At 65.7% G+C, this 57671-nt stretch carries 37 protein-coding genes and 2 pseudogenes (1 of these 39 running past the window's edge); 16 read left to right on the top strand and 23 right to left on the bottom strand.

What is annotated here, in order from left to right:
* Positions 1-48 precede the first annotated feature (48 nt).
* The 5 genes from AC5Y39_RS16015 to AC5Y39_RS16035 all read right to left on the bottom strand — a co-directional run bounded on the left by AC5Y39_RS16015 (position 49) and on the right by AC5Y39_RS16035 (position 4635).
* Positions 49-438: a hypothetical protein gene (locus AC5Y39_RS16015; RefSeq protein WP_500021660.1), complete on the bottom strand. Its 390-nt coding sequence runs from the start codon at positions 436-438 to the stop codon at positions 49-51.
* Positions 439-440: 2 nt separating this feature from the next.
* Positions 441-1670, bottom strand: coding sequence for a hypothetical protein (locus AC5Y39_RS16020; RefSeq protein WP_500021659.1), 1230 nt, complete (start codon positions 1668-1670; stop codon positions 441-443).
* Between the two features lie 458 nt (positions 1671-2128).
* Positions 2129-3094, bottom strand: coding sequence for a lytic transglycosylase domain-containing protein (locus AC5Y39_RS16025; RefSeq protein ID WP_500021657.1), 966 nt, complete (start codon positions 3092-3094; stop codon positions 2129-2131).
* 114 nt (positions 3095-3208) lie between these two features.
* On the bottom strand, positions 3209-3943 hold the full coding sequence (locus AC5Y39_RS16030) for a Type 1 glutamine amidotransferase-like domain-containing protein (protein ID WP_500021655.1): 735 nt from the start codon (positions 3941-3943) through the stop codon (positions 3209-3211).
* A 116-nt stretch (positions 3944-4059) separates the two neighbouring features.
* Positions 4060-4635, bottom strand: coding sequence for a helix-turn-helix domain-containing protein (locus AC5Y39_RS16035; protein ID WP_500021653.1), 576 nt, complete (start codon positions 4633-4635; stop codon positions 4060-4062).
* A gap of 46 nt (positions 4636-4681) precedes the next feature.
* Between AC5Y39_RS16035 and AC5Y39_RS16040 the strand changes: the two genes are divergently transcribed.
* The 3 genes from AC5Y39_RS16040 to AC5Y39_RS16050 all read left to right on the top strand — a co-directional run bounded on the left by AC5Y39_RS16040 (position 4682) and on the right by AC5Y39_RS16050 (position 6843).
* The gene (locus tag AC5Y39_RS16040; RefSeq protein WP_500021651.1) at positions 4682-5638 is read left to right on the top strand and encodes an NAD(P)/FAD-dependent oxidoreductase; all 957 of its coding nucleotides are present in this window, start codon (positions 4682-4684) and stop codon (positions 5636-5638) included.
* The gene (locus AC5Y39_RS16045) at positions 5625-6269 is read left to right on the top strand and encodes a class I SAM-dependent methyltransferase (protein WP_500021649.1); all 645 of its coding nucleotides are present in this window, start codon (positions 5625-5627) and stop codon (positions 6267-6269) included. The genes AC5Y39_RS16040 and AC5Y39_RS16045 overlap by 14 nt, the downstream gene beginning before the upstream one ends.
* A gap of 235 nt (positions 6270-6504) precedes the next feature.
* Entirely contained in the window at positions 6505-6843 is a 339-nt protein-coding gene (locus AC5Y39_RS16050; RefSeq protein ID WP_500048265.1) for a hypothetical protein, read from the top strand.
* Here AC5Y39_RS16050 and AC5Y39_RS16055 read toward each other — a convergent pair.
* Positions 6801-6998 (bottom strand): annotated as a pseudogene (locus AC5Y39_RS16055) (tyrosine-type recombinase/integrase); the annotation flags it as partial. The gene AC5Y39_RS16050 and the pseudogene AC5Y39_RS16055 sit on opposite strands and share 43 nt — an antisense overlap.
* A 42-nt stretch (positions 6999-7040) precedes the next feature.
* Between AC5Y39_RS16055 and AC5Y39_RS16060 the strand changes: the two are divergent.
* Complete coding sequence (locus tag AC5Y39_RS16060; RefSeq protein ID WP_500021645.1) at positions 7041-7640, top strand: class I SAM-dependent methyltransferase; 600 nt, start codon at positions 7041-7043, stop codon at positions 7638-7640.
* Between the two features lie 143 nt (positions 7641-7783).
* Here the strand turns inward: AC5Y39_RS16060 and AC5Y39_RS16065 are convergent, their stop codons facing one another.
* Complete coding sequence (locus AC5Y39_RS16065; protein WP_500021643.1) at positions 7784-8287, bottom strand: DUF2505 domain-containing protein; 504 nt, start codon at positions 8285-8287, stop codon at positions 7784-7786.
* Between the two features lie 242 nt (positions 8288-8529).
* Here AC5Y39_RS16065 and AC5Y39_RS16070 point away from each other — a divergent pair, with 242 nt between their 5' ends.
* From AC5Y39_RS16070 to AC5Y39_RS16080, 3 genes are all read left to right on the top strand, one after another.
* A complete protein-coding gene (locus AC5Y39_RS16070; protein ID WP_500021641.1) occupies positions 8530-9285 on the top strand; it encodes a class I SAM-dependent methyltransferase in 756 nt (251 codons plus the stop codon).
* A 682-nt stretch (positions 9286-9967) separates the two neighbouring features.
* Complete coding sequence (locus tag AC5Y39_RS16075; protein ID WP_500048263.1) at positions 9968-33442, top strand: non-ribosomal peptide synthase/polyketide synthase; 23475 nt, start codon at positions 9968-9970, stop codon at positions 33440-33442.
* Positions 33443-33505: 63 nt separating this feature from the next.
* Positions 33506-34264 carry a class I SAM-dependent methyltransferase gene (locus tag AC5Y39_RS16080; RefSeq protein WP_500019549.1) on the top strand — a complete coding sequence of 253 codons (759 nt, stop codon included), beginning with the start codon at positions 33506-33508 and terminating at the stop codon, positions 34262-34264.
* 3 nt (positions 34265-34267) lie between these two features.
* Here the strand turns inward: AC5Y39_RS16080 and AC5Y39_RS16085 are convergent, their stop codons facing one another.
* Complete coding sequence (locus AC5Y39_RS16085) at positions 34268-34657, bottom strand: WhiB family transcriptional regulator (RefSeq protein ID WP_500048264.1); 390 nt, start codon at positions 34655-34657, stop codon at positions 34268-34270.
* A 95-nt stretch (positions 34658-34752) separates the two neighbouring features.
* Here AC5Y39_RS16085 and AC5Y39_RS16090 point away from each other — a divergent pair, with 95 nt between their 5' ends.
* Entirely contained in the window at positions 34753-35586 is an 834-nt protein-coding gene (locus AC5Y39_RS16090; RefSeq protein WP_500019553.1) for a glycoside hydrolase family 16 protein, read from the top strand.
* A 38-nt stretch (positions 35587-35624) separates the two neighbouring features.
* On the opposite strand, the gene AC5Y39_RS16095 is transcribed toward AC5Y39_RS16090, so the two are convergent.
* The 4 genes from AC5Y39_RS16095 to AC5Y39_RS16110 all read right to left on the bottom strand — a co-directional run bounded on the left by AC5Y39_RS16095 (position 35625) and on the right by AC5Y39_RS16110 (position 40325).
* The gene (locus tag AC5Y39_RS16095) at positions 35625-36287 is read right to left on the bottom strand and encodes an RES family NAD+ phosphorylase (protein ID WP_500019809.1); all 663 of its coding nucleotides are present in this window, start codon (positions 36285-36287) and stop codon (positions 35625-35627) included.
* Positions 36272-36859, bottom strand: a complete 588-nt coding sequence (locus tag AC5Y39_RS16100; RefSeq protein ID WP_500019555.1) for a DNA-binding protein — start codon at positions 36857-36859, stop codon at positions 36272-36274. Before AC5Y39_RS16100 ends, AC5Y39_RS16095 begins: the two co-directional genes overlap by 16 nt.
* A gap of 176 nt (positions 36860-37035) precedes the next feature.
* Entirely contained in the window at positions 37036-39897 is a 2862-nt protein-coding gene (locus AC5Y39_RS16105) for an MMPL/RND family transporter (protein ID WP_500019557.1), read from the bottom strand.
* Positions 39894-40325, bottom strand: coding sequence for an MmpS family transport accessory protein (locus AC5Y39_RS16110; protein ID WP_500019811.1), 432 nt, complete (start codon positions 40323-40325; stop codon positions 39894-39896). Before AC5Y39_RS16110 ends, AC5Y39_RS16105 begins: the two co-directional genes overlap by 4 nt.
* A 298-nt stretch (positions 40326-40623) precedes the next feature.
* On the opposite strand from AC5Y39_RS16110, the gene AC5Y39_RS16115 reads away from it, so the two are divergent.
* From AC5Y39_RS16115 to AC5Y39_RS16125, 3 genes are read left to right on the top strand one after another with little or no spacing between them, the layout of a single operon-like run.
* Positions 40624-41013, top strand: a complete 390-nt coding sequence (locus AC5Y39_RS16115) for a DUF732 domain-containing protein (protein ID WP_500019559.1) — start codon at positions 40624-40626, stop codon at positions 41011-41013.
* Between the two features lie 16 nt (positions 41014-41029).
* Positions 41030-41476: a DUF5078 domain-containing protein gene (locus AC5Y39_RS16120; RefSeq protein ID WP_500019562.1), complete on the top strand. Its 447-nt coding sequence runs from the start codon at positions 41030-41032 to the stop codon at positions 41474-41476.
* 13 nt (positions 41477-41489) lie between these two features.
* Positions 41490-41987 carry an Rv2253 family sensor-like surface protein gene (locus AC5Y39_RS16125; protein WP_500019564.1) on the top strand — a complete coding sequence of 166 codons (498 nt, stop codon included), beginning with the start codon at positions 41490-41492 and terminating at the stop codon, positions 41985-41987.
* Between the two features lie 6 nt (positions 41988-41993).
* Here AC5Y39_RS16125 and AC5Y39_RS16130 read toward each other — a convergent pair whose 3' ends face one another.
* Genes AC5Y39_RS16130 through AC5Y39_RS16150 form a run of 5 tightly spaced genes read right to left on the bottom strand, consistent with a single transcriptional unit; the run spans position 41994 to position 47266 of the window.
* On the bottom strand, positions 41994-42458 hold the full coding sequence (locus AC5Y39_RS16130; RefSeq protein ID WP_500019566.1) for an SRPBCC family protein: 465 nt from the start codon (positions 42456-42458) through the stop codon (positions 41994-41996).
* Entirely contained in the window at positions 42455-44020 is a 1566-nt protein-coding gene (locus AC5Y39_RS16135) for a dipeptide ABC transporter ATP-binding protein (protein ID WP_500019568.1), read from the bottom strand. Before AC5Y39_RS16135 ends, AC5Y39_RS16130 begins: the two co-directional genes overlap by 4 nt.
* On the bottom strand, positions 44014-44817 hold the full coding sequence (locus tag AC5Y39_RS16140; RefSeq protein WP_500019570.1) for an ABC transporter permease: 804 nt from the start codon (positions 44815-44817) through the stop codon (positions 44014-44016). The genes AC5Y39_RS16135 and AC5Y39_RS16140 overlap by 7 nt, the downstream gene beginning before the upstream one ends.
* Complete coding sequence (locus AC5Y39_RS16145; RefSeq protein ID WP_500019572.1) at positions 44814-45758, bottom strand: ABC transporter permease; 945 nt, start codon at positions 45756-45758, stop codon at positions 44814-44816. Before AC5Y39_RS16145 ends, AC5Y39_RS16140 begins: the two co-directional genes overlap by 4 nt.
* The gene (locus AC5Y39_RS16150; RefSeq protein WP_500019574.1) at positions 45758-47266 is read right to left on the bottom strand and encodes an ABC transporter substrate-binding protein; all 1509 of its coding nucleotides are present in this window, start codon (positions 47264-47266) and stop codon (positions 45758-45760) included. Before AC5Y39_RS16150 ends, AC5Y39_RS16145 begins: the two co-directional genes overlap by 1 nt.
* Before the next feature lie 35 nt (positions 47267-47301).
* Here AC5Y39_RS16150 and AC5Y39_RS16155 point away from each other — a divergent pair, with 35 nt between their 5' ends.
* Complete coding sequence (locus AC5Y39_RS16155) at positions 47302-48363, top strand: glycoside hydrolase family 183 protein (protein WP_500019576.1); 1062 nt, start codon at positions 47302-47304, stop codon at positions 48361-48363.
* Between the two features lie 47 nt (positions 48364-48410).
* Positions 48411-48926 carry a hypothetical protein gene (locus AC5Y39_RS16160; RefSeq protein WP_500019578.1) on the top strand — a complete coding sequence of 172 codons (516 nt, stop codon included), beginning with the start codon at positions 48411-48413 and terminating at the stop codon, positions 48924-48926.
* Positions 48927-48930: 4 nt separating this feature from the next.
* Here the strand turns inward: AC5Y39_RS16160 and AC5Y39_RS16165 are convergent, their stop codons facing one another.
* Positions 48931-49692 (bottom strand): deoxyribonuclease IV, encoded by a 762-nt coding sequence (locus AC5Y39_RS16165; RefSeq protein WP_500019580.1) that lies wholly within the window; start codon positions 49690-49692, stop codon positions 48931-48933.
* Positions 49693-49851: 159 nt separating this feature from the next.
* Here AC5Y39_RS16165 and AC5Y39_RS16170 point away from each other — a divergent pair, with 159 nt between their 5' ends.
* On the top strand, positions 49852-50253 hold the full coding sequence (locus AC5Y39_RS16170) for a hypothetical protein (protein ID WP_500019582.1): 402 nt from the start codon (positions 49852-49854) through the stop codon (positions 50251-50253).
* 9 nt (positions 50254-50262) lie between these two features.
* Here AC5Y39_RS16170 and AC5Y39_RS16175 read toward each other — a convergent pair whose 3' ends face one another.
* Complete coding sequence (locus AC5Y39_RS16175; RefSeq protein WP_500019584.1) at positions 50263-51567, bottom strand: cytochrome P450; 1305 nt, start codon at positions 51565-51567, stop codon at positions 50263-50265.
* Positions 51568-51646: 79 nt separating this feature from the next.
* Here AC5Y39_RS16175 and AC5Y39_RS16180 point away from each other — a divergent pair.
* Positions 51647-52677 (top strand): annotated as a pseudogene (locus AC5Y39_RS16180) (NAD(P)H-dependent amine dehydrogenase family protein).
* Between the two features lie 68 nt (positions 52678-52745).
* Positions 52746-54527, top strand: a complete 1782-nt coding sequence (locus tag AC5Y39_RS16185; protein WP_500019587.1) for an Hsp70 family protein — start codon at positions 52746-52748, stop codon at positions 54525-54527.
* Between the two features lie 6 nt (positions 54528-54533).
* Here AC5Y39_RS16185 and AC5Y39_RS16190 read toward each other — a convergent pair whose 3' ends face one another.
* The 4 genes in view from AC5Y39_RS16190 to AC5Y39_RS16205 are tightly spaced (at most 47 nt apart) and all read right to left on the bottom strand, a layout consistent with a single transcriptional unit that may run on beyond the window.
* The gene (locus AC5Y39_RS16190; RefSeq protein WP_500019589.1) at positions 54534-55559 is read right to left on the bottom strand and encodes a class I SAM-dependent methyltransferase; all 1026 of its coding nucleotides are present in this window, start codon (positions 55557-55559) and stop codon (positions 54534-54536) included.
* Between the two features lie 47 nt (positions 55560-55606).
* Positions 55607-56230 (bottom strand): MBL fold metallo-hydrolase, encoded by a 624-nt coding sequence (locus AC5Y39_RS16195; RefSeq protein WP_500019591.1) that lies wholly within the window; start codon positions 56228-56230, stop codon positions 55607-55609.
* On the bottom strand, positions 56227-57312 hold the full coding sequence (locus AC5Y39_RS16200) for an S-(hydroxymethyl)mycothiol dehydrogenase (RefSeq protein WP_500019593.1): 1086 nt from the start codon (positions 57310-57312) through the stop codon (positions 56227-56229). Before AC5Y39_RS16200 ends, AC5Y39_RS16195 begins: the two co-directional genes overlap by 4 nt.
* Positions 57313-57338: 26 nt before the next feature.
* Positions 57339-57671 carry the 3' portion of an NAD-dependent epimerase/dehydratase family protein gene (locus tag AC5Y39_RS16205; protein ID WP_500019595.1) on the bottom strand. Its footprint extends 636 nt past the window's final position, so 333 of the gene's 969 nt are visible here — the last part of the coding sequence; its start codon lies beyond the right edge, outside the window — the gene reads right to left on this strand; the stop codon is at positions 57339-57341.

Consider the following 57671-nt stretch of genomic DNA (forward strand, 5'->3'; position numbering starts at 1 on the left):
GTCCGCGCCGGAAAGGGTTGTGCAGCTACAACGTAAGAGCAGCACTGCCTAAACGTCGAGGTCCTTCATGATGTTCGGAGGTCTGCCGAGCACGTTTTTGAGAGGCTTGCCGTCGGGGCCGTAGATAGTAACCATGACCGCGTCAGTGTCAGCGTCCTTGTCGAATCGATTGACTAGCCATCGCTTTGCGTTGTCGTAGGCGTCCTTGAGCGCCGAATCTAGCAGCTTGGTAGATGCGACACCGGCCAGGAAAATCCCTACCGCTGTTAACGATGCATGAACCTTATAGTCGGGTGGCGTCGGCTCCTCATATACGAGTTCATAGCTGTCACTTCTTAACTCGTCGAGCAGAACGTCCACGTCTTCACGCGGCCAGAGGAACGCGTCTGGTCCCGACAGCCGTACTGTTGCAGTCGGTTTCTGTACTTCGGCACCCATGGCTAGGCCGGTTTGTCCACAGCGTCATCATCGTCCTTGCCTCTTATCCGATCCAATACGCGGATTATGGGGTTAGGTACGTCGGGTTCCTCATCGGACAGTCGCCCGTGCAAGTAGATCGACTTGGCCATACCCAACCGGATTTCCGCCTGCTCTTCAGGCGTCAGGAAGGCAATAAAGGCCTCAAAGGTGTTGAGTCGAATCTCCGCACTCTTGCTGGCTCGGGCCTGCCGGTGATTGGTTGCGCCGCGACTGAAAAAGTAGCCACCCAGCACGACCGCCCCAATGATGATGCTCAGCCTTGTCATACTGAGCGCTACTGTGCCATCCGTGCCCTCGACCTTCAGAAAGTGAATCAGCAGCAAGATCAGCGGTGTCCCGATTGCAGCAGCGCCAAGTACGTCGTAGATCCATCCGGCAGCTGACTTCCGGCGTGCCTGCTCCCCAAAGTCCTTCGCGAAGGCGCGCTTGGACAGCCAATCAGCGGAGTTCTTACTTGCTGCCGCTAGGTCTTCCGCCTCTTTCTGCGCGCTTGCTGCGCCTTCAACGGATTTCTTGGCTTGGTCTTCCAGCCAGACCAAATTCGTGAGACGTTCGTCAAGGGTGTCTTTAATCGCCTTGTCGTATGCCTCTTTGCCAGACTCGTCTACCCGGTTGATGGCCTCTACGTACTCGTTTTCGCGTTCTTGCAGGGAAGCTTCGTACTTCTCTTGGACGCCGTCCATATTCCGCTCGACCGCGCCCAACCCAGATTTGAGGGTTTCGATTTCCGTCTGAAGGGCCGCGTTCCGCTCACCTAGCGTTCCGAAGGCTAGCTCGGCCTCACGCTTGTACTCGGCGAAGGCACGACCCGCCGCACTTGCTTGACCGCCAGCTGGCAGCGACGGCCACTGCGCCACATAGACAAAGACTCCCTCGACCTGATCCGCAGCGTCGTTGACGTAGTTGCCATAGTTGTCTGGATCAGACACAAACGATGACAGCGGTGAGATCACGCCGTTGGCCAGTTGGGCATCTACGTTGTCCAGCATCGTCTTTACGTAGTGGACCTTCACGCCCCGTTCGCGATGCTCCCGCAGCAGCTCAAGCGCCGTTTTGAGGCGAACAATCGACAACCGTTGCGGCGCATCCACGTGCTTCGGAAGTCGCTCGTCGTCGAGAAGAGACGCGAGCTCATCGACCTTGCCCCACACCGGGTGCTGGTCAAAGGCGTTGTCGTCCCAAAAGCTCACAGCTGGATGGTATCGACACGGTCTGACACTTCCGCCGATTTGCGTGCTGTGTCACCCACTAGAGCTTCGGGCTTCTCGTGGACGGCACCCGTGTGACAGCAGCGTGACAGCAGCGCGGCGCGAATCCGGCAACCTGCGGCAACGGCGATTGCAGACCCGGCTGGATCAGTCAGGAGTTTTCTGCCCAGCTCATAGTAGGTGTTTGTAGTGGCTAATGGATCGCGCGCGGGCATTGCAGCAACTCTGATCGGCGGTCACCTAGCGGCTCATAATCCGTTGGTCGCGGGTTCGAGCCCCGCCCGCCCCACGTAGAAAGTGCAGCTCGGCGGCCAACCCTCACGTGAGGTGCGTCCGCGGACGTGAACTGACGGACCCCCTCGTCGGCGTGTCGTCGCACTGCGTTCACGTTCGGCGCGGCATGCGGCGTCGGTCGAGCCGACCACCGGCCCACCCAGTAGCTACTTCGGCTGAGCGTTGACGCTTTCTCGCAGAGAACGTTCTGTGTGCGCCGTCAGGTACTCCCCGACAGGGATCGGTGAGGTCGCCGAATAACCAGCGGGCAGCAGCACGTCGCCAGCGCTGGTGTTGTAGTAGACGTCCCATCGGTGATAGCCGGCGAACGCGCTCGGGTCGGCTGCTAGCACCTCCGCGTAGTCGTCGACCGCACGCACGTACTGATGCGAGTTGTTGTATCGGTACAGCGCCGCATCCCGGTCGTCAGCGAAATCGTGCGCGGCGAGGAAGCGCCCGGCCGCGATGATGCTGTCGTGCGGCGAGAGGATGTCGCCGCCATCGCCATAGACGGCGAACGTCGATGGCATGAACTGCATGGGACCTTGCGCGCCGGCGGTGCTGATTCCCGCCACGCGACCGAAGGCCGTCTCGATCAGGTGGATGGCCGCCAAGTAGTTCCAGCCCACGCCCGTGGCTCTCTGCGCGTCGCGGTAGTAGCCGAGCAGCTCATCGGCCGGGGTCGGCGGGTCGATGCGCCATGCTGGCAGCGTGTCTTTCGGCTGGCTCATCGCGCTGAGTTGCCTTCGCGCGTCGACGTTGCGCTCGTAGCTCTCCCGAAGCGCAGCCGGAATCCTACTGTGCACCAATGCATCCCACTCGGGATGACGGCCGAGAAGCCGGTAGGCCACTTGCTGCCGGCGCGCTGCAGCCGTCATTGTCTCGGGCGAAGAGGGATTGCGAAGCACCTGCTCGTCGGCCACAAGATCATCCGCTATCTGCACGGGCTCCGATGACATCATCGGCACGCGGTCGGCGGCCAGCGCCGGCGTAGCCACCGACGTGGTCGCGTTGGTGCTCGTCGTGTTCGGGGTAGACGGCGTGGCGGTTTCGCGGTCGGAGCAGCCGACCAGTGCAAGCATGGCGATCACGAGAAGCGCCGCGGTGTGCCGGATCGCATGCTTACGGCTCATTGTCGCCACTCCCGGCCCCACTGAAGTGGTCTACGGTTGGGACCACTTCGCGAGCCGCGAGTGTCTCCTATCAGGTCGTGACTCATCAACCGAACCGACATGGCTTTCCACCAATCATTCGTCTTCGTGCGGCCACAACAACGACTGCGTAACGGTGGTGCCGTCGAAGCGGATTTCGTGGGCTGGTTGGCGCAGCGGCTCGATGGTGTTGTCTGGGTGGACGACGACTCCGCCTCCGGCGGGAATTCCCAGCCCGGTGACCGCCCCCTCCAACGATCGAACGGCGCGCGACAGTCGCGCCCAATCGTCTCGCTCGTCGTGCGTGTCGATGACCAGCGGCACGAGCTTGAGCATTTCCATCAGCTCAGTCGTGCCAGATTTCGTGTCCCCAACGATCCCGTAGCGTCCGAGTTGGATTGCCCCGGCTGAGATCCCCACGAGCACAGCCCCTTTCGAGTACCGACTGACAATCACGTCTTTCATGCCGGTTCTCTCGAAGATGTTCCAACCCAAGCGCACATCACCGCCCGCGAGTACCACCAGGTGCGCCCTCTCCAAGTAGGCGCGGTCGTCCGGGCCGAACGATGAATGAATCATGCGACGCTCGCTGACTCCAATTGCGTCCATCGCGGCCTCGAAGATCTCGTAGAACTCGAGGCGATCCCCATTGGAGGCACCGATATACGCGGCGCTTACTGGTGTGTCCCCGGTCAGGCCCTCGACGGCTGCCTCGAGGAGCAAGCGATCGTGCCTCTTCCAGAACAACAGCTGGCTGTCAGCCAGTAGGTAGAGCGGTTGAAACTGCGCCGTCGACCGAGTCGCCGTCCCTTGCCCGTCGGTGGCCGACATGCTCCCACCCTAACGTCGTACGGGCGCATGGGTACCACTGCGAACACCGCTGAAGTGTGTCACTAACGCGGGGTGGGTAAGCCGCCATTTCAACGGTGCGGAAGCGCAGCAATCAGTTAACTGTGTAGATGGAGCCGCTCGCCATGCGCTCCGAAGATCATGAGGGCCTCGACTGGTCCGTCGATGGCGCCAAACCAGTGCGGCGTCCATGTGCTGAATTCGACGGCCTCGCCGGGTGTGATGTTGAAGTCACGTTCGCCGAGGATTAGTCGTAGCCGTCCCGTTAGCACGAAAATCCATTCCTGGCCTTGGTGCACGGGTAATTGTTCGGGTGGTTTACGCCTTCGCATGCTTACGCGAACTTTGAACACGTGTAGACCGCCGGCAGCACCGCTGCGGGTCAACGGCCAGTAGGTGATGCCATGGCGGGTATGCGAGCTGGCGCGCACTCGTGGATCGAGGACCTCGGGTTCACGCAGCAGCTCATCGGTGCTGACCGACAGTGCCTCGGCCAGCCTGGGTAGATGGTCCAGCGCGAGGCGTCGCTTGCCCGATTCCAGCCGACTCAACGTCGAGATGTCGATGTTGGCGCGGGCGGAGACGTCTTCTAAGGTCATGCCCTGCTGGACGCGAAGTTCACGCAGCCGTTTTCTAACCAGGGCGTCGACGTCAGTTGCGTTCTTTGCCTGCATAGCAAAAGAGTTTGGCAACTGATAGCTACACAGGCAAGCTCGGGTCATGGACAACGTTTGGGATTGCGTCATCGTCGGCGGCGGTGCGGCCGGACTTAGCGCGGGCCTGGTGCTTGGCCGGGCCCGTCGCCGCACGCTGGTAGTCGACGCTGGCGAACAAAGCAATTTGGCCGCGCACGGCATCGGTGGTCTGCTTGGCCATGACGGCCGGTCACCAGCTGAGTTATACGCCGCCGGCGTGCGCGAAATCACGTCATATCCATGTGTCGAACACCGCACCGGTGAGGTCGTCGCTGGCGCACGCATCGGTGATGTCTTCGAGCTGATGTTGGCCGACGGCCGGCGCGAGCGGACCCGACGCGTGTTGCTGGCCACCGGAATGGAATACCGGCCGCCGTCCATCCGGGGGCTAGCGCCGCTGTGGGGTGCGTCGGTTTTTCACTGCCCGTACTGCCACGGATGGGAAGTGCGCGATCAGCCGTTGGCTGTACTGGCGCGTGGCAAGCAGGCTGTGCACGCGTCGTTACTGCTGCGCGGATGGAGCGATGACATCATCCTGCTGAGTGATGGGCCTGCCGATCTGGATGACGACGATCTTGCGCGACTGGCCGCCGCTGGTGTTGGCGTCGATGAGCGACAAGTGACCGAAATCCTCAGTGCCGACGGGCAATTGGTCGCGATCCAATTTGCCAATGGCCAACCGCTGAAACGTCGCGGATTGATGGTGGCCGTAACGTTGCACCAACGGTCTTCGCTGGCAGAGCAACTCGGTGTCGAGTTCGGCGAACCGACGCCGCTCACCGCGCAGCGAATCAGCGTCGATGCTCTGTGCCGCACTTCGGTACCAGGTGTTTTTGCCGCGGGCGACCTTACCGCCCAGGTCCCCCAGGTGGCCGCCGCGGTCGCATCCGGATCGCTGGCGGGTGCCGTGGTGGTGCAAAGCCTGTTGGCCGACGATGTCGGGCTGCCCATGCCGCAGTGGAGTCATCATGACAACCCTTGATGCGAACGAATTTTGGGAGCAGCACTATGGCGCGCGGGACCGCGTCTGGAGCGGACGGGTCAACCCTTGGTTGGTCGAAGTGGTCGAACCGCTACTACCTGGCTATGCGCTCGACCTCGGCTGTGGAGAAGGCGCCGACGCCATATGGCTCGCCCATCGAGGCTGGCGTGTCGTTGCCGTCGATGTCTCGCATACCGCGCTGGAACGAGCCGCCACCGACGCGATTTACCAGGGCGTGGAGCGGCGCATCGATTTTCAGCAGCACGATCTGTCCGACAGCTTCCCTGACGGCAGCTTCGACTTAGTGACAGCACTGTATTTGCAATCGCCCGCGCGGCTCGACCGTGAGCACGTACTACGCCGCGCCGCGGAAGCGGTCGTCGCTGGAGGACTGTTGCTCATCGTGGACCATGGCGCCGCGCCCTCCTGGGCGCCGACACCAACCCACGAACACCGCTTTCCCAGCGTTGACGAGGTGCTGGCCTCACTGGCCCTCAATCCCAACACGTGGGAGCGGCTGCGGGCTGAATCCGTTTCGCGGTCGGCGGTAGGACCAGAGGGCCAGACCGGCACAATGACAGACAACCTAATCTTGTTGCGACGGGTGCCAAAATGCAGCAGCAAACCGTGAAAGCCTAACCGCATATGTCGGCTTCAGCCGCACAGGATGACCGCATTCGACGCATCGTCGCGAGCACAACACGCATCGACCGGTCGCGACCACCAAGACGCGGCCGCGGCCGCAATCTGGGCAGGGCTGCTTAGGGTCGCGCTCGAGTTGTCGCCGCACACAGCGACAACACAACTCACGGCCGATGATGCCCACCGGCGCGCCACATGCCACGCAGTCGCTCTGCCGTTTCCCCATGGGTGCAACCGCTTTCGGGTTTCCCAGCGGCTACATCGGTGGCATGGACCGGCCCCTCGCGTTCACGGTCTTCTTCGTCTCGGCCGGCACCGGCCGCGGTGTGGCGGGCTGCTCGACCGGTGTGGTGTCAACTTCAAAGAGGTCGTTGGGGGTGCATTCCGACATCTCAAAGCCCGCTTTCTCAGCGAGCAGCCGGCGCAACTCGGTGCCGGTCCACACCTCATGTTGCGCCAGCCTCAACGTGATCGCTCGGCGGTACGCGTCTTCGATGAATGTCGCCGACGGGCGCACCTACCGCATCGTCGAGCTGACCGTCCAGTGTCCTAGAACCTATTGAACGGCAACAAGATCCACTCCACGCTCATAGTTGTGGGTCGCGCACGCCCGCCGCAGCGCGTGTGGGCTGAACCGGTCGGTCACCGGGCGGCCCTCCAACTGCATCAGATACCGCAACCGGTTGCGGATAGTCCCACGACGCAGTGCGCCGCCGGACGGCGCGACCCCGTGCCCGTTTCTGGGTGCCACAGTGGTCAGGTGAGCAACGAACAACACCGGTGGAACCACAACACCCACTACTACGACATCGTTCTCGACACCGTGCCACCAAGGGCGCGCACCGCTCTGGACGTCGGCACCGGCGACGGCCTGCTGGCAATTCGGCTCGCCGAGAAGATTCCCGACGTAACCGCCATAGACTCCGACGCCGACATCATCAACCTCGCTCGATCCAGCACCTCGGCCAATATCACCTGGATCATCGGCGACGTGCTCACCCATGCCCTGCCCGAGGCGCACTACGACCTTGTGGCTGCCGTCGCGACCGTCCATCACTTCCCCGATCTGACGGCTGGCCTGCAGCGCCTCGCGGACCTCACCGCCCCCGGCGGCACCCTGATCGTGATCGGCTGCGCCCGCAGCTCGACGCTGCCTGACTACGCCTTCGATGCCGGAGGGGTCGTGCAGCACCAGATCTACTCCCGCACCCGCGGCTTCTGGCAGCACAACGCCCCCGTCCAGATGCAGTTCCCGCACACCTACACCGAGGTCAAGCAGACCGCCGCGACGGTGCTCCCCGGCATGACGTGGCGCCGGCTCCCGCTATGGCGATACGCCATCACCTGGCACAAGACGTAGTAGCAACACACAAAATCAGGCGCGTGATGAACTCGAACGCCAACTCGACGGAACGCATCGCGACGAGCGCGCAGAGCAGTGGAGAGAGGCTTTGGCGCGCCACGGGTATGGCGAGTAGGCGCAATCAAAGGCGCCAAGCGCCGTCAAGCGTGTTCGCTGATCCATTCGGTGGTGAAGCGCTGAATGAGTGAAAACTGTTTGGTCAACTGTCGGCCGATGAAGGTTTCGACCTTGCCGCCGACCAGCGGGACATTGAACTCCACGGTGGCCTTACAACTCAGCCGCGAGCCGTTGCGTGTTGGCGACAGTACCGCAGTGCCGGAACCGGATCCCGGCGCGCCGTGCGTTGCGATGCTTACCTCGCCATGTACAACGCCGTCGCGGACCGGACTCCACGTCTCTTCCTGTACGACGCGCCATTCGCTGGGATAGAACTTTGCGACGAGTTTGGGCAACCCCTCGTGGTGTGCGTCCTGGACGACGACCACGTTGACACCAACGTCGTCGTCAACCTCCAACGACTCCAGCCTGCTGCGACCGCCGAACGCCTCGATCCGCGCCAGCCAATACTCCTCCTCGCAGAAGGCTGAATGGATCTGTTCGACTCTGGCCGGAGACTCGATCGCGAAGTCGAATGACCGTGGCATACCGGCCACGCTATCGCCTGTAAGCCCTGCGGCGTGATCAAAGTCTGAACGCGGCCACCGCCGGCGAAACGAGGCCTATGCTGAGTCCACCGAAAGCCTGCACCGTCGAGGGGCGGTGAGGAAGGGGCAGAGTTCTGACAAGTTCTGAAGCCCCAGGGCCGATCGACCCCGTCAACGATCACCGCGACAAGGTGGACTTCACGTGGGTCCAATGGGGATCGGTGGAATGGACGATGCTCTGTATGCTCTACCTGCGCGCGTGCGAAAGTCGTTTGGAGCGACCGATTCTCGGCGATCACTTCGCCGCACGAGATGTCGCCCGGATCGACTACGACTTCGAGCGAATCCATCGAGCCGTCCGTCCGACGAGCAATCAATTCGGGGTGGCATTGCGCGGCGCACAGTTGGACGCCTGGACCACCGACTACCTGAACCACCATCGCGATGCCGTTGTTCTCCATCTCGGATGTGGTTTGCACAGTCGCGCATTTCGACTGCCAATTCCCGAAGGTGTGCGGTGGTTCGACGTCGACCTGCCGCAAGTGATTGCGATGCGTCGCCAGTTGTACTCCGAATCCGAGACCTACCGAATGATTGGGTCATCGGTGACCGATGCCGGGTGGATCGACGATTTACCGGAGGGCGGTCCCGTCTTGATCGTCGCCGAAGGGCTTCTTGTCTACCTGAACCCCGGCGACATCGCAGAGCTGCTCCACCGATTGGTCGACCGATTCGACAGCGGTGAATTGCTCGCTGACCTGATGTCGAAGTGGGGCCTGCGGATCTCAAAGATTGCGCGGCCCGGGATGATCAAATGGGGCACCCGGCACGGTGAAGAAATCACCCGTTGGGATTCTCGCCTCGAACTGGTGGATCAGAAGCCTGTCGTCGCCGGCTTCGACAAAATTCCACTCAAGCCGCAACGGTTGCTGTATCACGCCCAGTACGCGATTCCGCTGACGCGAAACCACTTACGGGTCTTCCGCTTCGCGTTCTGACCACCGCAATCGTGCGCTGCTGGCGCGGAAAAGACATGCCCGTTCACTTTGCCGCATGGCCGGCGCTGGGCCTGGCCGATGCTGCCGCGGCCAGAGATGGTCTTGTGGCGACATCTTCGCGGATACCCGGCGCGCCTGCTTAGGCAGGGTCTGAACTCATCGCCCCGGCAAAAAGTGGTACGGCGAAATCGCAGTCCTTCACCGACCGCCCGATAACTGGGCTTTGCCGGCTTCCTTAGGCCTCGCCTGATAATGGCGCCGGCCGCCAGGAAACCGCGCGTCACCTGCGACGAAGCGGCCACCCGGCCCGACTCGCCGACGATGTTGTCTGACATCAAAGAGCTGTTGTTGACGTCCGCGCCAATTTCTGGAATCGCGAGACCAGCGTCCTTTAGCTGCCGTACGTTCAGATCGGTTCTGCTGATTTCGACTCACGCTCTGGACAACTAGTCGGCTCCGATCCGTTTGGCACATCATGGCAGCTTTTCCTCAACAGTGGACTTGTCGCCGTAGGCACGCAACCACGGGCGAGCTCGCTGCCGGCTGGCCGACTGTTCAGCCGTTCTCCCCGCCGATCCAGCCTGCATCGAAGTCATCTCGATCGACGCGGCTGGCGGCTCATGCCAGAGCGGGCGCAGCGTTGCGCTTCTGACGGCGCACCCATGAGGGAAGGGACGGTCACATGGGACTGGATGACCGGGCACTTCCGCTGACGCAGCGACAACTTGACATCTGGCTCGCGCACCAGAGCGGTCACTCGAGCACGGAGTGGCAGCTCGGCCTCATGGCCAAAATAGACGGTCCCGTAGACCGCGAACTGCTCGAGTGGGCAATCCGTCGCGCACTTCATGAGGCCGAACCAATCCGGGCCGCCTTCTTCGAAGCGGACGGGCAGGTCTGCCAACAGGCCATCGAATACTCGGACGTCGAACTCGCCTTCCACGACGTGCGTTCGTCGAGCGAACCCGTGCAGGAAGCTTGGCGGATAGCGTCGTCGATACAACGCACGCCGATGTCATTCAGTGGTCCATTGCTCAAATTCGCGCTGTTCCAAACGCAGCTGAATGAATTCTTCTGGTTCAGCTGCTGTCACCACATCGTCATCGACGGCCTGAGCATCGCGCTCGTTGGCCGTCGCATCGCGGCGATCTACTCCGCAATCGCTTGTGGCGCAACCATTCCGCCTGCGTTCTTCGGCTCGCTGCACGACTTTGTCAGCTGCGAGCTGGAGTACGAGGGCTCCGACGACTACCGGGCAGACCGCGCTTACTGGAGTGCCAACCTGCCGTCAGCACGCGGGCCTGACTACGGTCCGCAGGGCACTCGCGAGCCCGATTCCCACTTGCCCTCCACGCCAACATCTTTGGCTCCCGCTACCGTGAACCACGTCAAAGGACTGTCCAAGGAATTGGGCATCCGCCAAACGTCGGTGCTCACCGCGGCTTGTGCGCTATTGGTCAGCGGATGCGGCGCTCGGGGCTCAGAGGTGGTGCTCGACTTCCCGGTCGGCAGACGGCTGAGCCCGGAAGCCCGAACCCTGCCCGCGATGCTCGCCGGGGTGGTACCGCTGGTGCTGAAGACGTCGCCACGATCGCGAGTCGCTGACTTCTGTCGGCACGTGGACGCGCAGGTCCGAGAGGCTCTGCGCCATCAACGATTTCCCGTTCAAACCCTCGAGGGTGAGGAAGGTGTGCCCGGTTCGGGCCAGTCGGCGCATCGAGTGGTTCTCAACTTCGTTCCATCCCGGCTCACCCTCGATCTCGGCGGCGTTCCGGCAACCGCTACCTACACCACCTTCGGACCGGTCGACCATTTCGGGATGTTCTTCCTCGGCACCGGCGATCAACAAGCCTTCTGCACGGCGGGTGCAGGGCAACCGTTCTCGAACTTCGAGCCCGCAGATCTCGCCGCTCGGTTCGAGCGCATACTCGTGAAAATGGCCGCCGATCCAACACGGCGGCTGCTTTCGGTGGACATTGTCGGCGCCGACGAACACGCCGGCCTTCACCGCTGGGGGAATCGGGCGGTGTTGACGCAGCCGGCGGTGCCGGTGTCGATCCCAGTTCTGTTCGCCGAGCAGGTGGCACGCGCGCCGGAGGCCGTGTCTGTGGTGTGCGACGGACGTTCGCTTACCTACGGCGAACTCGACAAAGCGTCGAATCATTTGGCGCGCAGGCTGATCGACGGTGGCGCCGGGCCGGGTCAGTGTGTGGCGTTGTTCTTGCCGCGGTCGGTCGAGGCAATCGTCGCGATGGTCGCTGTGCTCAAGACGGGCGCCGCGTATGTGCCGATCGATCCGGCGTATCCGGACGCGCGTATCGCCTTCACGGTCGACGACGCCGCGCCCATCACCGCGATCACCACCGGCGAGCTGGCCGAGCGACTTAAGGAACATCGGGATCTCGCGATCGTCGAAGTCAGTGACTCCCGGATCGGTAAATATCCGGTGAGCGGATTGCCGGCGCCGAGTGCCGACGATGTGGCTTACATCATGTACACCTCGGGCACCACCGGTGTGCCCAAAGGTGTTGCGGTCACGCACCACAACGTGACTCAACTGCTCGGTCAGCCGGATCGGTACCTGCCCACGCAGGCATGGGCCCAATGGCATTCCTTCGCCTTCGACGCCTCGGTCGAAGAGATCTGGGGTGCACTGCTGCATGGCGGCCGGCTGGTGGTGGTGCCCGAGAAGGTTGCGGGCTCACCAGCCGACCTGCAAGCCCTGCTCGTCGCAGAACAAGTCACCGTGCTCAGCCAAACTCCTTCAGCGGTGGGGATGCTCTGCCCGGAGGCGGTGGAGTCCGTGGCCGTGCTCCTGGCCGGTGAGCCCTGTCCCGCGGATGTGGTGGACCGGTGGGCGCCGGGCCGGGTGTTGATCAACGGTTACGGGCCGACGGAGACCACCGTTTGCGCATCCCGAACCGGCCCCCTTGCAGCGGGTTTCGGCACGCCGCCGATCGGCGTGCCCGTGCCGGGGGCCGCGCTGTTCGTGTTGGATGCCTGGTTGCGGTCGGTGCCGGCAGGCGTCATCGGTGAGCTGTATGTGGCCGGTCGGGGTGTCGGCCTCGGGTATGTGCATCGCGCGGGGTTGACGGCATCCCGATTCGTGTCTTGCCCTCTCGGCGTTGCGGGCTCGCGGATGTATCGGACAGGAGATCTAGTCCGGTGGGCCACCGACGGTCAGCTGCACTACCTCGGTCGTGCCGACGAGCAGGTCAAGATACGCGGCTATCGCATCGAGTTGGGTGATGTGCGCGAAGCATTGGCCGGCATCGATGGCGTCGAGCATGCAGCGGTGGTTGTCCGCGAAGATCGCCCCGGCGACAAACGGTTGGTGGGTTACGTCGTCGGCGGCGTGGATCCGGTCGAAGCCCGCGCCGCGTTGGGGGAGCGGTTGCCGGCGCACATGGTGCCCGCCGCGGTGGTGAGGGTCGACGCCTTGCCGCTGACAGTCAACGGGAAGCTCGACGTTCGCGCATTGCCCGCACCGGAGTATGTCGGCGCCAACGGCTTTCGGGCTCCGTCGACCGCGGTAGAAGAAATCTTGGCCGGCATCTACGCGCAGGTGCTCGGGGTGGACCGCGTCGGCGCGGACGACTCGTTCTTCGACCTGGGCGGAGACAGCGTCTCGGCGATGCGGCTAGTAGCTGCAGTCAACGCATCGATGAACGCCGGCATCGGGGTCCGCGCGGTATTCGATGCGCCGACCATCGCCCAACTTGCGACCCGGGTCGGTATGGAGTCGGCGGCGTTGGCGCCGTTGGTGGCGGGGGAGCGCCCCGCGGTCTTGCCGCTTTCGTTCGGGCAGGCCCGGTTATGGTTCGTCGACCAATTACAGGGGCTTTCACCGGTCTACAACATGGCGGTGGCGCTGCGACTGAACGGCGACCTGGACTCGGCTGCGTTGCGGTTGGCGTTGGCCGATGTGGTCACCCGCCACGAGTCGCTTCGCACCATATTCGTGGCCCACGATGGGGTGCCAGCGCAGGTGGTGCTGCCGCCCGAGCGCGCCGATGTCGGTTGGGCTCTGGTGGACGCCAGCTCGTGGTCGGGTGCTCAGCTGACCGAGGCCCTCGAGGCAGCCGCGACTTACGGGTTCGACCTGGCAGCAGAAATCCCCTTGCGTGCAACGCTTTTCCGACTCAGTGAAGACGAGCACGTGTTGGTGGGAGTGGTCCACCACATCGCGGCGGACGGGTGGTCAGTTGGACCGCTGGTTGCGGATCTGAACCAGGCCTATGCCAGCCGATGCGCAGGCCAAACTCCCCATTGGGCACCGCTACCGGTGCAGTACGCCGATTACGCGCTGTGGCAGCGCGCCCAGTTCGGTGCCCTGGACGATCCTGACAGCCCGATCGCCGCGCAGTTGTCATATTGGGAGCAGGAACTGGCTAATCTGCCTGAGCGGCTGGGCTTGCCGACCGATCGGCCCTATCCAGCGGTGGCGGATATGCGCGGCGCCAAGGTGGTCATCGACTGGCCGGTCGAGGTGCAGCAGCAGGTCCGCGCGCTGGCTGCTCAGCATGAGGCGACCAGTTTCATGGTGATGCAAGCGGCGTTAGCGGTGCTGTTGTCGCGGCTGAGCGCCAGTTGTGACGTGGCGGTGGGCTTTCCGATTGCCGGACGCCGCGATGCAGCGCTAGAGGGATTGGTGGGGTTCTTCGTCAACACGTTGGTGTTGCGGGTCGACGTGTCCGGCGCTCTGACTGCCGCCGAATTGCTGGCGCAGGTGCGCCGACGCAGCCTCGCGGCCTTCGAGCATCAGGACGTGCCCTTCGAGGTGCTGGTGGAGCGACTCAACCCGACGCGCAGTCTCGCCCATCATCCGCTGGCGCAGGTGATGCTGGCCTGGCAGAACTTGCCGGGCAACACGGGCGATCCGGTCAGCGGACTGAGCCTGGGTGACTTGGAAGTGACTCAGGTGCCCGTCGAAACACATTCGGCCAGAGTCGATATCGCGTTGTCGCTGGCCGAGCGTTTCACCGGTGAAGGGCAGCCGGCCGGCATCGGTGGCGCGGTGGAGTTCCGCACCGATGTGTTCGACTCGGCCAGCATCGAGGCGCTGATCGAGAGGCTGCAGCGGGTCCTTGCCGCGATGAGCGCGGACTCCGCAGTCAGGTTGTCGGCCATCGATGTCGTCGATGCCACTGAGCACCGCTGGCTGGCTGACAACGGCAACTGGGCGGTGCTGACCCGACCTGCGACCGCGGCAGTGTCAGTGCCGGCGCTGTTCGCCGCACAGGCGACCCGTGCTCCCGATGCGGTAGCCATCAGCTGCGGTGGCCGTCAAGTGACCTATCGCGAGCTCGATGAAGCGTCGAACCGGCTGGCGCGTCTGCTGGCCGATCAGGGCGCAGGCCCGGGAGACGTTGTGGCGATGGTCTTCTCGCGATGCGCTGACGCGGTGGTCGCGATGTTGGCGGTGCTCAAGGCGGGTGCGGCGTATCTGGCGATCGACGCCGCACTGCCTGCGGCGCGGCTGGAATTCATGCTCGCCGACGCTGCACCGGTCGCGGCGGTGAGCACCGCGAGACTGCGGTCGCGGTTGGGCGGGTACGACGGGCCGGTCATCGACATCGACGACCCGCGCCTTCATGAGCGGCCCAGCACCGGCTTGCCGATGCCCAGCGCCGACGGGCGGGCCTATGTGATCTACACGTCCGGAACCACCGGGGTGCCGAAAGCGGTCGCCGTCACCCACCGCAACCTGGCACACCTGGCGGCTTCGACTCCGCAGCAGTTGCCGCCGAAACAGGCTTGGACACAATGTCATTCGTACGCGTTCGACTTCTCTGTCTGGGAAATCTGGGCTGCGCTGCTGGGCGGAGGCCGCCTGGTTGTCGTGCCCGAAGAGGTGGCCAGCTCCCCGGAGGCATTTCACGCGTTGATCGTCGACGAAGACGTCACAGTGTTGACACAGACACCGTCGGCGATCAGCGCATTGTCGCCGCAGGGGCTGGAATCGGTGGCCGTGTTGCTCGGCGGGGAGGCCTGCCCGAGCGAGGTGGTGGATCGCTGGGCACGAGGACGGGTCGTGATCAACGCCTACGGCCCGACCGAGGCCACCGTGTATGCGTCGATGACCCCGCCGCTGGGACTGAATCTGGACGTCGTGCCGATCGGTGCGCCAGTGCCCACTGCGGCGGTGTTCGTGCTCGACGCATGGCTTCAGCTCGTATCGGCCGGTGTGATCGGGGAATTGTATGTGGCCGGGGCAGGCGTCGCCGACGGCTACGTAGGCCGCACCGGGTTGACTGGATCTCGTTTCGTGGCATGCCCGTTCGGCCTTGCGGGGTCCCGGATGTATCGCACCGGGGATCTGGTGCGGTGGGGTGCCGATGGGCAGTTGCAATACCTCGGCCGGTCTGACGAGCAAGTCAAGATCCGCGGCTATCGCATCGAGTTGGGCGAAATCCAATCCGCCCTCGGCGATCTCGACGAAGTGAGCCAAGCCGTCGTCGTAGCGCGTGAAGATCGCCCCGGTGACAAGCGGCTCGTCGCCTACTTCACCGGGTCGGCCGACCCCGCCGAGCTGCGCGCGGTACTGGCGCAGCGCCTGCCGGGCTACATGGTGCCCGCCGCGGTGATCGCGCTGGACGCACTGCCTTTGACGGTCAACGGCAAACTCGACGTTCGCGCTTTGCCGGCACCGGACTACGGTGGCATCGAGCGCTATCGCACCCCCAGCGATGCGGTCGAGGAAATCCTGGCCGGCATCTACGCGCAAGTGCTCGGTCTGGAGCGGGTTGGCGTCGACGAGTCATTTTTCGACCTGGGGGGCGACAGCATCCTGTCGATGCAAGTGGTGGCGCGTGCGCGGGCGGCCGGCCTGACCTGTGAGCCTCGCGACGTTTTCGTCGAGCAGAGCGTGGCGCGGCTGGCGCGGGTGGTCGGTGTCGCCGAGCACAACGGGCCGGCTGACGAAGGCGTCGGACCGGTCGCGCTCACTCCGGTCATGGCCTGGCTGCACGACGTCGACGGCCGGGTCGACCAGTTCAACCAGACCATGGTGCTCAACGCCCCGCCCGGAGTCACGCGAGCCGATGTGGTGGTGGTCCTGCAGGCGCTGCTGGATCGGCATGCGATGTTGCGCCTGCGCGTCGACGACAACGGGACTGGCGGCTGGATGCTGAGCGCGCCGCCGGCCGGATCAGTCGACGCGCACGAGTGCCTGCACACCGTCGACGTGGTCTCCGACGAGGCGGTGACAGCGGCCCGTGCCCGGTTGAACCCTGCCGCCGGGCGAATGGTCAGCGCACTGTGGGCGAGGAGCACCGGCGAGTTGGTGATGATCGTCCACCATCTGGCCGTCGACGCGGTGTCGTGGCGAATCCTGTTGGAAGACATCAACATTGCGTGGGCACAGCACTGCAGCGGCCAACCCGTCGCCCTGCCCGCCGTCGGCACCTCGTTCGCCCGATGGTCGGCCCTGCTCGCCGAACGCGCCCGCCACCCCGACGTGGCCGCCCAGGCCGACGCGTGGCAGAACGTCGAAAACACACCGCCGCTTCCGCCGCCGAACCCGACCGTCGACACGTACGCCAGCGCCGGGCATCTGTCGGTGTCGCTGGACGCCGACACCACCGGGGCCCTGCTCGCCGACGTGCCCGGCGCGTTTCACGTTGCGGTGCAAGATGTTTTGCTGATCGCGTTCGGGTTGGCTCTGGCGGAATTCTGCGGTACGTCCGCGCCGATCGCCATCGAGGTGGAGGGCCACGGCCGCGCCGACGGACTGGCCGCCGATGTGGATCTGTCACGCACCGTCGGCTGGTTCACCACCAAACACCCCGTCGCGCTGGCGGTGGGCGGCCTGTCATGGGCACAGGTGACCGCCGGTGATGCTGGGCTGGGGGTAATCATCAAGGCGGCCAAAGAACGGCTGCGCGCGCTGCCCGACCCGCTGACCTATGGGCTGCTGCGCTACCTCAGCCCTTCTGTCGATATGACGGGGCCGGATCCGCTGGTTGCCTTTAACTTCCTGGGACGTCTCAGCGCGGGTCGGATGTCTGAGGACATGTGGCAGATCAGCACCGACGGCCTGTCGGTGACGACGACGGCAGCGCGGGTGGACATGCCGCTGACGCATGCCGTGGAGCTGACCGCCGGTGCCGTCGACAGCCCTGACGGCTTCCTCATGCAGGCCACCTGGACCTGGGCGCCGTCGGTGCTCGATCGTGACGGGATAGTTCGCCTGAGCCGGCTGTGGAGCGAAGCGCTGGCCGGCATCTGCGCCCATGTGCGTTGCGGCGGAGGCGGATTGAGCCCGTCCGACATCGCCCCGGCCCGGCTGAGCCAGACCCAGATCGACGACCTCGAACGGCGGCATCGGGTGGCCGACATCTTGCCGTTGACGCCGCTTCAGCAGGGCCTGCTGTTCCACGCCGACACCACCGGCCGCCACGGCGGCGACACATATGCGATGCAACTCGACATCGCGGTGTCAGGCCCTCTCGACGCTGAGCGGCTGCGGCAGGCCGTGCAGAGCGTTGTTCGCCGCCATCCCAATCTGGCGGCGGGGTTCTGCTCCGAGTTCGACGAGCCGGTGCAGGTGATTTCCGCCGATCCCACAGCCGCCTGGCGGTACGAGCAGCTCGGCAGCGAAGAACAGATCCAGGCGATGTGCAACGAGGAACGGACCGCGGTGTGCAACCTGGCGACCGCGCCGGTATTCCGGGCCGCGTTGATTCGCACCGGTGCGGACCGGCATCGGTTCGTGCTGACCAATCACCACATCGTGCTCGACGGCTGGTCGCTTCCCGTCCTGTTGAGCGAGATCTTTGCCGCCTACTACGGACAGCGGCTGGCCCCGGCGGTGCCGTATCGGCGGTTCGTGACCTGGCTCGCCGGCCGCGGTCAAGATGCGGCGCTCGCGGCGTGGGCGCATGCGCTCGTTGGGTTCGACACCCCCACCCTGGTCGGTGCCCCCGGCCTCGGAGTCCCGGGCCGTCGAGGTGTGCACACCAGTGAATTGTCGAAAGAGGCCACTGCGGCGCTGAGCGAATTGGCTCGCGCACAGCACACGACGGTCAACACGGTGTTGCAGGCCGGGTGGGCGCAGATGTTGGCGGCATTGACCGGCAAACACGATGTGGTGTTCGGCACCGCGGTGTCGGGCAGGCCGGCCGACGTGGCGGGCGCGGAGTCGATGGTGGGCCTGTTGATCAACACCGTGCCCATGCGCGCACAACTCAGCGCGGTCATCACGACGGCCGAATTGCTGGAGCAGTTAACGCGGTTCACCGCGGACACCCTGGAGCATCAGCATCTGGCGCTGCCGCAGATCCACCGCCTCACCGGCCATGACCAGTTGTTCGACACGCTGTTCGTGTTCGAGAACTATCCCGTCGACACCGCCGCGTTGAGCGGCGCGGACGGGCTGACCGTCACCGGATTCCAGGGCCGGGAGTCCACCCACTACCCACTGACGTTGCAGGCCCGGCCCGGCCCGCAGTTGAGCCTGCGCCTCGAGTACGACGCCGAGCTGTTCGACCTCGGCACGATAACCGCACTCGTCACTCGACTCCTGACCACCCTGGCCGCGATGGCCGCCGATCCCGCTCGGCGGCTTTCCGCCATCGATCCACTCGACTCCGAACAGCACCGGAGCCTCGACGAATTGGGGCATCGTGCGGTACTGACGCAGCCGGCGGCACCTGCCTCGATCCCGGCGCTGTTCGCCGCACAAGTGCAACGCTTCCCGCGAGCGGCGGCGGTGGTGTGCGACGGCCAGTCGCTGTCCTACCAAGAACTGGATGAGGTGTCGAACCGGCTGGCGCACTTACTGATTGAGCACGGGGCTGGACCCGGCGAATGCATTGCACTGCTGATGCCGCGGTCGGCGGAGGCGATCGTGGCGATTCTGGCGGTGCTCAAGACCGGAGCGGCGTATCTGCCCGTCGACCCGGCCGTGCCGGATTCGCGGTTGCATTTCATGATCGATGACGCCGCACCGGTCATTGCGCTGACCACACCCGGGATGCGGTCGCGGCTCGAGGGTTGCCGGGGGATTACGGTCGTCAATGTCGACGACCCCCGCATCCGGACCTACCCCGCGACCGCCCTGCCGGAGCCGGCGTCTGATGACGTCGCCCACGTCGTCTACACCTCCGGTACCACCGGTATCCCGAAAGGTGTTGCGGTCACGCACCACAACGTCACCCGTTTGTTCGACGGCCTCGATGTCGGGGTCGGCATGGGACCCGGACAAACGTGGACGCAGTGTCATTCGCTGGCGTTCGACTACTCGGTGTGGGAGATGTGGGCACCGCTGTTGCACGGCGGACGGCTGCTCGTCGTGCGGGACGATGTGGTGGCCTCGCCAGAAGACTTGCACGCGTTACTTATCGAGCAACACGTGACCGTGTTCAGCCAAACGCCGTCGGCGTTGGCCACCCTGACTCCAGGGGGTCTGGAGGCCGCCGCGTTGGTGATCGCCGCCGAACCGTGCCCTGCCGAGGTGGTGGAGCGGTGGGCGCCGGGGCGAGTGATGATCAACGGCTACGGACCCACAGAAACCACCGTCTATGCCAGCATCAGCGCCCCACTGACTCCCGAATCCCCAGTGCCGATTGGCATTCCGGTACCGGGGGCCGCATTGTCCGTGCTGGATCCGTGGCTGCGCCCGGTACCGGCCGGGCTGGTCGGCGAGCTATATGTGGCCGGACACGGCGTCGGAGTGGGCTACGTGCGCCGTGCCGCCCTGACCGCTTCGCGGTTCGTGCCGTGCCCCTACGGGCCGCCGGGGTCGCGGATGTATCGCAGCGGGGATCTGGTGCGCTGGGGCACCGACGGGCAACTGCACTACCTCGGCCGCGCCGACGAGCAAGTCAAAATCCGTGGCTATCGCATCGAACTCGGCGACGTGCGCGCCGCATTGGCCGCCGTAACCGGCGTGGAACACGCCATCGTGATCGTGCGTGAAGACCGACCCGGAGACAAACGCCTCGTCGGCTACATCACGGGCACCGCCGACCCCGCTGAGGTCCGCACCGACCTCGCCGAAAAGTTGCCGGGCTACATGATTCCCGCCGCCATCATGGCCATCGATGCGCTTCCGCTGACCGTCAACGGCAAACTCGACGTTCGCGCGCTGCCCGCCCCCGACTACCACCACGGCGAGCACTACCGCGCGCCTGTCACTCCTGTCGAGGAAATCCTCGTCGGGATCTACACCCAAGTACTGGGAGTCGGGCGCGTCGGCGTCGCCGACTCTTTCTTCGACCTCGGCGGCGACTCCCTTTCCGCCATGCGCACTATCGCCGCGATCAACACCACCCTCGGCGCCGACCTGAGCATCCGCACGCTGTTCGACTCGCCCACCATCGCCGAGCTCGCCCCGCATATCCGCACCGAACACAAACTGCGCCAACCGCTTCGCGCCGTCCCACGCCCCGAAGCCATTCCGCTTTCATACGCTCAGAACCGCCTTTGGTTCCTCGACCAGTTGCAGGGGCCGTCGCCGGTCTACAACATGGCGGTGGCGTTGCGGCTGTGCGGGCATCTCGACGTGGATGCGTTGCGGGCGGCACTGAGCGACGTCGTGGCCCGCCACGAAAGTCTGCGCACCCTTTACGTGGCGACTGAGGGCATTCCTCAGCAGCTCGTGCTGTCACATGACCGTGCGGATTTCGGCTGGGACGTGGTCGACGCCAGCTCGTGGTCGGCTGACCGGCTGTCAGAGGCCATCGACGAGGCGTCTCGGCACGTGTTCGATCTTGCCGGCGAAATCCCGTTGTACACAACGCTTTTACGGACCGGCGCTGACGAGCATGTGCTTGTCGGCGTGGTGCACCATATTGCCGCCGACGGCGCGTCGGTGGCGCCGCTGCTACGTGATTTGGACGCTGCATATCGGGCGCGCCGACACGACGACCAGCCTGCATGGACGCAACTGCCCGTCCAGTACGCCGATTACACACTGTGGCAGCGTGCGCAATTCGGTGATCTCGAGGATGCGGAAAGTCCAATCGCCGAACAGCTTTCCTATTGGAGCGATGTTCTGGGCGGTCTGCCCGAACGGTTGCAGCTGCCCACCGACCGGCCGTACCCGGCGATCGCCGATCAACGCGGGGCAGTCATATCGGTGGACTGGCCGGCCGAGCTACAGCGACGTGTGCGCGATCTGGCCGCCGAGCATCACACGACCAGTTTCATGGTGATGCAGGCTGCGTTGGCGCTGTTGTTGTCGCGCGTCGGCGCTACTTCGGATGTCGCCGTTGGGTTTCCGGTTGCAGGACGCGCTGATCCGGCACTCGCCGAGTTGGTCGGCTTCTTCGTCAACACGTTGGTGTTACGGGTGGATCTGGGCGGCGATCCGACCGTTGCCGAACTGTTGGGTCAGGTGCGCCGGCGCAGCCTGGGCGCATTCGAGCACCAGGACGTGCCGTTCGAGGTGCTGGTGGAGCGGCTCAACCCCACCCGGAGCTTGGCCCATCACCCACTGGTGCAGGTGGCGTTGGCGTGGCAGAACTCCAGCGGCTACGACTTCACCGATGCTGCGGTCGGCATGGCGCTCGATGATCTCGACGTCACGCAACTGCCTGTTGATACCCACACCGCTCGAATGGATTTGGTGTTCTCTCTCTCCGAGAAGTTTTCGACGGCTGATCAACCCGCTGGGATCGGTGGGGCGGTGGAGTTCCGCACCGACGTGTTCGACGCGGCCAGTGTTGAAACACTGGTCGAGCGGCTGCGGCGGGTGCTGGAGGCGATGACGGCCGACCCGACGGCGCGAATCTCGTCGATCGACATCGTTGATGCCGCCGAGCATGCGCGCCTTGACGCGCTCGGGAACCGAGCAGTGCTGGAAAGGTCTGCGCGCAAGACGATCTCGATTACGGCGCTCTTCGCCCAGCACGTCGCGCAGACGCCAGACGCAGTCGCCATCAGCTTCGGTGGCCGCACGATGACCTACCAAGAGCTCGACGAAGCGTCAAATCGTTTGGGAAACATACTCGTTGACGCCGGCGCCACGGCGGGCAAGTGCGTCGCGCTGCTGTTCAATCGACCGGCCGACGCGATTGTGGCGATTCTGGCGGTGCTCAAAACCGGCGCCGCGTATCTGCCCATTGACCCGTCGATTCCGGACGCGCGGCTGGCGTTCGTGCTCGACGACGCCGCGCCCGTCGCGGCGGTGACCTCCACCGGGCTGCGCTCACGGCTGGAGGGCTACGAGGCGACGATAATCGTCGTCGACGACGCCGCGATCGGCAGGCAGCCCGCGAAGCCGTTGGCGGCGGCAGCGCCGGACGACATCGCCTACGTCATCTACACCTCCGGAACCACCGGCACGCCCAAAGGCGTTGCGGTGAGCCATCACAACGTCACGCAACTTCTGGGTTCGCTGGACTCCGGTCTGCCGCGAACCGGTGTGTGGCCGCAGTGCCACACGTTGGCGTTCGACGTCTCGGTGTGGGAAATCTTCGGCGCACTTCTGCGCGGCGGTCGAGTTGTCGTCGTGCCCGAAGAGGTAACGAGTTCACCGCAAGACCTCCACGCCCTGTTGGTCAGCGAGCACGTCGACGTCCTCACTCAAACCCCATCGGCGGTGTCGGCCCTGTCACCAGCAGGCTTGGACTCCGTCGCCCTGGTGGTCGTCGGCGAGGCCTGCCCGGCCGAGGTGGTGGATCAGTGGGCCCCGCGGGTGGTGATCAACGCCTACGGCCCTACCGAAACCACGATGTGCGTGGCGATCAGCGCGCCGCTGATCGCAGGTGCCGGAGTGCCGATTGGTAGCCCCGTGCCCGGAGCCGCGTTGTTTGTGCTTGATGAGTTGTTGCGTGTGGTGCCGGTGGGGGTGGCGGGTGAGTTGTATGTGGGGGGTTGTGGTGTGGGGGTTGGTTATGTGGGGCGGGGGGGTTTGACGGGGGCGCGGTTTGTGGCGTGTCCGTTTGGGGGTTTTGGTGCGCGGATGTATCGGACTGGGGATGTGGTGCGGTGGGGTGTTGATGGGCAGTTGCGGTTTTTGGGTCGGGTTGATGAGCAGGTCAAGATTCGCGGCTATCGCGTCGAGTTGGGGGAGATCCAGTGCGTGCTGGGTGGTGTCGATGGTGTCGGGCAGGCGGTGGTTGTTGTGCGGGAGGATCGTCCCGGCGATAAGCGGCTGGTCGGCTATGTGACCGGTGACATCGACGCGAGCGCGGTTCGTGAACAGCTGGCGGCGCGCTTGCCGGGTTATATGGTGCCCGCGGCGGTGGTGGGGTTGGATGTGTTGCCGTTGACGGTCAACGGCAAGCTCGATGTGCGGGCGTTGCCGGCGCCGGATTATGGCGGCATTGAGCGTTACCGCGCCCCCGGTGATGCGGTCGAGGAACTGTTGGCCGGGATTTACGCGCAAGTGCTTGGCTTGGAGCGGGTTGGCGTGGATGAGTCGTTTTTCGATTTGGGCGGCGACAGCATCTTGTCGATGCAGGTGGTGGCGCGTGCGCGGGCGGCGGGTTTGATGTGTCGGCCGCGCGATGTGTTTGTCGAGCAGAGCGTGGCGCGGCTGGCGCGGGTGGTGGGGGTCGTCGAGGCGCTCGGTGCGGCCGATGAGGGTGTGGGCCCGGTGGTGCTGACGCCGATCATGGCGTGGCTGGGTGAGGTTGCGGGCCCGGTGGATGAGTTCAACCAGACGATGGTGTTGCAGGCCCCGCCCGCAGTCACGCGAGCCGATGTGGTGGTGGTGGTGCAGGCGCTGCTGGATCGGCACCCGATGTTGCGGTTGTGCGCTACCCGTGCCGGCGGTAAGGGGTGGGTGTTGGCGGTGCCCGAGGTGGGGTCGGTGGATGCCGCGGAGTGTGTGCACTCCGTGGAGGTGTTCTCGGATGCGGCGTTGGTGGCGGCGCGGGGGCGGTTGAATCCCGCTGCGGGGCGGATGGTTTCGGTGTTGTGGGTCAGCGCCAGCCATCAGGTGGTGGTGGTGATTCATCATTTGGCTGTTGATGCGGTGTCGTGGCGGATTGTGGTGGAAGACCTCAACATTGCCTGGGCGCAGCATCAGCGTGGTCAGCCGGTGGTGTTGGCGGGGGCGGCGACGTCGTTTGCGCGGTGGTCGGCGGTGTTGGCCGAGTACGCCCGCGATCCGCAGGTGTTGGCCCAGGCTGCGGCGTGGCGGCTGGCTGTGGTCGCCCCGGTGTTCGCGGCGCCGCGGCCTGACACCGATACCTATGCCAGCGCGGGATCGCTGTCGGTGTCGTTGGATGTCGAGCGCACCCGGGCGTTGGTGGGGCCGGTGCCCGCGGCGTTTCACGCCGGCGTGCACGACATTTTGTTGATTGCGTTGGGGTTGGCCTGCGCGCAGTTTGTGGGTGACCGATGCCCGATCGGTATCGATGTGGAAGGCCACGGCCGCCTCGAGGAGTTGGCAGCCGACATCGATCTGTCCCGCACCGTGGGCTGGTTCACCACCAAACACCCCGTCGCGCTTCGCCCGGGCGCCCTGTCGTGGGCCCATGTCAGCGCCGGTGACGCTGCCCTGGGTGCGGTGATCAAAGACCTCAAAGAACAACTGCGCGCCTTACCCGAGCCCGTGACCTACGGGCTGCTGCGCTACCTCAACACCGACGTCGACCTATCCACCCCCGACCCCACCATCGGATTCAACTACCTCGGCCGATCGGGCGCGGCGGAGAAGTCGGACGAGCTATGGCGCCCGGCTCACGAAAGCATGTCAGCCGCGGCCACCGCCGCGAAAATACCGATGCCCCTTGCCCATACCGTGGAACTCAACGCCGTCACCGTCGACACCGGCACCGGCCCAGTCTTGCAAGCCACCTGGACCTGGGCGCGCTCGGTGCTCGACGACACTCAGATCGGCCGATTGAGCCGGCTGTGGTTCGAGGCGCTGACCGGCATCTGCGCCCACGTGCGCGGCGGCGGCGGAGGTTTGACACCGTCGGATATCGCGCCGGCCACGCTGAGCCAGCAGCAGCTCGACACATTGCAACAGCAACACCGCATCGCCGACATCCTGCCGCTGACCCCCTTGCAACAGGGCTTGCTGTTTCATGCCAGCGCCACGAACGGCAACGGCGAGGACGTCTATGCGATGCAGCTCGACATCACCGTGACCGGTCCGCTCGACGCCAACCGGTTGCGTGAGGCCGTGCAGACCGTCGTCCGTCGGCACCCCCAGCTGGCGGCGCGGTTCTGTGCACAATTCGACGCCCCGGTACAAATCATTCCGGCCGACCCCGTACCGGCCTGGCGCCACGAGGAGCTTGACTCAGGCGACCGAATCCAGGCGGTGTGTGCGGAGGAACGGGCCGCGGTTTGCGATCTGGCCAGCCCGCCCGCGTTCCGGGTGGCGCTGATCCGCACCGGCGAAGATCGGTACCGGGTGGTGCTGACCAATCACCACATCGTCATGGACGGCTGGTCGCTACCGATCCTGCTGCAAGAGATCTTCGCCACCTATCACCACCAGCGCCTACCCGTGCCGGGCTCGTACCGCAGCTTCGTCAGCTGGCTGGCCGGGCGGGACCAGGCGGCCGCGCGCGCGGCATGGGCCGAGGTGCTGGCCGGTTTTGACACTCCCACCCTGGTGGGTACACCCGGCCGACTGAGTCTGGGCCCGCGCGCGGCGCTCTCGCGGCAGCTCTCCCAGAAGACCACCACGGCGCTGGCCGAGCTGGCCCGAGGCCAGCACACCACCGTGAACACGGTGTTGCAGGCCGCCTGGGCGCAGATATTGATGGAGTTAACCGGCAGCCACGACGTGGCGTTCGGCACCGCGGTGTCCGGTCGTCCGCCTGAATTGGCCGGTGCGGAGTCGATGGTCGGCTTGTTGATCAACACCGTGCCGGTGCGCGCGAACGTCACGGCGACAACGACGACGGCGGGGCTGTTGAAGCAGCTGCACCACTTCACCAACCGCACCCTGGAACATCAGCATCTGGCGCTGCCGGAGATCCACCGCGTCACCGGTTTGGATCAGCTGTTCGACACGCTGTTCGTCTTCGAGAACTATCCAGTCGACGCCGCCACGTTGGCGAGCTCCAACGGCCTGGGCATCACCGAGTTCAACGGCCGGGAGTCCACCCACTATCCGCTGACTCTGCAAGCCCGGCCTGGCCAGCAGCTGAGCCTGCGCCTCGAATACGACACCGACCTTTTCACCGCCGACAGCATCGACGCACTCGTCGAACGGTTGCGAAAGCTGTTGTGCGTCATGGCGGCCCACCCCCTCCAGCCGATGTCGTCGATCGACGTGCTCGATGCCGCCGAGCGTGCCAGGCTGGACGAGTTCGGTCACCGCGCGGTGTTGACACAGCCGGCGGCGCCGGTGTCGATTCCGGCGCTGTTCGCCGAGCAGGTGACACGCACCCCGCAGGCGGTGGCGCTGCGTTGCGACGGCCGCTCGATGACCTACCGGGACTTGGACGAGGCGTCTAATCGCTTGGCGCACTTGCTCGTTGCCTGCGGAGCCGGACCTGGCGAATGCGTCGCCCTGCTGCTGCCCCGGTCGATCGACGCGGTCGTAGCGATCGTCGGAGTGCTCAAAACCGGTGCGGCGTACGTCCCGATCGATCTGGCGCATCCTGACGCGCGGATCGAGTTCATGGTCGACGACGCCGCGCCGGTCACGGCGATCAGCACATCGGGGTTGCGGTCGCGGCTGGATGGCTGCGACGGGTTGGCGATCATCGACGTCGACGACCCGCGCATTCCGACCTATCCCGCGACACCGTTGCCGGCTCCGGCCCCCGACGATGTCGCCCACGTCATCTACACGTCAGGCACCACCGGCACCCCGAAAAGTGTTGCGGTCACCCATCACAACGTCACCCGACTGTTCCAGGGCCTCGACGTCGGTGTCGCGATGGAGCCGGCACAGGTCTGGACCCAATGCCACTCGTTGGCCTTCGACTTCTCGGTATGGGAGATCTGGGGTGCGCTGCTGCACGGCGGGCGCCTGGTCGTCGTGCCGGAAACTGCCGTGGGATCTCCAAAAGATCTGCGCGCCTTGCTGATTGACGAGCACGTCACCATGCTGAGCCAAACGCCGTCGGCGGTCGCCGCGCTGACACCGACGGGCCTCGACGCAACAGCGTTGATGATCGCCGCCGAGCCCTGTCCACCCGAGGTGGTGGAGCGCTGGGCGCCGGGGCGGGTGATGACCAACGGCTACGGGCCCACCGAAACGACGGTGTATGCCACCATCAGCGCCCCGCTGGTCCCCGGCCCGGCGGTGGCGATCGGCTCGCCGGTGCCCGGTGCCGCCCTGTTCGTGCTCGACACTTATTTGCGCCCGGTACCGCAGGGCGTGGTCGGCGAGTTGTATGTCGCCGGCCAGGGCGTCGGCGTGGGCTATGTGCGCCGGCCAGGGCTGACCGCATCACGGTTCGTTCCCTGCCCGTTCGGTGCTCCCGGCGCACGCATGTATCGCAGCGGGGACTTGGTGCGCTGGGCTGCCGACGGTCAGCTGCACTATCTCGGCCGCGCCGACGAGCAGGTCAAGATTCGCGGGTACCGCATCGAACTCGGCGACGTACGCGCGGCGCTGGCCGGCCTGGACGGCGTCGAACACGCCGTCGTCATCGCCCGCGAAGACCGTCCCGGCCACAAACGACTGGTCGGCTACATCACCGGCACAGCCGACCCCGCGCAAGCCCGCGCTCAGCTGGCGCAGCGCCTGCCCGGCTACATGATTCCCGCCGTCATCGTGCCCATCGAGGCCCTGCCGCTGACCGTCAACGGCAAACTCGACATCCGCGCCCTCCCGCTGCCCGAATATCAGCACGGTCAGCAGTACCGGGCGCCAGCCAGCGCCGTCGAGGAGATCCTCACCGGCATCTACGAACAAGTGCTGGGACTCACCCGCGTCGGCATCGACGACTCCTTCTTCGATCTGGGCGGCGATTCATTGACCGCAATGCGGGTGATCGCGGCCGTCAACACAGCGTTGGATGTCGAGCTCGCCGTGCGCACTCTTTTCGACGCACCGACGGTCGCCCAGCTCGCGCCCTGCATCGGTGTGCAAGGGAAGCGGCGCACACCACTACTGCCCGTCCAACGGCCGCAAACCATTCCGCTGTCCTTCGCCCAGAACCGGCTGTGGTTCGTGAACCGGTTCGAGGGCGGCGTCGCGACCTACAACATGCCCACCGCATTCCGCATCAACGGGCCGCTGGACGTCGACGCGTTGGGCGCGGCGCTGGACGACGTCATCGCGCGCCATGAGTCACTGCGCACCGTTTTCCCCGAGATCGACGGCGTCCCCTACCAAGAGGTGGTGCCGGCCCGGGCGGGGATGTGGCGGCGCGGCGGCCCGGCGGCCGTGCTTTTGCCGGCGCAGGACATCGCCCGAGAGCTGTTCGCATTGGCCGAGTACCGGTTCGACTTGTCAGCGGAAATCCCGATCCGTGCGCAGATCTATTCGACAGGTCCACAGCAACACGTGGTCGGAATCGTCGTGCACCACATCGCTTTCGACGGTTGGTCCTTGGCTCCGATGTTCAGGGATATGGCTCAGGCGTACGGTGCGCGGCGACGGGGACACGCCCCCGATTGGGCGCCGCTGCCGGTGCAATATGCGGATTACGCGTTGTGGCAACAGGATTGGCTTGGCGCGGAGTCCGACCCGGACAGTGTGATTGCCGCGCAATTGCGATATTGGCGTCAGGAGCTGTCCGGTCTTCCCGAAGTCGTGTCGCTGCCGACGGATCGGCCGCGTCCACCACAGCCCAGCTACCGGGGCGACTCCGTCGATGTGCGCATCGATCCGCAGCTGTGGGCCGGGGTCAAGGAGCTGGCTGCGGCGCACAACACGACGGTCTCCATGGTGTTGCAGACCGTCATGGCCGTGTTGTTGCACCGCGTCGGGGCGGGCGACGACGTGGCTATGGGCACGCCGATCGCCGGCCGCACGGACAAGGCGCTCGACGATCTCGTCGGGTTCTTCGTCAACACGTGGGTGTTGCGGGTGAGTGTCAAAGCAGCCGACCGGTTCAGCGACGCGCTGGCGCGGGTGCGTCAGAAGGCGCTGGACGCCTACAGCAACCAGGACGTGCCGTTCGAGCGAATCGTCGAGCAGGTCAACCCGACGCGGTCTGCGTCGCATCATCCGCTGTTCCAGGTGCTCATGGCGTTCCAGAACAACGCGCGCCCAGGCGCGCTGGCGTTCGATGACGCCACCGTGGAGCAGCTCGCGGTGCCCAACAACACCGCACGGTTCGACCTTGACTTCGAACTCAGCGAGGTCCCCACCGACGACCCGCACGCACCGATGGCAGCCGGCCTCGTGTCGTATGCCACCGATTTGTACGACCGAAGCAGCATCGAACGGTTGGTCACCTGGTTCGGGCGCGTCGTCGAGGCCGTGGTGGCCGACGCCTCGGTGGTGGTGGGCGACGTGGCGTTGCTCGACCGCGCCGAGCGAGATCTGTTGCTGGACAAGTGGTCCGGCGCCGACGCGGCGGCACCGGTGGCCGTCGCTCCGCAGTTACTGGCTGTCGCGGCGATGGCGTATCCCGAGGGGACGGCGGTTGTCGACGGTGTGCGCCGGCTTTCCTACCGGGAGCTCGACGAGCGGTCGACGCAGTTGGCGCGGACGCTGATCGACACAGGTGCGGGCCCTCAGCGCGCGGTCGCCGTGGCGATGGACCGATGCCTGGACTTGGTGGTGGCGTGGTGGGCGGTTCTCAAGGCCGGAAGTGCCTACGTACCAATTGATCTCGCTCATCCGGTCGAACGCATCGCGGCGGTATTGAACGCAGTCGAGCCGATATGTGTGCTCGCCCGTGATGCCGGCACTGTCCCGGGCGCCGGGGCCCGACCAGTGCTGCGCATCGACGGGCTGGACCTGTCCGGGCGCTCCGCCGAACCCGTCATGGACGCCGACGGCACAGCGCCGCTGACCGCTGACACCGTCGCGCATGTGATCTTCACGTCGGGATCCACCGGAACACCTAAAGGCGTAGCGGTGAGCCACGCCGGTCTGCTGGGAGTGGCCGCACTCGGCGAGACATTCGGATTGCGCGCGGGCACGCGTCTGCTCATGGTGGCGGCGCCGACCTTCGACGTGTCGGTCGGTGAGATGCTGCTGGCCGCCGCCTCGAAAGCCGCGTTGGTGGTGGCGCCGCCGGAGGCGTATGCCGGCGAGGCGTTGACCCAACTGCTGCACGACCAGCGTGTCACTGCGGCGGTGGTGACGCCGACCGTGCTGGCGTCGCTCGATCAGGCCCGGCTTGGTGGAGTCGACACACTGGTCACCACCGGTGAGGCCTGCCCCGCAGAGCTGGTGGCGGCCTGGGCGCCCGGCCGGCGGATGTTCGACGCCTACGGCCCCACCGAAACCACGATCTGGGCCACCCGCAGCGCGGCGCTGGTGCCGGGGGAAACGGTCGACATCGGCACCCCGGTGCCGGGCGTGCGCGCACTGGTGCTCGACTCCCGGCTGAACCCGGTTCCCGTCGGCGTGGTGGGTGAGCTTTACCTGGGCGGGCCAGCGGTGGCCCACGGCTATCTGGGCCGTTCGGAGTTGACTGCGGAACGTTTCGTGGCCGACCCGTACGGGCCACCGGGGACGCGTCTGTACCGAACCGGGGATCTGGTGCGTTGGACCTGCGGCGGGACACTGCACTACCTGGGCCGTGCCGACAGCCAAGTCAAGTTGCACGGTCAGCGCATCGAACTCGGCGAGATCGAGAGCACTCTGCTGGCGTGCCCGCAGGTGACCCAAGCCGTGGCCGCGGTGCAGCACAGCAACACCGGACCGCACCTGGTCGGCTACGTCGCCCTTGAGCACAGCACCACCGCCGACCGCGACGCCGAGATCGTCGAACAGTGGCAACACGTGTACGACGACCTGTACGGCACCGAGGTCGACGAGCCTGACTTCGGAATGGACTTTCGCGGCTGGAACAGCAGCTACACCGGCGATCCGATACCGCTCGAGGACATGTTGGAGTGGCGCTCGGCGACGGTGGACCGGATTCTCGCGCTGCAGCCGCGCCGGCTGCTGGAGATCGGTGCCGGCTTGGGCCTGGTGATGTCCGAGGTCGCCCCGCACTGCGACCACTACGTCGCCACGGACATGTCGTCGGTGGCCATCGACAACCTCTCTCGCTTGCTGCAGCAGCTGCAGATCCCGTGGCGTGACCGGGTGCAGCTGCTGACCCAGCCTGCGCACGTCACCGAGGGGCTGCCCCGGGGGTACTTCGACACGATCGTGCTCAATTCGGTCGTCCAGTACTTCCCCAACGAGCAATACTTGGCCGACCTCATCGGCAACGCGGTGCATCTGCTCGTCGACGGGGGCGCGCTGTTCATCGGCGACGTCCGAAACCACAGCCTGCAGAACGCATTTCAAACCGCCGTCGCGCTGGCCCGCGCCACCTCGACCGACGGCGCGGAAATTCGCCAACGCGTTCAACGCGCGATCCTCAGTGAACCCGAATTGCTCTTGGCCCCAGAGTTTTTCACTGCCTGCGTGGCCGACCAGCCCGCAGTGGCAGGGCTCGACATCCAAGTCAAACGCGGTTCGGCCGACAATGAACTGAACCGGTACCGCTACGACGTCGTCATCCACAAGCACCCCGCACCCGTACAGTCACTGGTGTCTGCGCCCACGTGGGCCTGGAATGACTGCGCGGCCCTGCACGCCCAGCTGACTTCACAGCGGCCCCACGCCGTCCGCATCAGCGGGATACCGCGGACCGGTCTGGTTGCCGACGTCGGAATCCAAGCGGCGCTGGCCGCGGGACTGCCTGTCGCCGACGCCGTCGCGCAGGCCGCGGCAGCCACCCCGATCGACACCGCCACCCCCGAACAGCTGCACCGCCTCGGCGAAACGCTCGGCTATCACGTCGCCGTCACCTGGGGCGCCCGGCCCGGCACCCTCGATGCCGTCTTCCTCGCGCCCACGGACACTCGACGCACTCCGCTGCTCACCGATCTGTACCTGCCGTCGCCTGCGGCACACCACCGCAGCACACATGCAAGCGATCCTCAAACCAACACCAAGATCAGCGGGGTGCGTCAGCGACTGAGCGCGCGGCTGCCCGACTTCATGGTGCCGACGCACATCGTCGTGCTCGACGAGTTTCCGCTGACCTCGTCGGGAAAGATCGACCGCAAGGCGCTGCCGGCACCGGCGTTCACCGCCACCGCCTTCCGGGCGCCACGGACACCAGTCGAAAAGATCCTGGCCGACATCTACGCCGAAGTCCTGGGCCTCGAGCGCGTCGGCGTCGACGACTCGTTCTTCGAACTGGGCGGTGACTCGCTGTCGGCGATGCGCGTGATCGCTGCGATCAACAGCGCCCTTGACGCCCAGCTCGCGGTGCGCACCATTTTTGTCGCGCCGACCGTCGCGAGTCTGAGCCAACAGCTACAGGACCGAGGAAGCGGAGTAGAAGTAGTGCCCGTGGAGGTGCTCAAAGAGGGCACCGGCGTTCCGCTGTTCTGCATTCACGACGGTCTCGGGTTGAGCTGGTCGTATCGTGCGTTGGGCGCATATTTGAACTGCCCGATCGTCGGGATCAACCAACTCCCGCACAACGGCGACGGCCCACCGAAATCCATTCGGCGGATGGCGCAAAGCTATGCGGACCGGGTGCAAGCCTTCTACCCGGAGGGTCCCTACAAACTGCTCGGCTGGTCTCTCGGCGGAGTCGTCGCTCATCAACTCGCCGTCGAGCTTCAGCGCCGCGGCTGCATTGTCGAACGCCTGGTATTGCTCGACGACGCATTGAGCGCACACCGGGTCACCTCAGGCCAACACGCCGACGAAAGCCACATCCTGAGGCAAATACTGCAGGCAAGCCATATCGACATTCCGCAACCGTCCGAACCCCTGACATACCGTCAGACAGCAGAGCTCATTCGCGGGCGTATGCACATGGGCGACGTAGCGCTCGCATCCACGGCACTGTTGGAGTTCATGGTCCGAAGCGTGACCGTCAACCAGTCCTACCTCGCGGACTACCGGCCCGACGTATTCGACGGCGATATCGTCGTTTTCACCGCCGCTCGGACGACGAATGGTGACCGCCCATCACATGCCGAAAATTGGCGGCCGCACGTCGGCGGGGATATCACCAGCCACTCTGTCGACTGCACCCACTACGAGATGCTGACCGCCGAAATGCTCGACTTGTACGGAGAGCAGCTCAAACTTTCGTTGGAAACTCCCGACGGCGTTGCCGCTCAGCAATTATCGGCGCCGGTGAGTTAGGCAGGCCGCGCAGAATTGGCTGATTCACAGCCCCCCGTCGCACCCGTCAACCATGATGTCTTCATGGCTGGGACCACCCGAGACATTGCGGACATGCCCAGGGGAGGCCCAAACGCCTCGTGGCTGGATCGGCGGTTGAGAACCGACCGGCTGGAATATCTCGACCGCGACGATGTCGACGACCTCAAGCAGAAAGTCGTCCGCTCGCTCGACCGGTCCGGACAGCGCAAGTTCGGCGTGCATCGCAGGCTGGCCCGAGTGGTGCTCGATCAGGTAGCCGACGTGCCGTCCCCGAGAATCCTGGAGCTGGGCGCCGGCCTCGGCGGCTTGTCGCGCAGGCTGCTCGAGAATCACCCGACCGCCGAGGTGACGATCACCGACATCGACCCGTCTTTCGTCGCCGCCGTTTCCGCCAGCGATCTGGGCAGTCATCCGCGGGCCACGGTCCGGCAGATGGACGCCACCGCGATCGACGCCCCGGACGGCTACTACGACCTGGCGGTGTTCGCCTTGTCCTTGCATCACTTGCCGCCGGACATGGCCGCCCGCGTGTTCGCCGAAGGGACCCGCGCAGCGAAGAAACTGATCATCGTCGATCTGCGCAGGCCGCCGGCGCCGCTGCACCTGTTGGTATTGGGGGTGACGCTGCCGCTGACTCGGCTGGTCCCGCTGGTGCACGACGGGTTCATCAGCTCGCTGCGCGCCTACAGCCCGTCAGCGCTGCGCGCGCTCGCGCAGCATGCCGATCCCGCCATGACCGTCGAATTCCTCACTCGACGTTTCGGCCCGACAGTGGCCGTCGCTAGTCGGAACCAAGGCTAAATGTCATGCCGGCTTGCCGGCGTTGCGCTGCTTTCGGTAGCTGTCGAAGAACTCCGCCCAAGAGCTCACTTCAGGGTGTCGTTTGAGCAGCGCGCGACGCTGACGTTCGGTCATGCCACCCCAGACACCGAATTCCATCTGGTTGTCGAGTGCGTCGGCGGCGCACTCGACCTTGACGGGGCAGTCCCGGCAGATGACAGCCGCCTCATGCTGGGCTGCCCCTCGAACGAACAGCTGCTCCGGATCGACGGAACGACAGCGGGCCCGCGACACCCAGGCGAAGCGGGCTTCGACAGCGGAAACACGTTGTTTGTCACACACCTGCGGTCCACTCCTGGTTCGAATGTTTGCCGTGCCTGAGTGGATCGTCGCGTCGAGTCCGGCCGCGGGCATGCGTAGTGCACTACCTGACTTGGCGCGCGAGCTAGGAAACGCCGCAACGTTGCCCGGTGTGCCGTTGCGGTTCTGGCGACCTTTATTGTCTAGCTGTGCCTGAGATGGATCGTCGCACCATGATGTTGATGACGGGGCTCGGTGTGCTTGCGGCCGCGGTTCCTACGCAGATGCCCTTGGCTGGCGCTTCACCAGCCGATCGGGTGTCCCCGCCCGCTGCGCCGCCGGCCGATGCCACTGCTGGGAGCTACGTCTTCCAGGACGATTTCGACGGCCCGGCCGGGTCTGGACCGGACCTGTCGAAGTGGCTGGTGGTCAACTGGGACACGCCGGTCACGCCGCCGATCGAAGGGCACTACCGCGACCGCAACGTGTTCCTCGACGGGAACTCCAACCTCGTCATCCGCGCCTCGCGTGAGGGGGACGAGTACTTCAGCGGCAAGATCCAAGGCTTGGCGCGGCTCGGCATCGGCCACACCTGGGAAGCGCGGATCAAATTCAACTGCCTGACGCCTGGCTGCTGGCCCGCGTTCTGGTTGCTCAACGAGGATCCGCTGCCCGACGGTGAAGTCGACATCGTCGAGTGGTACGGCAACAACCGCTGGGCTCCCGGAAGCACGGTGCACGCCGCGTCGGACGGCAAGACATGGGCCGGTCGCGACATCCCGGAACTGGTCGATGGCGACTGGCACACCTGGCGCTGCCAGTGGGACGAGAAGGGCTTCCGGTTCTGGCGTGACTACGTCGAGGGGGCACGGCCCTATCTCACGGTCCCAGCGGTTCCCATCAAGGGGCGCTGGCCGTTCAACCAGCCCGGCTACACGATGTTTCCGATCTTCAACGTCGCGGTCGGCGGTCCGGGCGGTGGCGATCCCAACCTGGGCAACTATCCGGCGGACATGCTCATCGACTGGATCCGCGTCTGGTAACCACCGCCATGACGGCGTGACGAGCGGGACCTGTCCAGTCAGATAACTCGGTAGCCAATACGGTGAGCCGCGCCGGCCAGCCGGCTACCGAGGGCGGGATGGGTCAAAGGCAACGACACAACCGGCTGCACGGGCATCGCCTCACGCGCCGGTATGAACAGCGCCACACACGGTTCCCCTGCGAAGCGGCTGTTATAGCGCACACCCTCCAGATCGGGAAACGCGTTGACGATTGCGCGCGCCCAACGCTGCGTAATCGAATGGGGCGCAGTTGATATCGCGAACGTGCCGCCAGCGCGGGTAGCCCAGGCGCCGCGGCTATCGGCGGCCAGGTCCAGCACCGAAAGCGCCCGGGTGAACGAGAGGCCCGTCAGGTACGGCCGGCCGCGTCTGCGGTCGATGGTGCGGTCCACTTGAAATGCTTCCGCCAGCGCGGACCCGGGTGTCGACGCCGCGTACCACACGGCTACGTCGCGGTGTTCGGCCGGCGGTGGCGGATGTGGATCGAATCTCAGCACCGGCCCGTAGTGGCGGAACTCGTTCCACGCCAGCACGTGTGCACCCTCGGTACGGTGCACGCGCCACCAGATTTCAGTCGGCCCGATCGTGCAGACTTCGTCGTCGCGAATGCCAATCGTGCGAAGCTCATTAGTTGGGGGAGGGTTGGGCAGCTTGGGCGCATCGCTCACGTGCTGGCCCAGTCGGCAACCTCGATCAGCTGCAGCACCGGGCCGACCCGCCCACCGCTTCGCAGCCACTCAAGTACCGACAACGGCCGCCCGTCGACCTGAAGATCAGTCTGTGGCGCGTGAAGGAATTCAGCGATGGCAGTCGGGTGCAGCCCGGCCGGCATGGCCTCAAACACCCGGTCGATGCCGCGGATCTGCTTGGCCGGCTTGCCTGTCTGCGGATCGAACTCGAATTGGATGGTGGGGTACACCCAGGCGCCGTTGTTCTCGATGGCCCAGAGTCTGCGAGCCAGCCGCCGCTGCCGCACGCGGGACTCATTGATGCCCAGCAGCTCGGCGACCTCCGGGCCGGTGTAAGCGGTGTTGATCAGCATCGCGGTGTGGGCCACGATGTCGGCTGCCGCGTCCACGAATGCCGCCGGATCCTCAACGAACCCCGCCTCGTCCAGCAGCCGCGCCTCATCCTCGGGCAGCTGCGCCGCGCCGGGCTTGATAGCCGGTAGCGTCTTCAACGCAGCCAACAGATCTTCGCGGCGCAGATTGAACCGCTCCGCCAGCAACTGGTCGAGCTCATCGACGGTCATTCCGGCCTCCACGTACCAGCGGGGTAACGCTAACTAACGGTAGATGGGAAGCGTTAGCCTGGTCAAGTGTCCCGCCTGCGCAGGCCTTTTCGTGTACGCACTAGAGGTGAGCAAGAAACCGCGAAACCCGTCTGATCGTGAAGGCGCAGTGAGCACGCCTCCGAGATTGCTACCGGTCAGCCGGGTTGCGCGGTTTCAAGCTCACGCGTCTTCGGCGACGGCCACGGACGCGGCACCGGGCGTTCCCGCACCCGCTGCGGCCACCAGAACCATCGTCCGAGCAGCGTGGCGATCGACGGCGTCATGAACGACCGGATGATCAACGTGTCGAACAGCAGACCCAGACCGATCGTCGAGCCGACCTGGCCGACCACACGTAGGTCGCTGACCATCATCGACATCATCGTGAACGCGAACACCAGACCGGCTGACGTCACGACGGCACCGGTGCCGGCCATCGAGCGGATGATCCCGGTCCTGATCCCGGCGTGGATCTCTTCCTTGAACCGTGACACCAACAGCAGGTTGTAGTCCGACCCCACCGCCAGCAGGATGATCACGGACATCGCGATGATCATCCAGTGCAGGTGCAAACCCAGAATGTACTGCCAGATCAGCACCGAAAGCCCGAACGACGTGCCCAGGGACAGCAGCACTGTCCCCACGATCACCGCGGCGGCGACCACGCTTCGCGTCAGTATCAGCATGATGATGAAGATCAGGCAGATCGACGCTATGCCGGCGATCAACAGGTCGAAGTTCGCGCCGTGCTGCATGTCCTTGTACGTCGACGCGGTACCGCCGAGGTAGATCTTCGAACCCTCCAACGGGGTGCCCTTGATGGCCTCGAACGCGGCGTTCTTGATCAGGTCGATGTGCTTGATGCCCTCGACGGACGCGGGATCACCTTCGTGAGAGATGATGAACCGCACGGCTTTTCCGTCGGGCGAGACGAACATCTTCAGGCCGCGCTTGAAATCGGGGTTGTCGAACACCTCCGGCGGCAGGTAGAACGAGTCGTCGTTCTTGGCCGCATCGAAGGCCTGGCCCATGGCGGTTGCGTTCTGTTGCGCCGCGTCCATCTGGTTCTGCAGGCCGTTCTGCGTCTGATACATCGTCAGCATCATGTTGCGCATGGTCTGCATGGTCGAGATCATCGGCGGCATCAGCGTCAGCAGCTGCGGCATCAACGCGTCGAGCTTGTGCAGATCGACTGTCAGAGAAGCGATGTCGTCACTGAGCAGATCGATGCCGTCAAGCGTGTCGAACACCGACCGCAGCGCCCAGCAGATGGGGATGTCGTAGCAGTGCGGTTCCCAGTAGAAGTAGTTGCGGATCGGCCGGAAGAAGTCGTCGAAATCGGCGATGTGGTCGCGCAATTCGTTGGTGTCTTCGACGGTTTTGTCGGTCTTTCCGACCATGCTGTGCGTGATCGCGTTCAGCTGCTTCATCAACTCATACATGTGCTGCATGTTGTCGATGGTTTTGCCCATCTCGTCGGCTTGCACCAGCATGTCGGCCATGCGGTCTTTCAGATACGTCTGATTCATCGTCTGGGTGGTGCCGTTCATGCTGATCAAGAACGGGATCGACGTGTGCTCGATCGGGGTGCCAAGCGGCCGGGTGATGCTCTGCACGCGGCCGATACCGGGAATGTGGAAGATGTTCTTGGCAATTCGGTCGATCACCAGCATGTCGGCCGGATTGCGCACGTCGTGGTTGGTTTCCACCAGCAGCAGCTCAGGATTCATCCGCGCTTGCGGGAAATGCCGGTCGGCGGCTTGGTACCCCTCGTTGGCCGGGATGTCCTTGGGCAGGAACTCTCGGTCGTTGTAGCTGGGCACGTAGCCCGGCAGCGCGGCGAGGCCGACCAGCGCAAGAACCATCGATGCGACGAAAATCGGGCCGGGCCAACGCACTACGGCGGTACCGACCCGCCGCCAGCCGCGGGTGTTCAATCTCCTCTTCGGATCGGCCAGGCCGAAGTGGCTCGCGACCGTCAGCAACGCCGGCGCCATCGTCAATGCCGCGAACACTGCGACCAGCATGCCCAGCGCGAGCGGAATACCCAGTGTCTGGAAGTACGGCAGACGGGTGAAGTGAAGGCAGAACGTTGCGCCCGCAATCGTCAACCCAGAGCCGAGGATGACGTGCGCGGTGCCGTGATACATGGTGTAGAACGCGGTTTCGCGGTCTTCGCCGTTCTGGCGGGCCTCGTGATATCGGCCGACCAAAAAGATCGCGTAGTCAGTGCCCGCGGCGATGGCCAGCGTGGTCAGCAGGTTGACCGCGAAGGTCGACAAGCCGATCAAGTTGTAATAGCCCAGTGTTGCGATCACACCGCGCGCCGCCGCCAGCTCGATGAACATCATCGCGAGCACCAGCAGCACCGTGACCACGGAACGGTAGACGAACAACAGCATCACGAAGATCACCAAGATCGTGATGCCGGTGATCAGCTTGAGGCTCTTGTCACCGGCGTGGTGCTGATCGTTGGTCAGCGCCGCGGGTCCGGTGACGTAAGCCTTCACCCCGGGCGGCGGGGTAGCGCTTTGAACGATCTGGCGCACCGCCTGAACGGACTCGTTCGCCAGGCTCTCGCCCTGGTTGCCGGCCAGATACAGCTGCACGTAGGCGGCTTTGTTGTCGGCGCTCTGCGAGCCGGCGGCCGTCAGCGGGTCGCCCCAGAAGTCCTGGACGTGCTCGACGTGCTTCTTGTCGGCTTCGAGCTTGTCGATAAGTCCGTCGTAGTAGCGGTGGGCGTCATCGCCCAGGGGCTTGTCGCCCTCGAGGACGATCATCACCGAGCTGTTGGAGTCGAACTCCTGAAAGTCCTTGCCCACCCGCTGCATCGCCTGCATCGACGGGGCGTCTTTGGGAGCCAACGACACGGCGTGGGCTTCGCCGACCTTTTCCAGCTGCGGGGCGATGAGGTTGACCAGGACCACCACCGCGATCCACCCGAGCAGGATCGGCACCGAAAACAGCCGAATGAACCGGGGGATCATCGGGTGTGCCCCCACGTGGGTGTTCGTCATGCGGACTTCACCAAGCAAAACGTCTGAGCGTTCAGCCCGTCGTTGGTCTTCTCGTCCTTGACCTCACCGTTGACGGTGATGCGGCATCCGATCATGTCGCCGTTGCCTTGCGCGACGATGTTGGCGCTGGCGGCGGGAGCGGTGGTGGTCAGGGTGATGGACCAAGGCAGCGGCACGTCCTTGACTTCCTGTGGCTGCGCGTTGAGGTCGAGGTAGTTGATGGTCGCCACGGCGCCGGGCTCTCCGAAGATCTCGTATTTGACGGTTTTGGGATTGAACGGTGCAGGGTCGTTGGCGAGTCCGGCTCCAGGCCTGGTGAGTTCGGTCTTGCCGAACACTTGGCGAAGCCGGTCGACGCCGAACGCCGCGAGAGCGACCACAAGCAGGATCACGACGAGGATCCACGCGCGCTTGAGCGCTCCCAACACGCCCGCTTTCCGGCGGGGCGTGGTCGTGCGGGGACCATGGGCAGGTGCCGGCGCGGCCGAATGCGAAGGACCGTCCGCGACCCCCTGCGCGGCGCCGTCCCGGCCGGCAGGGGACCAGGTGTCGTTGCGTGTCTGCGTCATCCGTACCCCCGCCTTCCCTTCCCACCAGTTGCCACGAATTCTGACAGATTAGTCCATTTAACTGAATCGGTCGCATCGAGGCTCTAACTGGGACTTCGCCGGCCGCGCGAGCACCCGTTCTTGCACACCTGCTATCGGGAGGGGATACGATGCGCCCATGAAATCAGCCAGGGGGGCGACCGCAGTCACCGCACTAGCCGCGGCGTTGCTGCTGTCCGCGCCGGCGCACGCCGACCCGGACACCGACTTCGCCGAAGAGCTTCACACGTACGGCATCTACGGCCAAAAGGACTACAACGCCTGGATCGGCAAGATCGCCTGCAAGCGGCTGTACAACCATCTGGACCCGGACGCCTACGCGTCGGCGCAATTCATCTTCCGGCAGTTGCAGCGGGGCAGCACGACCGAACAGGCATGGCAGTTCCTCGGCGCCGCAGTGCGCACCTACTGCCCGGAGCAGTTGCCCATCCTGGGCGGCGTGACACAACCGCCGCCGCCCCTCGACACCAGCCAGCAGCCTGGGTCGTCATTCTCCGCCGAGGCGTAAAACCAAGGGAGTCAAGATGTTTCGTAAAGCGAGCATGGCGATCGCCGTTCTCGGTGCCGCAGCGATGGCGGTGCCGCCAGTCGCCTCGGCCGATGCGACGGACGACTATCCGATTCCGAACCGCATGCTGAAAACCACCTGCACCGCCGAACAGATCATGGCAGCCGCCCGCGACGTCGAACCCGTCTACTACGAGCGCTACATGATCGACTACAACAACCACCCGGGTCAGCAGCAAGCGACCCAGGACAAGATGCACTGGTTCTACTCGATGGACTACGCCGGGCGCCGGGCGTATTCCGAGGAACTGGTCACCCACTTCGCCGATCCGCTGACCGCCGCATGGCCCAACCACGCGAAGCTGTTCTTCAACAACAAGGGTGTCGCCGCCCACACCACCGACATCTGCCACAACTACCCGCCGGACGACCAGTCGGTGTGGAACTACGACGCGCACTGGTGATTGCGTCGGCGACATGACACGCCACCACGTCCGCGGTTTCGTCGCGGCAGCCGCCGCGTCACTGGGCCTCGCGGTGTGCCTGGCCCCGCTGGCGGCGGCCGATCCGTCGTGGAACGGCAAGTACGAGGTGACGTTCTTCACCGCACAGAAGAGCGGCACCAGCATCGCGGCTAATCAGTCCGAGTCCATGCACATCGACACCTACACGTTTTCGTCGTCGTGCTCGTCGGGCAAATGCGTCGCGACGATCGTCGACGGTCCGGCCCCGCGGAATCCGACCGTGCCGCAGCCGGTGCAGTTCACCTGGGACGGCTCTGCGTGGACGTCCAACACCACGTTCCGGTGGGATTGCCCGCTGCCGGACGGCACCATCGAATGGAATCCGGCGAGCTCTCGCGTGACCTACACGCCGCAGCCCGACGGGTCGCTGACCGGGGCGTGGCACGCCGACATTTCCGAGGGCGCCTGCCGCGGGACTGTCGACATGCCGATGCAGGCACTGCCGCTTTAGGAGGGTTCAGCCGCTGGTGGCGAAGTGCCGGCGGATGTTCGCCAGCATCGCGGCATGCGCCCGCACCGCCTCGCGGACGGTCAGCGCGGCCAAGATCCATGGCGCTTCGATGTGCAGGTGCTCGGAAATCCTTGTGCCAGAGGTAGTCTCAGCGAATGAGATGACGCTGCGCAGCCGCACCGACGGGAATTGGCGCGCCGTGGCTGTCACGTCGCCTGCCGTGGGCACCTGCACGCGTGCGGTGTATCGGGTTCGCAAAGTCAACGGCCCCAGCGGAATCCGGTCCGAGACTCGGTAAGTCTGCAGATACCCGTTCGGGGTCTCGATGCGGGCGATGCTGCGCACATAGACCACCAGCGGATGCACCAGCGGGATGTTGTGCAGGTCGACGTAGAAGTCGCGGACCCTGGCAGGCGGTGCCGCGACCTCTTCGGTCAGCGTCCGCTCCGCCGTGCGACGCCACCACGTCACGACGCGCACCGCGGTCGTGCGGGCGGTACCGCCGCCAGAAGCGTGCGGGTGTAGTCGTGCTGGGGTTCAGCGAAAAAGTCGGCTGCCCAGCGGTATTCGACGATTTCGCCCGTGCGCATCACCGCGATCTGATGGCTCATCTGCCGCACCACCGCCAGATCATGCGCGATCAGCAGGTACGTCAGGGCGAGATCGCGTTGCAACCCCAGCAGGAGCTCGAGCACCCGCGCCTGCACCGAGACGTCCAGCGATGCCGTCGACTCGTCGAGGATCAGCAACTCCGGTTCGGCGGCCAGCGCCCGCGCGATACTGACCCGTTGACGCTGGCCGCCGGACAGCTGGTGCGGATAACGGCTCGCGAATTCGCTTGGCAGCCCGACCATCTCCAGCAATTCAGCCACCCGCCTATGCCGATCCCGCCGCCCGCCGGCCAGCCGGTGCACCACCAGCGGCTCGGCGATCGAGGACTCGACCCGCATACGCGGATCGAGCGACGAGTATGGATCCTGCAACACCAAGCCGATCTGCCGGCGCAGCGACTTGTCGCGGTTTCCGAACACGTTCACCTCGCGCAGCATCGCGGTACCGGCGTCCGGAGCGAGCAGCCCGGTCAGCGCCTCCGCCACGCTCGATTTGCCGGATCCTGACTCGCCCACAAGCGCAAGAGTGGTCCCTTGCCGAATCTCGAACGAGACGTCCTTCACGCCACGCTCGAGCGCCGTCAGCCCCTGCACCCGCAGCAGGACTGGCACGTCGTCGGACGGCGCCGGCGGACCCTCGGCCTCGATGACAGGCCGCGCTTCCAACAACTCTCGGGTGTACGCGTGCGCCGGATGGTCGAACACGTCGAGGACGGCTGCCTGTTCCACCGCCTCGCCGTGGCGCAGCACAGTGACATGGTCGGCGACCTGTCCGATCACACCGAAGTCGTGACTGATCCACACCACCGCCGTGCCGAAGTCGCGCTGCAGGTTTCGCACCAGCTCGATGATTTGAGCCTGCGTCGTCACATCCAGCGACGTGGTCGGCTCGTCGGCGATCAGCAGCTCCGGATCGCACGCCAACGCGATCGCGATCATCACCCGCTGCCGCTGGCCACCGGAAAGCTGATGCGGATAGCTCGACAACCGCGCCGCGGGGTCGGGCAGCCCCACCGCCTCCAGCAACTCCAACGCTCGCCTCCGTGCCTGCCGTCGCGTCATATCACGGTGCGCCTCAAGGGATTCGGTGACCTGACGCTCCAACGTCAACAGCGGGTTGAGCGACGTGCCGGGATCTTGGAACACGAAGCCGATCCGGCCGCCGTGGACACTGCGCAGAACCCGCGCCGATGCGCCGATTAGCTCGACCGGCGAATCCTCATCGCCCTGCAGCACACTGGAGCCGTCAACGACCGCCCCCGGGGCGTCGAGCAGTCCGGTCGCGGCCAGCACGGTCATCGACTTGCCCGAGCCCGATTCGCCGACGATCCCCAGGGTCTGTTCGCGCGCGACGTCGAAGGAGATGCCGCGCACGATGTCGCGGCGGCCGATGCGCACGCCAAGATCACGCACGCTCAGCATTGACGTGCCTGCTGCCGGGGGTCGAGCGCGTCGCGCAGTCCGTCGCCGAACAGGTTCAACGCCAGCACGGTGACGAAGATCGCCAAGCCGGGAAAAACACTCATCCACCACGCCCGGTGGATGAAACCCTGCGCGTCGAAAAGCATACGGCCCCAGGACGGTTGGGGTGGCTGAATGCCCAACCCGAGGAAGGACAGCGCCGCCTCGGACAGGATCGCGAACGCCAGCGACAGCGACGTCTGCACGATCAGCGGCCCGGCGATGTTCGGCACGACGTGCCGCCCGAGAATGTAGAGCCGCCCGGTGCCTATGGCGCGGGACACCGCCACGAACGGCTCCACGCGCACCGACAGCGTGCTCGCGCGCGCCACCCGGGCGAAGATCGGGGTGTAGACGATACCGATGGCCAGGATCGTTGTCGTGGTGCCCGGTGCCAGCACTGCGACGATCGCGAGGGCAAGCAGCATCACCGGGAACGCGAACATCACGTCGACGACGCGCATCAGCACAGTGTCGGTCCAGCCGCCCGCATATCCGGACACCACCCCGACGGTGACGCCGACGACGAACGCGAAAGCGACTGCGGCCAAGGCGATTTGCAGCGACGCCTGCGATGCCACCAGCACGCGGGAGGCGATGTCGCGGCCCAGCTCGTCGGTGCCCAGCCAGTGCGCGCCGCTGGGTGGCTGCAGCGCGCTCGCCACGTCGACGTCGTTGACGCCGTACGGCGCGATCCACCGTGCGAAGACAGCTGCCACGGCAATCCCGGCCAGCACGATCGCGCTCACCCGCGTCATGACAGCCGGATCCTTGGATCCACGACGGCATACAGCGCGTCGACCACCAGGTTGATGGGCAGAAACATCACCGCGATCAGCAGAACCGCACCCTGGATCACCGGATAGTCGCGGGCCGCCACGGCTTGATACACCAGTCGGCCGAGGCCCGGCCACGCGAACACCACCTCGACCACGATCACCCCGCCGAGGATCGTCGCGAGCTGAATCCCGGTGATCGTCAATACCGGAACCAGCGCGTTGCGCAGGACGTGACGCAACGTCACCACCCGCGGCGGCAGACCCTTCGACCTGGCGGTGCGCACATAGCCCATCGACGCCACCTCCAGCACCGCCGAACGCACGTAGCGCGTCATGATCGCGGCGGCGACGACGCCGACCGTGACGCCGGGCAGGATCACGTGGCGCAGCCAGGCCGCAGGGTTGGTGGTCAACGGCACGTACCCCGACGTCGGCAGCCAGCCCAGCGTGGCCGCGAACACTCCGATCAATAGGATGCCCATCCAGAAATCCGGTATCGACACACCGAACTGGCTGCACACCCGAACGACCGCGTCCGACAACCGGCCTCGGTGCAAAGCCGCCCAGGTCCCTGCCGGAAGCGCCACGACGAGCGCGATCGCGATGCCGACGACCGCAAGCGAGATCGTGGCGGGAAGGCGGTCCAGCAGCGTGATCGTCACCGGCTCACCGTTGCGGAAGCTGACACCGAGATCGCCGGTGAGCGCCGAGCCGACGTACGAGAAGAACTGTTCGACCAGTGGGCGGTCCAAGCCGCTGGCCGAGCGCAGCGCGTCGTAAGCCTCCGGTGAGTAGCGGGTGCCCAGCGCGATGCGTACCGGATCACCGGGGACCAGATGCACCAGCGCGAACACCACCACCAGCACACCCAGGAGCACCACCAGCGCGTGCGCGAGCCTGCGCGCAAAGAACTTCAGCATCAGGTCAGCCTCGCGGTGCGGAAGCGGATGGCCCCGTCCGGTCGGCTGTGATAGCCGGAAAGCCGCGGGCTCCACGCCTGGATAACCGACGGGTTGTACAGGTAGATGTAGCTGACCTCATCGGCGATGATGGTCGCCGCACGGGCGTAGATTTCCTTGCGCACATCCCGATTGACCTCGATGCGGCCCTCGTCGAGCAGCCGGTCCACCTCCGCGTTGGAGAACTTCTGGGCGTTGCTCTTTCCGCTGCTGTGATGTTGCGCGTAGTAGAAGTCGTCGGGATCGATGTTGCCGAGCCAGCCCATCATCAACATGTCGAAATTGCCATGGTTCTGCTCGTCGAGCCAGGTCGCGAAGTCGACGGTGCGGATCTTCACGTCGACGCCGAGCGGTTCCAGGTTGTCGGCGACGATCTGCGCGGCGGTGACGGTCTCCGGGTATTCGGTCGTGACCAGCATGTCGAGGCGGCGCCCGGCCAAAGACGTTGCGCCAAGCAGGGTTTCGGCCTTGCCGATGTCGCGGCTGTAGCGGTGGTACGGGGTGTACCACGGGCTGGTCTTGGGGATCGCCAGCTGGTTGGCCGTTGCGGTGCCGTAACTGGTGGCTTGGACGATCGCATCGCGGTCGATCGCGTAGGCGATCGCCTGGCGCACCCGCACGTCGTTCCACGGCGCGCGGGTCTCGTTGAGCGCCAAATACCAGTAATCGGTGCTGGGCATGACGCCGAGGCGGATCGATTCGTCGGCACGCAACTCGTCGACCCGCTGCGTGGGAATCGAATCGGTCCAGTCGATTTCGCCGGCCTGCAGCGCCGACAATGCGGTGGAGGGTTCGGAGATGAAGCGGAATGTCACTCCCGACACCGCCGGAGCGCCGCCCCAGTAGTGCGGGTTGGCTTTCAATGTGATCGAGTCGCCGCTTTTGGCGCCGACGAACACGAACGGCCCGGTGCCGACGGGATGAGTTGCGATCTGGCCACTTTCGACGTTGTTACGGGAGACGATCGCCATGCCCTTGAAGCCGCCGATGTTGGTCAGCAGATTGGGTGTGGGCTGTTTGACACCGATCCGCACGGTGGCCGGGTCGGGTGCCGTCACGCTGGTGACAGCACTGAATTTGTATGCGTTGGATAGCTTTTCGCCGGTGATGCGGTTGAACGAGTACACGACGTCGTCGGCGGTCAGCGCGGTGCCGTCGTGAAACATCACTCCTTTGCGCAAGTGGAACGTCCACGCCAGCTGGTCGGGACTGACCTCCCACGATGCGGCGAGCGCCGGGCGCATCTCCAGGTTTTCGTCCGGTTCGACGAGCGTGTCGAAGACGTTTTCGAGCACTTCGAATGAGAAGTAGGCGCTGGTCTTCTGCGGGTCGAGTTGGTCGGGTTCACCGGCAATGGCGGCCACGAGATTCGCCGACGCCTGTTCACCAAGCTCCACCCGATGACCCGCCGAGCACGCGGTGAGCCACAGCGCGGCGAGCATGAACGTGGCCAGCGCGCGTCGACTCATCGCTTCACGGTATAAGCCATGGCATCTTTGTTCCCATGCTGACGGGCAAGCTGGCCGATGTGACCGGCCCCGGTATCACCGAACGGTGGGGTGTCACATGCACCGACCTGGGCGCGTCCGTCGTCGCGCCCAACGGAAAGCTGGTGTCGGTCTTCGGCGACACGTTCTCGGGCCGGCGCGTCGGCGAAGGCGATTGGCGCTCACCGGTGGTGCTGATCGGCAGCGGCGACGCGAACACCGGAATCGTCTACGAGCGTGCGGGCGGCGCCGACCCCGACTACGCCCACCAGCTGTGGCCGTATGTTCACAACGATCCCGGCAGCGGCTGGCTGCGCGGCGGGATCAGCACCGTGATCCCGTCGGACCTGTTGCGCGTCGAGGACTCGCTGTACCTGCATGCGATCGTCAATCACGGCTTCGGCACCGTGATGTGGACGGAGATCTGGCGCTCCGACGACAGTGGCGTCTCGTGGACCCACATGGGGGAGGACGCAAAGTTCGCGGGCGACTTGCATGGCGGGTATGCCCAGTGCTGGTCGTGGGACTACGACCCGATGGCCCAATGGGTGTACGTCGTGTCGACCGGGTTCCAGCGTGACAAGGGCATCATTCTGCGCCGCGTGCGGCCTGAGGACATCGGCGACCGGTCCGAGTGCGAGAGCTGGGGTTTCGCCGGCGGTCGATGGGGGTGGGGTAGCGACCCGACGCCGATCACGCCCGCCGGCGAGACATGGGGAGAGCTGACATTCCGGCGGATCGACGACGGCAGGTGGGTCCTCGGCGGGTTCCTGTCGTCGGGCTACTCGCTGGGCTACCGCGTGATCGGCTCACCGACGGCCAACCTGCACACCACGCCGATTCAGCGCCCGATTGTCGGCACGGCGTCGGCCGACGAGGACCACGGCGACAACAAGGTCGCGCAACTCTACGGCGGTTACGTGCTGCCGGGGTCGCGGTTCGACGTGGTGGGCGGCTTCGGGCTGGTGGTGTCTCAATGGCATACCGCATCCGGATGGCCTTACCGCGCAATGCAATTCAAGGCCTCGATCAGGGACAGCACCCGTCGGCGCCCAGACGACGATCCGGTCAATCTGTGAATACCGGCGTTCGGCGTGGCAAACGCTGTGATACTAGCGTCGTGCGCATGACTCGAGTGCTGATCGCTGCCGTCACCGCAGTCGTCGCCGTCGTCGCCGCCGTCGGTGTGGCCGGGGCCGCCTCAGCGCGACCGGTCGACGAGCCGATGTACGGCATCTACACCTACCACCAGGACGGCGCGCCCGACGAGACGTGGACCATCTATGCGACCTGCGTGCAGGCCGGGTGTGTGCTCCACGTGTCCAGCATCGTCTCGCCCAGCTACGGGCCGGACAGCGACTATCCGGGATACGGCGGCGACGCGCGCAAGGTAAACGGCTTGTGGACGTGGCTTGTCACGAAGGACCGTGGGGTGCAGTGCCCGGACGGCACCTGGACGAAAGCGCAATACAGCTATGCCTGGGACCAGGCGACTCTGGCCGGCACGCTGACCGTTCTCACCCCGGATCAATGCGGGCTCAAGCCGGGGATGACGAAGAAGCCGTTCACGTTGGCGTACAAGGAACCGCTTCCGATTCCGATCATTCTCGATCCGCTGAATCAGATCGAGAACCTCTGGTAGCCGCCTAGCCGCGGGTCTTGTCGCGCAGCAGCGCGATGTCGTCCTTGCGGCCCTGATCGGCGGTTTCGCAGATGACGGGCGCGTCGGCTGCTGTGACCACCGCGACCAGCAGCTCGACGTCGATCTCGCCCGTGCCGAGGTTGGCGTGCCGGTCGCGTCCGGAACCTTGCGGGTCCTTGGAGTCGTTGCAGTGCACCAGGTCGATGCGGCCGGTGATCGCCTTGATCCGCTCGACCGCGTCGACCAGTTCCTCGCCCGCTGCCCAGGCATGGCAGGTGTCCAGGCAGAAGCCGATGTTCTGGTCGCCGATGCAGTCCCACAGCCGCGCGATCGTGTCGAACTGGCGGGCTATCGCGTGGTCACCGCCCGCGGTGTTCTCGAGGTAAACCGGCACCGTGGTCTCGAGCTGCTGCAGCGCCTTGCGCCACCGCTCGAAGCCGGCCTGCAGGTCGTCGTCCTCGGCGGTCACGTGGCCGCCGTGCACGATCACCGCGGCGGCGTCGATCTCGGCGGCCGCATCGCAAGTCTGCTGCAGGATCTTGCGCGACGGGATCCGCACCCGGTTGTTGGGCGAGGCCACGTTGATCAGATAGGGCGCATGCACGTAGACGGGCAACGGCGACTCTCGCAGCCGGGCCGCATCGGCGCGCGGCTTGGGCGCCTTCCAGCTCTGTGGATTGCCCAAGAAAATCTGCACTGCCTCAGCGCCTTCGGCGGCCGCGGCGGCCAGCGGGTCATCCGGGCTGACGTGCGAACCGATGAGCACCGGCTTAGTCTAGGTCGGCCGGCCGACAGGTAACGGTCGCAGGGCGGAGCACGACAACCCGGTCGTGATGTCGCATCGATTGGGCAACGGACGGCCTGTCGATGTTTCGCCCGGTGCTTCTGCGCTATCTTCGCACCGGCAGCCACAGACGGAGGTCACGTGAAAAGACTGTTTGCCGTAGCCGCGGGCTCCGTCGCGCTGGCGTCCATCGGTGTGCTTGCGGCCGGCGAGGCCAGCAGCGACAACAACGGCGCGGCCGACGTCTCCGGGCAGACGTACGCGCAGGCCGTCAAGATCCTGAAGTCCATGGGCTATAAGCCCGTGTTCCAGGGCTCGGTCGGCAGCGATGTGCCGCAGGCCCAGTGCATTGTGGAAAGCCAGAAGTTCATGGTGAACTCGCGGGTGGCGCTGATGCTGAACTGCACCAAGGCCGCACAACCGCCGCCAGGCGCGAACCAGGCGCCGGGCGTACCGGGACCGCCGCATGTCGGCTCGAACGGCGTGACCACCGTGACGCCCACCCCGGTGGGGCCGCAGCCGGGGATGCCGATTCCCGGCTGATCGCCTGGGTCAGATCGCAGAGTCGGGCGGCGTCCAGGCGACCGGAAGTTGCTTGATCCCGTGGATGAACGCTGACAGCAGTCGGGCGGGCTCCTCGGTGGCGACCAGGTCGGGAATGCGGCGGTGGACTTCGTCGAACGCGACCGTGATCTCGCGCCGGGCCAGGTTCGCGCCCAGACAGAAGTGCGCGCCGCCACCGCCGAACCCGACGTGCGGATTCGGGTCCCTGCTGACGTCGAACAGCCAGGGGTTCGCGAACTTGGTTTCGTCGCGGTTGGCCGAGCAGTACCACATCGACACCTTGTCGCCGGCGGCCATCTGGACTCCGCGCATCTCGACGTCGCTTTTGAGCGTGCGGCGCATGTACACCACCGGTGATGACCACCGGACGATCTCCTCGACAGCCGAGTGCCGAAGCCCGTCGAAGTCGGCCCACCACCTGTCGCGCTCCTCCGGGTAGCGGGTCAGCGCCAGCAGGCCGTGGCTGATCGCGTTGCGGGTGGTCTCGTTGCCGGCGATCGCCAGCAGCAGAAAGAACGACGCGACCTCGCTGGAGGTCAGCTTCTCCCCGTCGACCTCCGCCTGCACCAGGCTGGTGGTCAGGTCCTCACCCGGATGGGCCCGCCGATCCTCGGCGAGCGCGGTGGCGTACGCGCCGAAATCCATCGACGCCTTGATGAATTCCTCGAGGTCGCCGGCGATGTCCGGGTCGCCGAACCCCAGGATCACGTTGGTCCAGTGAAAGACGGTGTTCTCGTCCTGGTCGGGGATGCCCATCATGTCGCAGATCACCTGCAGCGGCAGCGGACCCGCCAGCTCGGCGACCGCCTCACCCTTTCCGTCGGGGTGCTTGGCGATCATGGCGTCGACGAGTCCGCGCGCGCGGTCGCGCACTGAATCCTCCATGCGGGCCACCACCCGGGGCGTGAACGCCCGGCTGACGATGTTGCGCAGACGCTGGTGTCGCGGGTCGTCCATGACGATCATCGACCCGAAGTACTCCGCCAGCTCGGGGATGTTGTCGCCGATCGTGATCGACGGCACCGAGCTGAAGATCTGCGGGTGGCGGCTGGCGTAGTGGACGTCGTCGTACAACGCCAGCGCCCAGTGGCCGGCACCGACGTCGTAGCCGGTCGCGTGCTCGTTGTCCTGCGCTACCTCCCAGAACGAGATCGGCTTCTCGCGGCGCAGAGTGGCGAACGCGCCGTCGCGAAAGTCGTCGTCCTGGCCCCAGAAATCCCACGTTCCGAGGTCTATCTCCGACAACGGCACCTCTGGTGGGGCGACACCGTTCACCTTTGTTGCGATGCCCATAACGCACAGTAGCCCCGGCGCCTAGGGTGAGGCGGTGATTAAGCGGATCGTGGTGTGGGGCACCGGCTTCGTCGGCAAGATGGTGATCCCGGAGATCGTCAGGCACCCGTTGTTCGAGCTCGTCGGCGTCGGGGTGAGCAACTCGGCCAAGGTGGGCCGCGACGTCGGCGAGATCTGTGGACTGGCCGATCCGATCGGCATCACGGCCACCGACGACGTCGACGCGCTGATCGAGCTTCGCCCTGACGCGCTGGTGCATTACGGGCCGACCGCCGCGCACGCCGACGACAACATCCGGCTGATGTCTCGGTTCCTCCGCGCCGGCATCGACGTGTGCTCCACTGCGATGACGCCGTGGGTGTGGCCGACGATGCACCTGAATCCGCCGGAGTGGATCCTGCCGATCACCGAGGCGTGCGAACTCGGCGAGTCGTCGTGTTTCCCCACCGGGATCGATCACCCGGCTTCGCCAACGACCTGTTCCCGATGACGTTGATGGGCCTGTGCAGCGAAGTGCGCCGGGTACGCGCCTCCGAACTGCTGGACTACACCAACTACGAGGGCGATTACGAGAACGAGATGGGCATCGGCAAGCCGCCGGAGTTCAGGCCGATGCTCGAGCATCGCGACGTTCTCGTGTTCGCCTGGGGGGCAACGGTGCCGATGATCGCCCACGCCGCGGGCATCATGCTCGACGAGATCACCACCACGTGGGAGAAGTGGGTGACGCCCACCGAACGCACCACCGCCAAGGGCGTGATCAAACCCGGAAACGTTGCTGCGGTGCGCTTCACGATCAACGGCATCTACCGCGGCGAAACCCGCATCCAGCTCGAGCACGTCAATCGGATCGGCCACGACGCCGCTCCCGAATGGCCGTCGGGCACGCAGGACGACGTCTACCGCGTCGACATCGAGGGAACTCCAAGCATCTTCCAAGAGACGGCTTTTCGCTTCACCGACGGGTCGGGCCGAGACGCCGCCGCCGCCGGATGTCTGGCCACTGGCATGCGTGCTCTGAACGCCGTGCCGGCCGTCAACGAGCTGCCGCCCGGGTGGGTCACCACGCTCGATTTGCCTTTGATCCCGGGGGCGGGGACGATTCGCTGAGTAACTGATCGGCCGGTGCCGGCGATGTCATCTAGCAGAGGCACTCGTTTCGTTCGGGCTAGGAGCACATGACAGACGCGGTAGGGCTGTCGGTCGGCGCGACGCAATTTGCTGGCGTACAGCAGGCGCGCGCAGCGATGACGCGACAGTCGGTACTCACGCTCTGCCGCGGTCGCGCGCCTGAAATCGGCGTGCCCGGTGAGAATCCGCACCTTCCGGCGCCCGGCCTGGTGGTAAGCGGGTTCGTCGACCGGGTCGGTGACCCCGTCGGCATGGTGGCTTCGGACGGCTCAATGCACCGGGGCGAGGTTTTGGTCGCCGACGCGCTTCGCGCGATGCTGTACGCGGTGACCGATGGCCGCCCGAGCAGCTCGGTCACAGTGGCGTACCCGGCGCACTGGCGCGAGGCGGCGGTCGACGCATTGCGCAGTGCACTGGCCCGCACGCCGCCGTGGCGGCGCAACGACCGGCCGGTCGAGGTGGTCTCTGATGCCGCCGCGGAGGTCAGCGCGTTGCAGTCCGTTCGCGGCCTTCCAAGCCACGGAGTGATCGCGCTGTGCGACTTCGGCGGCACGGGCACCAGCGTCACGCTGATCGACGCGGCGCACGGCTACACGCCGTTGGGTCTCACGCTTCGGCACACCGACTTCTCCGGAGAGCTGATCGACCAGGCGCTGCTGACCCATGTGGTTGCCGACCTGTCGGCAGCCGCGACCGTCGACGCCGGCGGCACCTCGGCGCTGGGGCCGTTGCATCGGTTGCGAGCACAATGCCGAGGCGCCAAGGAGCGGCTGTCAGCCAGCACGGTGACGGCGATGACCGTGCAACTGCCGGGCTTCTCCGGAGATGTGCGGCTGACGCGCGCCGAACTCGAGGAACAGATCCGGGCGCCGCTTGCCGAACTTCTCGTCGTAGTGGCCCAGATGCTCGACCAGGTCGGGGTGCACCAGAGCGATCTGGCTGCCGTCGCGTCGGTCGGCGGCGGCGCGCGCATCCCACTCGTCACCGCCATGCTGTCGGAGCGGTTCCGGGTCCCTGTCGTCACGATGCCTCGCCCCGAGCTCGCCGCGGCCACCGGTGCCGCGCTGCGTGCCTCGTGGGGGCCGGCTGACGACCGGGCGACGGCGGTCGCCCCCGCTGTTGTTTCGGCGGCTGCCCCGGCCGTGTTCGCCGACGCCGACGCGCAATCCAGCACATTCCGTGCCCTCGCGTGGTCGGAGGCGCACGACATTCCGCCGATCGTGCACCCGGTGGAGCCGGATCCCGAGCCGGTCGCGGCGGCGACCGGTATGTCCAGCGCGCGCCCGCAGCTGCTGTTCGACGCGACCGCCGACGCATCGACGCCAACCAAGGCGCCGTGGTACCGGCGTCGCTCCACGGTGCTGGGCGTCGCCGCATCGGTGTTGCTGCTGCTCGGCGCCAGCGCGTTCGTGGCATTCGGCCGCGATACCGCGCCCGCGTCGAGCACGTCGCCGCTTGCTCCGTCGAGCACCGCCGCGCCGAGTGCGGCAGCGGCCGCCCCACAAGGCGCTGCCCCGGCGCCGCAGTCGCAGGACCCGCCGCCGCGCACGGTGTACGCGGTTCCTGCGCCGGCGACCCAAAATCAGGCCCCAGTCACGCAGTATCAGGCGCCGGCCACCCAGTACCAGGCTCCAGTCGCCGCGCCGAACGCAGGCCCGCCGCCGGCGGTGTCTGAGCCGCCCCCTGCCCAGGCACCCGCTGAAGCTGAACCTGCACCGGCGTCCGAGCCGAGTCCCCAGGCCCCGCCGCCGACGAACCCGCTGCCGCCGATCACGTTCAAACTTCCGCCGATTCCGGGCCTGCCAGACACAGTCACCGTCCCGCGGTAGCGCTGGTCAGCGGGGCCAGCTGCTCTTCAACAGCGACATCTTGGCCAGCGGAATCCGAACCCGCCTCGGATCGCTGGCGATGCGCTCGCGCAGACCGGCCTCCAGCCGCTCGGTGACTTGGCCGGCGCGCGAGCTGTCGTCGAGGGCGGTCAGCAATGTCGGAAACACCGAGGCCTTGACGAACGTCGTCCAGTTCGTCGCGAAAGAGCTTGCGCTGTGGTCTTTTTCGAACTTGGTCCAGTACTGGTCCTCGGCGTCGAACACGTCGAGGTGTTCGACGGTGAGCCCGGCGAAGCGGTTCTTCGGCGCGAACGGCGCGGTCAGCTCCGCCTCACTGCGGCCGACCGACGGGATGGCCATTTGCCGCACCTCGTCGCTGCTGACCACACCTTCGGCGGCCATGTCGGTCAGCTCAGCCTCGAGTGCTTCGAGCAGCGGCTGATAGCCGGCGTCGCCGTCGTCGGCCGCCATGGTGAGCACCACCACGCGCCCGCCGGGAACGAGCTCACGGCTTCGGGCGGTCAAAAAGGCGATCCAGTCGTCGGCGGCTTGTCGCGCGTAGGCCGTCCTAGCCTGCGCGTCGCGACTCAACTCGACGTGGATGTGGTCGGGAATCCCGGCCGGCACGCGACTGAGCCAGTGCACGGCCCACGAGCTCCAGCCCAGCGTCACCGTGCTGGTGGGCGCCACCTGCTCGTACACCGAACGGCCGATCGCCGATGCGAACGTCGCCGGGTCGTCACGCAGATAGGTCTGCGGATCGGAGGCCAGCGTCTCGAACAGTCCCGTGTAGTCGTTTTCGGCAAGGTCGGCGTGGAAGACGACGATCGCGCGGCCCGGCTCGGCGCGGGTGCGCAGGATCGAGATCGCCGCCCCGATCGGCAGCAACGAATTGTGTCCTGCGCTGGCGCCGTAGTCCGCGATCACGATCGTGTTCGGCGTTTGCGGCAGCTCGACGTCTCGGGCCGCCCGTTGCAGCAGTTCGACCGCGGGCAGCAATACCGGCTGTACCCGCGAGCTGCCTCGGAACATGCCGCCCGCCTCCAATGGCGCCGGGCGGACGAGGCGGCCGCCTGTCATCAGTGTCCCCGGGCCACCCATTCGTCGTAATGCACCAGCTCTCCACCGATCGTCGTGGTGTCGCCGTGCCCGGTGTAGACGACGGTGTCGCCGGGCAGCTTGCCCAGCTTCTCCGAGATCGACGCGAGGATCGTCGGGAAGTCGGAGTAGGAGCGGCCCGTCGCGCCCGGACCGCCCTGGAACAGCGTGTCGCCGCTGAACACCGCACTCAATTCGGGTGCGTGCAGGCACGTCGAGCCGGGAGAGTGGCCAGGAGTATGAATCGCTCGCAACTCGGTGCCGCCGACGGTCAGGACGGTGCCGTCCTCGAGCGAGCGAAAAGGCTTGTCCGGATGGGTCATTCGCCACAGCACCTCGTCGGCGGGATGCATGAGCACCGGCGCGTCGAGCGCTTCGCCGAGCGCAGGTGCGACGGTCACGTGGTCGTTGTGGCCGTGGGTGCACAGCACCGCCACCACGTTGCGGCCGCCGACCGCGTCGATGATCGGAGCCGCATCGTGGGCGGCGTCGATCACAACGACGTCGTCGCCGTCGCCGACGAGCCAGATGTTGTTGTCGACTTCCCAACTGTCGCCGTCGAGTTCGAAGGTGCCGTGGGTGACCACGCGGTCGATGTTGCTCACAGAATCACCACCGAGCGCAGCACCTCACCGTGGTGCATCTTCTCGAATGCCGCCTCGACGTCGTCGATGCCGATGCGTTCGGTGACGAACTTGTCCAGCGGTAGTCGGCCCTGCAGATAAAGGCTTGTGAGCGTTGGGAAGTCGCGCTCGGGCAGGCAGTCGCCGTACCACGACGACTTCAGCGACCCGCCCCGAGAGAAGAAGTCCAGCAGCGGCATGTCGATGCGCATGTCGGGTGTCGGCACGCCGACCAGCACCACGGTACCGGCGAGGTCACGTGCGTAGAACGCCTGTTTCCAGGTTTCCGGACGGCCCACCGCGTCGATCACCACGTCGGTGCCGAAGCCGTCGGTGAGCTCCTGAATGGCTTCGACGACGTCGGTGCTGCGCGCGTTGATGGTGTCGGTGGCGCCGAACTCCTTGGCCCACTGGAGCTTTCGATCATCGGTGTCCACGGCGATGATCTTGCGCGCACCGACCAGCCGGGCACCGGCGATCGCCGCGTCGCCAACGCCGCCGCAGCCGATCACCGCAACGGTGTCGTCGCGGTTGACATTGCCGGTGTTGATGGCTGCACCCAGCCCCGCCATTACGCCGCAGCCGAGCAGCCCCGCCACGGCAGGATCGGCGGCCGGGTCGACCTTGGTGCACTGACCCTCGTGCACCAGCGTCTTGTCGATGAACGCGCCGATGCCCAACGCCGGCGTCAGCTCCGTGCCGTCGGTGAGCGTCATCTTCTGTGCGGCGTTGTGGGTGGTGAAGCACAGGTGGGGGCGACCGCGCTTGCAGGCCCGGCACTGGCCGCACACGGCGCGCCAGTTCAGGATCACGAAGTCGCCGGGCGTGACGTGCGTGACTCCCTCGCCGACGGCCTCGACGGTGCCGGCGGCTTCATGGCCGAGCAGGAACGGGAATTCGTCGTTGATGCCGCCTTCACGGTAGGTCAGGTCGGTGTGGCACACCCCGCACGCCGCGACGTCGACGACCACCTCGCCGGGGCCGGGGTCGGGCACCACGACGTCGACGACTTCGACCGGTTCGCCCTTCTTCCGCGAAATCACGCCGCGCACTGTTTGAGTCATGGGCGACAACCTACTAAAGCTTGCGCTCAGAGCTTTCCGACGGTTTCGGCGATCGCCTCGTCCAGGCCGCCGGCGCCGTAGCCGAGAGCGCTTCTATACGGCGCCGGATCGAAATAGAAGCCGCGCGTCAGGGCCATGGCGAAGTCGGGTAGGTGCAGTCCGCCCTCGCGGCGTTGCAGCGTGTGCCACATGTGCAGCGGGAAGAGCCCGCTGCGGACGAGCGGATCCGGTATCGCGCGGGCTCGGCGCGGTCGGCCGAGCACCGTCGCGATGCGCTCCAGTAGTTGGCTCCAGGACAGGTTCTCGTCGCCGACGAGCGCGGGTCCGTGGAAGCGACGCTCGAGAGCTCCGACGATCGC

It is taken from the genome of Mycobacterium sp. NGS39, assembly GCF_059812765.1.

Coding starts and splice junctions, on each gene's coding strand:
- AC5Y39_RS16135 (WP_500019568.1), bottom strand. CDS start 44,020: ATGCTGAGCGTGCGTGATCTTGGCGTGCGCATCGGCCGCCGCGACATC.
- AC5Y39_RS16120 (WP_500019562.1), top strand. CDS start 41,030: ATGTTTCGTAAAGCGAGCATGGCGATCGCCGTTCTCGGTGCCGCAGCG.
- AC5Y39_RS16100 (WP_500019555.1), bottom strand. CDS start 36,859: ATGACCGTCGATGAGCTCGACCAGTTGCTGGCGGAGCGGTTCAATCTG.
- AC5Y39_RS16080 (WP_500019549.1), top strand. CDS start 33,506: ATGGCTGGGACCACCCGAGACATTGCGGACATGCCCAGGGGAGGCCCA.
- AC5Y39_RS16145 (WP_500019572.1), bottom strand. CDS start 45,758: ATGCTGAAGTTCTTTGCGCGCAGGCTCGCGCACGCGCTGGTGGTGCTC.
- AC5Y39_RS16045 (WP_500021649.1), top strand. CDS start 5,625: ATGACAACCCTTGATGCGAACGAATTTTGGGAGCAGCACTATGGCGCG.
- AC5Y39_RS16105 (WP_500019557.1), bottom strand. CDS start 39,897: ATGACGAACACCCACGTGGGGGCACACCCGATGATCCCCCGGTTCATT.
- AC5Y39_RS16065 (WP_500021643.1), bottom strand. CDS start 8,287: ATGCCACGGTCATTCGACTTCGCGATCGAGTCTCCGGCCAGAGTCGAA.
- AC5Y39_RS16035 (WP_500021653.1), bottom strand. CDS start 4,635: ATGCAGGCAAAGAACGCAACTGACGTCGACGCCCTGGTTAGAAAACGG.
- AC5Y39_RS16070 (WP_500021641.1), top strand. CDS start 8,530: ATGCTCTACCTGCGCGCGTGCGAAAGTCGTTTGGAGCGACCGATTCTC.
- AC5Y39_RS16025 (WP_500021657.1), bottom strand. CDS start 3,094: ATGAGCCGTAAGCATGCGATCCGGCACACCGCGGCGCTTCTCGTGATC.
- AC5Y39_RS16050 (WP_500048265.1), top strand. CDS start 6,505: ATGGGTGCAACCGCTTTCGGGTTTCCCAGCGGCTACATCGGTGGCATG.
- AC5Y39_RS16140 (WP_500019570.1), bottom strand. CDS start 44,817: ATGACGCGGGTGAGCGCGATCGTGCTGGCCGGGATTGCCGTGGCAGCT.
- AC5Y39_RS16125 (WP_500019564.1), top strand. CDS start 41,490: ATGACACGCCACCACGTCCGCGGTTTCGTCGCGGCAGCCGCCGCGTCA.
- AC5Y39_RS16150 (WP_500019574.1), bottom strand. CDS start 47,266: ATGAGTCGACGCGCGCTGGCCACGTTCATGCTCGCCGCGCTGTGGCTC.
- AC5Y39_RS16115 (WP_500019559.1), top strand. CDS start 40,624: ATGAAATCAGCCAGGGGGGCGACCGCAGTCACCGCACTAGCCGCGGCG.
- AC5Y39_RS16155 (WP_500019576.1), top strand. CDS start 47,302: ATGCTGACGGGCAAGCTGGCCGATGTGACCGGCCCCGGTATCACCGAA.
- AC5Y39_RS16190 (WP_500019589.1), bottom strand. CDS start 55,559: ATGTTCCGAGGCAGCTCGCGGGTACAGCCGGTATTGCTGCCCGCGGTC.
- AC5Y39_RS16185 (WP_500019587.1), top strand. CDS start 52,746: ATGACAGACGCGGTAGGGCTGTCGGTCGGCGCGACGCAATTTGCTGGC.
- AC5Y39_RS16175 (WP_500019584.1), bottom strand. CDS start 51,567: ATGGGCATCGCAACAAAGGTGAACGGTGTCGCCCCACCAGAGGTGCCG.
- AC5Y39_RS16075 (WP_500048263.1), top strand. CDS start 9,968: ATGGGACTGGATGACCGGGCACTTCCGCTGACGCAGCGACAACTTGAC.
- AC5Y39_RS16160 (WP_500019578.1), top strand. CDS start 48,411: ATGACTCGAGTGCTGATCGCTGCCGTCACCGCAGTCGTCGCCGTCGTC.
- AC5Y39_RS16030 (WP_500021655.1), bottom strand. CDS start 3,943: ATGTCGGCCACCGACGGGCAAGGGACGGCGACTCGGTCGACGGCGCAG.
- AC5Y39_RS16200 (WP_500019593.1), bottom strand. CDS start 57,312: ATGACTCAAACAGTGCGCGGCGTGATTTCGCGGAAGAAGGGCGAACCG.
- AC5Y39_RS16040 (WP_500021651.1), top strand. CDS start 4,682: ATGGACAACGTTTGGGATTGCGTCATCGTCGGCGGCGGTGCGGCCGGA.
- AC5Y39_RS16015 (WP_500021660.1), bottom strand. CDS start 438: ATGGGTGCCGAAGTACAGAAACCGACTGCAACAGTACGGCTGTCGGGA.
- AC5Y39_RS16085 (WP_500048264.1), bottom strand. CDS start 34,657: ATGCCCGCGGCCGGACTCGACGCGACGATCCACTCAGGCACGGCAAAC.